Raw genomic sequence first — 57,671 nt, forward strand, 5'->3', positions numbered from 1 at the left:
GTCCGGCAGATCGAGTCGGCGCTGAAGGTGCCGCTGGCGATCATCTACGCCCAGACCGAAGCGTCTCCGGGCATCACCATGACCCGCCTCGACGACTCGCCCGAGGACCGGGCCACCACGCTCGGGCGGCCGCTGCCCGGCGCCGAGGTCAAGATCGTCGGACCGGACGGGGCGGACCCGCTGCCGGTTGGCGAGCGGGGCGAGCTGTGCACGCGCGGATACCACGTGATGGCCGGCTACTTCGACGATCCGGCCCAGACCGCGGCCGCGATCGACGAGGACGGCTGGCTGCACACCGGCGACCTGGCCAGCATGGACGAGCGCGGCTACTGCCGGATCGAGGGCCGGATCAAGGACGTGATCATCCGCGGCGGCGAGAACATCTATCCCCGCGAGATCGAGGAAGTCCTGCTCAGCCACCAGGGCGTGGCCAACGTGGCCGTGCTCGGCGTGCCCGACCGCACCTGGGGCGAGCAGGTCGCCGCGTTCGTCCAGTCGACGCCGGGCATGCCGGCCCCGGACGAGGACGAGCTGTTCCGCCTTGTGCGGCAGCGACTCGCGCCGCACAAGGCGCCCAGGGTGTGGCGGTTCGTCGAGGAGTTCCCGATGACCGCCTCCGGCAAGATCCAGAAGTTCGCGCTGCGGGACCAGCTCACCGGCCGACCAGCATCGGGATGATCAGCGCGATCAGCACCGTGAACACCCACATCGCCGGGGCCGCGCCGCGGACCTGCTCACGCCGGGCCGCGGTCCGCTCGGCCGCGGCCTTGCTCCGGGCCTGCCACCACGGGTTGGCCCGCGCCTCCAGCCGCTGGTAGACGGCCCCGAGCGCGGCCCCGTAGGCCAGATGCCCGACCAGGGAGGGGAATCCGGCGGCCAGGCCGGCGGCGCTCCAGTCGATCGGCGTGCCGGTGAACAGCGGCAGCAGGGTCAGGTTGCCCAGCACCCACCAGAAGAAGCCGTACGACAGGCCCCAGCCGATGCCCGAGGTCAGGTCGAAGCTGCGCCGCCGGAACAGCACCGCGTACGACACGCCCAGGAGCTGGGCGACGACCATGTGCACGACGAAGCCCACCACCGCGGAGTGGGAGCCGACCATCTGTGCCACCAGGGAGAACTCGCCGACGATCGCCATCACCACGGTGAACACCAGGCCGCCGGCGATGCCCGACAGCGCCCCGTAGCCCAAGGCCCGCAGCCCGCGCTTGCCGGCCGCTTCCGCCCGCACCAGGCGGATGTCGTCGGTGAACAGCACCTTGCCCAGTAGTCCCAACCATGTGTGCACCACCGCGATGCCGGCCCCGAGCAACACGTAGGCCGGCAGCAGGTGGGCGTCCTTGGCCGCCGCCGGCTGCGACCAGTCCAGGGTCACGGTGAACAGCAACGGCTCCACGGTCAGCGCCGCGAAGATCCACCAGGCGAAGCCGTACACCGTGCCACGGACCAGGGCGGGGCCGGTGCTCTCGGCCGGGAACAACAACGCGTAACCGGCCCCGGCCAGCAGCCCTTCCCACGGCAGCCCCAGGGCCAGCCCGAAGAGCAGACCGGCGATCAGTCCACGGAGGACGGAGTTGCGGGACGGCTTGTGCCACAACGGGTCGGTGTCCTGCTGGAGCACCACGAAGGCGATGCCGGTGACCGCCCCGTACAGCAGGTGCCCCATCAGCTCGGGCAGCAGGGCCTGGGCACTGGCCAGATCCCAGGCCACCGGCTTGCCCGACAGCAGCGGCAACAACGTCTGCGGGCCAAGGAACCACCAGAACGCGCCGTAGATCAGGCCCCAGAACACGGTCTCGCCGGCCCGGGCCCGTCGGCGGGCGGCCATCAGCACGCCGAAGCCGGCCCCGAGGATGGTCGCGATCACCATGTGCACGGCCAAACCGGCGACCACGTTGTTGGTGTGCACGATCGACGCCACGGTGGCCAGCTGGCCCTGGATCGCCATGGTGGCGGCGAAAACCGCGCCGCCGGCCAGCCCGGACAGCGCACCCGAGCCCAGCGCTTCCCGCGCCCGCATCGTCCCCTCGTCGGTCATCGGCTCCTCACCTTCGATCGGCGCGGCGTCGGCGACGTGACCACGATGTCCCGTGGGAACACCAGGTCCAGCGTCCAGTCGAACAGCACCCGCAGTCGCTTCTCCGCGCCCGGCAGCTTGGACAGGTAGATTCCCCGCCACAGCAGCCAGGCCACCAGCCCGGCGAACCGGCGGCCCCGGATCTCCGCGGCGGCGGTCCGATGCCCCAACGCCACCAGCACGCCGATGGCCCGGAACCGGAACTCGGCGGGGGAACGGCCGGCCACCACGGCGGCGACGTTGTCGGCGACGGCCTTGCCCTGCCGCAACGCGTGCTGGGCCGTCGGCGGGTGAAAAGCGCCGTCCAGCAAGGGATCGGGGATCCGGGCGCAGTCGCCGACCGCCCACACGTCCTCCAGCCCGACGACCCGCAGCATGGCGTCGGTGGTCAGGACGCCGTCGCCAAGCAACGACACCGGCTTGTTGCCGGCGGTCCAGACGAAGGTGCGGGTCGGGATCAGCTCGTCGTTCTCCAGCCGCACCAGGTCTTTCGCCGCCTCGGTGACCCGCATGGCCAGCCGGTGCTCGATTCCCCTGGCCTGTAGGCGTTCCATCGAGTACGCCGCCAGTTCCGGCCCCAGCTCGGGCAGGATGCGGTCGCCGGCGTGCACGAGCACGAACCGAGGCTCTTCGGGCGCGATTCCCGGGTAGTAGTGGGAAACGCCGTGCACCAGGTCGAACAGCTCGGCGATGGTCTCGGTGCCGGCGAAACCGGCCCCGGCGACCACGAACGTCAGCAGTTCGCGGCGGGTGCGGGGATCGGTCTCCCGATCGGCCGCCTCCAGCATGCGCAGCACGTGGTTGCGCAGGGCCACGGCCTCGGCCAACGTCTTGAGCGGGAACGCGTGGTCGGTGATGCCCGGCAGTCCGAACGTGTGCGGCGCCGAGCCCATGGCCAGCACAAGATGGTCGTATTTCAGGACTTCCCCGGATTCCAGCACGACATCGCGCACGATCGGATCGACCCGGTCCACCCGGCCGTACAGGAACGTCGTGTGGGCGGCGGCCGATCGGATCGGCGCGCTGATGTGCGCCGGCTCCAGCGCCCCCGACGCCACCTCGGCCAACATCGGTGTGAACAAAAGGAAGTTGGAGTCGCTGACCAGCGTCACGTCCAGCTTCGCCCCGCGCAGCACCAGCCGTTCGAACCGCTGCGCCGCGCTCACGCCGCCGAATCCGCCGCCCACCACCACAACCTTGGTCCGCGCCGCCGGCACGCGCTTGGTGCGGTCCTTCATCGCCCACGCGCCGGCGACGAAATGCAGCAGCAGCCCGGTCAGCGCGCCGTGCAGGACGTTGCCGACCAGCTGCGGGTACGTCGTCGCGGCCGCCGCGGCGGACCAGGTCGGCAGCGCTGCCTGGGCCAGCGGGGCCAGCGTCAGCGAGAACACCAGCCAGCCCAACGTGCCCAGCAACACCCCGGCCGACGCCGTCATCGCCAGGCCCTGCTTCGTGCCGCGCGTCACCGCCGCCAGCACCAGCCCGATGATCACCGCGTACGCCGCGTACGCCAGCCAACCCGGGAACGCTGTGACCATGTGTTGCGTGGCCATCAGCACCCCGACCGGCAGCGCGGCCGCCAGGCCGGCCACCGCTCCCCAGCCCAGCTGTTCCATCAGCTCTGCGGCTCCGTCGAAGTCCTGGGCGCCCCGATGGCCGTCAGGCCGATGCCCACGCCCAGCAGCAGCGACACCGTGGACAGGTCGCCGCCCAACGTGTTCTGGCCGCCGATCACCAGCTCGAACAGTTGGAACAGCGCCGCCACCAGCAGCCCGACCCCGGCGATCAGCACCAGCGAGCGCCGCTCGTGCCAGCCGCCGGTGACCGCCGCCGCGGCCAGCGCGAGCACCACCAGGTAGCCGGGAACGCCGAGGCCGATCATGTGCCACGGCAGCCCCTGCGGGATCGCCAGCAGCGTGGCCAGCGCGAGGCCGACGCCGAAACCGACGGCGAGTTTCATGACCACTCCAAGGTTTACGCGAAGGGAATTCGACCGGTTCAGGAGGCCAGCAGCAGGAAGCGGCCGAGTCGGTCGCCGCGGGCGGCCCAGCGGGGGCGCAGCACGGCGTCGACGCCGCCGAATCGGCCGGCGGCGGTGGCCAGCACCGCGAAATGGGCGACGAACATCAGCGCGTAGGACCAGAACCATTCGCCCGGCACGTACAGCGCGGACAAGGTGATCACCAGGGTCTGGGCGATTCCGACCACGGCCCAGAACCGGGTGGCCAGCCCGACGACCAGGAATGCGCCGAGCAGGATCTCGGCGGCAAGGGCGAGCGCCCCGAACAGGGGGAAACCGGGCAGCACCACGTGCTGGACCAGGAAGGAGTACGGCGCCAGGACCGGGTGGTCGACCGCGTCCTGCGTCCACATCCGCAGGCCGCCGTAGTCCGGCAGTCGCGGTGTTTTCCACGAGACGTTCTGCACCCAGAGCATTCCGGTGATCACCCGCACGGCGGTGACGAGCCAGCGGACGCCTTGGGTGGACGTCTGAACTTCATGTGGCGTGTGCGCCACCGAAATCGCCATGGAAGAATTCCATCGCGCCCCGGTGGCGCCCACAAGACAATGGGTGCTTACGAACCGCGAACGGCCTTTGTCAGCAATTCGTAAGAACGCAGCCGGTCCTGGTGGTCGTGCACCATCGTGGTGACCATCAGCTCGTCGGCCTGGGTCCGCTCCACCAGGTCGGCCACGCCCTTGGCCACCGTCTCCGGCCCACCGACGATCATCGAGGACAGCCGGTCCTCCACGAACAGCCGCTCCAGGTCGGTGTACGGGTAGGCGGCCGCCTCCGCCGGCGAGGGGAACAGCCCCGGCCGGCCGCTGCGCAGCTTCAGGAACGACAGGCCGCTGGGGCCGGCCAGGTAGCGGGCGTGCTCGTCGTCATCGGCCGCGACAACGGCCGCGGCAACCATGGCGTACGGCTTGTCCAGCACCGCCGACGGCCGGAAGGCTTCGCGGTAGAGAGCCAGCGCCGGCAGCGTGTTCTCGGCGCTGAAGTGGTGGGCGAAGGCGAACGGGATGCCCATCAGCCCGGCCACCTGCGCGCTGTAGCCGGAGGACCCCAGCAGCCACAGCGGCGGCTTGTTGCCGGGGGCGTTCACCGCGATGACCTTCTGGTCCGGCGTCGGCTGCTCGAAGTAGTGCAGCAGTTCGGCCAGCTGCTGCGGAAAGTCGTCGGCCGACAGCGGCGCCGTGCTGCGGCGCAGCGCCTGCGCCGTCACGCCGTCCGTGCCGGGCGCGCGGCCGATGCCCAGGTCGATGCGGCCCGGGTGGAACGCCTCCAGCGTGCCGAACTGCTCGGCGACCACCAGCGGCGGGTGGTTGGGCAGCATCACGCCGCCGGAGCCCACCCGGATCCGCTCAGTTGCCGCGGCCACGTGCCCGATCAGCACCGCCGGCGCGGAGCTGGCCACCCCGGGCATGTTGTGGTGCTCGGCCAGCCAATACCGGTGATAGCCCAGCCGCTCGACGTGGCGCGCCAGGTCGAGAGTGTTCTGCAGCGCCTCCGCGCTGGTCGAGCCCTGCCCCACCGGGGCGAGGTCGAGCACGGACAGGGGCACGCTGCGGGCATCGGTCACGTCTTGATGCAACGCCCCGGCGACTTGTCGCAATTCCCGGGCGACGAAAGTCACACCCTGCTCTCGCCCTGGACGCGCCCCCCGCCGACGGCCCGGTCGGATCCGGGCAGTCCCGGTCGCTGGCCGTGAGCGTCCTTTCCGGCATGCAGGCCGGCATCCCGACCGCGGTCCGCCAGCTACGCCGACTCCGCACCGTGACCTGACCCGCCAAGCGATGACAGGAAAGGTCCGATACTGGCGCTGGGTGGGCCTTTCCTGTCATCGGGAGCTAGGCCGAGTGGTGATGGGCGGCGTGGTCGTCGGGGTCGGGCGCGCCGCCCATCATCCGCAGCATTTCCCTTCCGCCGCTGCGGAAGAAGCGGATCACCATGGCCGCGCCCAGCAGGATGAACACGATGTTGAGCCAGGTCGTGTAGTTCCAGGTGATGCCGGCCTCGACGATCCGGGCCGAGCGGTCGGTGGGGGTCAGGCCGGTGACGCCGAAGATCAGCTCGACCAGGTAGCCGGCCCCGACCGTGGCGGCGAAGAAGGCGCCGAACACGAACAGCGCCATGCGGGTTCCGTAGTACTTGCGGTAGATGTTGAGGATCGGCAGGATCATCAGGTCGGCGAAGACGAACGCGACCACGCCGCCGAAGCTGATGCCGCCGGTCCACAGCACCGCGGCCAGCGGCACGTTGCCGATGGAGCAGACGAAGCTGAGGATGGCCACGATCGGCCCGACGATCGGGCCCCAGATCGCGCTGAGCACGGGGTTGTCGGACAGGAAGAAGCCGCGCCAGAAGGCGTCGGGCACCCAGGCGGCGACCGCGCCGGCGATCAGCAGGCCGAGCACCAGGTCCCGCAGGATGGCCGCCCACTCCATCACGAACACGTGCGAGACGGCGGTGAAACCCTGACGGGACAACAGCTTGCGCCCACCGACCGACATGTCCATGGCCGCGTGCCCCTCCATCGAGCCGGCCAGGCCCTTGTCGGCCTGCTCGCGGGCCTTGCCCACCAGCTGTGAGCGCAGGAAAAGCCGGAACAGCAGGGCGAGCAGCACGATCATGATCGGACCGCCGACGAACTCGGCCACGGTGAACTGCCAGCCCAGCAGCAGGGCCAGGATGACGCCGAGCTCCACCACCAGGTTGGTGGAGGCGATCTCGAAGGCCATGGCCGCGGTGAAGTTCGCGCCCTTGCGGAACAACGCCCGGGCCAGCGCCACGGCGGCGTACGAGCAGGACGAGGACGCCGCGCCCAGGCCCGCGGCGATGGCCAGCGAGCGGGGCGAGTCGTCGCCAAGCAGTCTGACCACTGTGGACCGACGAACCGACGCCTGCACCACCGCCGACAAGCCGAAGCCGAGGATCAGCGCCCAGAGGATCTCCCAGGTCATGGAGCCAGCCATGGCCAACGCATCCACGATGAACATGCGGCGAGCATACCCCCTGGGGGTAATTTCGCCAGGGCTGTGACCCCTATGGTGGCGTTCATGAACGATCCAGTGCTGCTGATCACCGGCGGCTCCAGCGGGCTCGGCGCCGCCACCGCGGTCGCCGCCGCCCGGGCCGGATATCGCCTGGTCCTGACCGCCCGCGGCGTCGATCGGCTGGCCGCGTTCGCCGCCGAACTCGGCCAGCAGGACCGGGTGCTGACGCTGCCGTGTGACGTCGGCGACTGGGACCAGATCAGCGCGGTCGTGGCCAAAACCGAGGACACGTTCGGGCGAATCGACGCCGTCTTCGCCAACGCCGGCAGCAGCGTCGGCACCTCGTTCCTCGGCCGCTCCGGCGAGGATCCGCAGCTGTGGCGGGACATGGTCGTCACCAACGTGTGCGGCCCGGCCTACACCGCCCGCGCCGCCCTGCCCGCCCTGGTCCGCAGCGGCGGCCACCTCGTGCTCACCGGCTCGGCCTCGGGCCGGGGAGTCCGTCCCGGCAGCCTCTACTCGGCCACCAAGTGGGCCGTCACCGGCCTGGCCCAGGCCATCCGGGCCGAATGCGTCGGCACCGGCGTGCGGGTCACGATCATCCAACCCGGACTGGTCGACACCGACGCCATCCCGGCCGACCGCCGCGGCGACCCCAAACTCGAGCCGGCCGACGTCGCCCGGGCCGTCCTCTACGCGCTGGCCCAGCCGTCCACTGTGGACGTCAACGAGATCGTCATCCGCCCGGTAGGCCAGGACGCCTACAAGTGATCCCCGCCGAGCCGGCTTCTCTCGGCGTCAGGAAGGGCCCCTTCATGACGTGGGGGCGGGTGAGGGGGCGCGGCAGGTGAAGTTGCGGCGGTAGGCCAGCGGGGCGACGCCGACCGCGGCGTTGAGGTGCTGGCGCAGCGAGGCTGTGGTGCCGAAGCCGGCGTCGCGGGCGATGCGCTCCACCGAGAGATCGGTCGACTCCAGCAGGTGCCGGGCCCGCTCGACCCGTTCCCGCAGCAGCCACTGGCCCGGGCTCAGGCCGGTCTCCTCCCGGAACCGCCGGGTGAAGGTGCGCACGCTCATCCGGGCGTGCGCAGCCAGCCGGCGCAGGTCCACGGGCTGGTCCAGGTGCTCCACCATCCACTGCCGGGTGGCCGACGTGCCGGCGTCGGTCACCTCCGGCACCGGCCGCTCGATGAACTGCCGCTGGCCGCCGTCCCGCCACGCCGGCACCACCACCCGCCGGGCCGCGTGGTTGGCGACCTCCGCGCCGTGATCGGTGCGCACGATGTGCAGGCACAGGTCGATGCCCGCCGCCGCGCCGGCCGAGGTCAGCACCTGGCCGTCGTCGACGAACAGCACATCCGGGGTCACGCGGACCCGCGGGTGCATCGCGGCCAACTCGTCGGCGTGACACCAATGGGTGGTGGCCTCGCGGCCGTCCAGCATCCCGGCGGCCGCGAGCACGAACGCCCCGGTGCAGATCGACACCCAGCGGACGTCCTTCGGGGCCATCGCCAGCGCCTCGGCCACCCGTGGGTCGAGGACCGCGCTCTCCATCAGCGGCCCCTCGTACGGGCCGGGGATGACCAGGGTGTCGGCGGTGGCGATGATCTCCGGGCCATGGTCGGGCAGCAGGCTGAAGCCGGCGGTGGTGCGCACCGGCCCGCCGTCGACCGTGCAGGTCAGCGTCTCGTACAGCGGCCGGCCGGCGGCCAGCGAGGCCGAGGTGAACACCCGGGACGCGATGCTCAGGTCGAACGCCACCACCCCGTCCAGGGCCAAGACCACGACTCGGTGGGTCATGGCCCGATTCTTGCACATAGTGGCCCTCGGGCCACTCGTTCGAGTGACGCCGGCTTGTCAGGATTCCAGCGTGTTCACGCTGCATCGGGCCTGGCTGGTCGCCGCCGTCACCTTCGTCGCGCTGGTCGGCGCGGCCGGATTCCGGGCCACGCCCGGCGTGCTGATGAATCCGCTGCACGCGGAGTTCGGCTGGTCGATGGGCACCATCTCGGCCGCCGTGTCCGTCAACCTCGCCCTCTACGGGCTCACCTCGCCGTTCGCCGCCGCCCTGATGGAACGCTTCGGCATCCGCCGCGTGGTGTCGATCGCGCTGCTGGTGGTGGCCGCCGGCAGCGGGCTGACCGTGTTCATGACCGCCAGCTGGGAACTCATCCTGTGCTGGGGGGTGCTGGTCGGCCTGGGCACCGGCTCCATGGCGCTGGCGTTCGTCGCCACCGTGACCAGCGCCTGGTTCGTGAAGCACCGGGGCGTCGTCACCGGCGTGCTCACCGCCGGCAGCGCCGCCGGGCAGCTCGTCTTCCTGCCGGTCCTGGCCTCCGTCGCCGGCTCCGTCGGCTGGCGGATCGCCGCCCTGACCGTGGCCGCCGCCGCGCTGGTCGTCGTGCCGCTGGTTGTGTGGCTGCTCCGCGACCGTCCCGAGGACGTCGGCCTGCTGGCCTACGGCGCCACCAAGCCCCAGCCCCGCCCGGTCATCGAGGTCAGCGCCGGCCACCGGGCCATCGACGTGCTGTTCCGCGCCGCCCGTACCCGCAACTTCTGGCTGCTGGCCGCCGGTTTCGCCATCTGCGGGGCCACCACCAACGGCCTCGTCGGCACCCACTTCATCCCCGCCGCCATGGACCATGGCATGGGCGAAACCGCCGCCGCCTCCCTGCTCGCCCTCGTCGGCGTCTTCGACATCGCCGGCACCATCTTCTCCGGCTGGCTCACCGACCGCCTCGACTCCCGGGTCCTGCTCGGGGCCTACTACGGCCTTCGCGGCCTGTCCCTGTTCGCCCTGCCCAGCCTCTTCGCCGGCACCACCCAGCCCAGCATGCTCGTGTTCATCGTCTTCTACGGCCTCGACTGGGTCGCCACCGTGCCCCCCACCGTGGCGCTGTGCCGCCGCTACTACGGCACCGCCGGCCCCATCGTCTTCGGCTGGGTCTTCGCCTCCCACCAGGTCGGCGCCGCCTTCGCCGCCGTGGCCGCCGGCATCGTCCGCGACCAACTCGGCAACTACGACCTCGCCTGGTACATCGCCGGCCTCCTCAGCTGCCTCGCCGCCGTCCTCTCCCTCCTGCTGCTCGCCACCCGCCGCCGCACCCCCACCCCCGAACCGGCAATGGCCGCCTAAGACCGGAGCGGACCGCCCCCGCACTCCGAGCCGGGGACGGTCCGCTCCGCCGTTCGTCAGTCGCCGGTGATCCGGCGGCTTTCTTCCATCTCTTCCTCGAAACGCCGGGTAATCACCGGTAGGACCTGCTCGTACTCGGCTTCGGTGAGTTCCGCGGTGTCCCAGCTGATCGAACCGCGGCGGATCCGCTCGAGGAGGCCGTCCCGCTTCCACACCAGCTGTGGACCGAAGGTCTCCTCGTCAGGCAGCGAACTATCCGGGCCCCAGGTGCGAATGAGCCGGAAGGGGTTGTCCTTCGGATAGTCCTCGTCCACGACCGCGTGGTACCGGTACTCACGTTCCACCGCGACTGCCTCCTAGAGCTTGTTCAGATGATCGAACGTGAGTGACTTCGCGCCGTCCGGGAAGGGCACGTTGCCGAAAATCAGATCAGATTGCAGCTTAGCTGCAGCCGCCTCTTCCGCCGTCGAGTTTGGACTCCGCTGGATTTCGTACAATACGTGCTCCGCGTCCGAGGCCGCGAGGCTGTCCGCCGTGTGCACCTGGACCTCGAACCTCAGGCCGCCGTTCGGAGCCTCGGAATCGAGCCAGGTGAGGTTAATTCCACGGTACGCCGGCACCTTCGGGTCGTCCCAGGTGTTCTTCACAGCCAGGAGCTTGTAACCGGAGGCCTTCGCGTTCTCGGGCAGCCAGAGCGGTTCGTGTCACCCTCCGTGACCGCTCGCCGGTGTGGAAGGGGGCTTTCCTCCACTTGGAGTGGAGGAAAGCCCCCTTCCTAACGTGACTCAGCCCTGGTGGCGGACTCGGTAGGGGGGCACGGAGTTGCCGAGGAGGGCTTCGGCGTCGATGGACTCCGGGCGGTAGCCGAGGGAGGGCAGGCGGGACCGCATCAGGGCGGTGGGGTCGGCGACCTCGTCGGCGCGGCCGAAGAGGTAGGCCCACTCGTGCTCGTCGGAGCCGTAGTAGGCGGTGGTGCCGAAGACGTCGTTGAACCGGCGCCACGAGGTGAGCAAAGTCTGGTTGCGCCACATGGTCTGGCAGCCGGCCTGGGTCACGACGACGCCGCCGGGGGCCAGCACGGCCCGGCACATGGTGAGGAACTCGGTGCCGTACAGGCGGTTGTGCTGCGCCTCTTCCTCCCGTTCGTCGGGGAGGTCGACCAGCACGATGTCGTAGCGCCGGTCACCGGTGGCGGCGTCCACCAGGTACTGCCAGCCGTCGGCGTAGTGCACCTTGACCGGGCCATCGCCGCGTTCGGCGGCGGCGAGCTCGGTGAGGGTGTAGCCGTAGGGCAGGTGCTCGGCGCACAGCTTCACGGCCTGGGTGTCGATGTCCACGTGGTCGACGCGGGTCGCCCCGGCGGCCACGGCCATCTGGCACACGACGCCCTCGCTGGAGCCGACCACGAGCACCGACTCGATCTTGTCGGCCAGCAGCAGCGCCGGCACCATCAGGGCCTCGTGGTAGGTCAGCTGGCTGAACTCGGTGCTCTGCCGGTCGTTGTCGCAGAACAGCGACACGCCCTGTTCGGTGCGGGCGATGACGACGTGCTGGAAGGCGGTGTCGCCCTCCCAGAGCACCTCGTCGAGCTCCCAGACCCGGGTCAGGCCGTGGCCGACCGGCTCGTGGATCTGGCGGGATCGTTGCATCGTGGTCACTAACTTCTCACAATCTGCTGGGGTGGCAAGGGAAAGTCAGTCGTCCTTGCCGCGGCGGATGGTCTTCGCGTGCACCACGGGGGTGTGCAGCGCCTCGGCGATCAGCTGCACGGCCAGCTCGGGTTTGGCCCGATGGCCGCAGGTGAACACGTCGACGAAGACCGAACCGATCTCTGGGTAGGTGTGCAGCGAGGCGTGCGACTCCGACAGCAGCGCCAGCACGGTGACGCCCTGCGGGTCGAACCGCTTGGAGGTCACGTCCAACACGGTCGCCCCGGCCTGGTCGAGCGTCCGGGTCAGAATGTCGCGCAGCAGCGCCTCGTCGTTGAGGAGGGCGGCGTCGATGCCCTCCATCTCGGCCAGGACGTGCTGTCCGGTGAACGACCCCACGGTCTGCACCGAGCCCAGTACTCCGGTCATCTATCACTCCCTACTGTTCCAGGTGAAGACAGACCTCCGGCGAGGCCTGCACGAAAAAGGGGATGACCTGCTCAGATGCAGCGGGTCGGGAGCGGCGCGAAACCGTTGAACGCTATGGAGGAGTAGCTCGCCGTGTAGGCGCCGGTATTCAGGAAGTCCACCCGGTCGCCGGCCCGCAGGTCCAGCGGCATCCGGTACACGTTGCGCTGGTACAGCACGTCGTCGCCGTCGCAGGTCGGCCCGGCCAGGCACACCGGTCCCGTCTCACCGTCACGGCCGGGCGTGGCCAGCAGGTACGTGATGTACTCGTTCTCGGTCTCGGCCAGGCCGTTGTACCGGCCCACATCCAGGTAGACCCAGCGTTTGGAGTCCACAGTGGACTTACGCGAGACCAGCACGACCTCGGAGCGCAGCAGGCCGGCGTCGGACACCAGGAACCGGCCCGGTTCCAGCACCAGCTGCGGCGCCGAGACGAAGTTCCGGGCCACGGAAGCGCTGATCGCCGAGGCGAAGTCGGCCAGCGGCGGCGCGGGAAGGCTGTAGCGGCCGGGCAGGCCGCCGCCGATGTTGAGCATCGACAGCTCGACGCCGTCGGCCGCCAGCTTGGCGGTGATCTCCCCGGCCTGCTCGATCGCCGCGTCCCAGGCCCGCGGATCCAGCTGCTGCGAGCCGACGTGGAAGGACACGCCGGCCGCGGTCAGGCCCAGCTCGGGCGCCCTCGCCAACAGTTGCGCCGCCAGTTCCGGGGCGCAGCCGAACTTGTGGCCGAACGGCGTCAGGGAACCGGTGTCGGCCAGCACTATCCGGCAGAACACCGCCGCGCCAGGGGCCATCTCGGCGATGGCCGCCAGGTCGGCCTCGCTGTCGGTGGTGAACAACCGCACGCCGCGCTCGAAGGCGTAGCCGATGTCGGCTCGCTTCTTGATCGTGTTGCCGTACGAGATCCGCTCCGCGCCGGCGCCCTCGGCCAGGCACAGGTCGATCTCCGGCGGGCTCGCCACGTCGAAGTGCGCGCCCAGCTCCACCAGCAGCCGCACCACTTCGCGGGCCGGATTCGCCTTGACGGCGTAGTAGAGCTTGGCCCCGGGGAAGGACGCCGCCAACTCCGCATAGCGGTCGCGGATCGTCTGGAGATCGATCACCAGGCAGGGGGTGGCGGGCTGCTCCCGCTCGAGATACTCGCGGATACGGGCTATCGCCCCGGTCTCCTCCACCGTTGTCGGCGGAGGTGTCGCCGTGTCGACCGTTTCTGTCGGCTGCGGCGCCATGACGGCGAGGCTGCGTCCCATTCCGCTACGTACCTACCACTTCTCGGGTCAGTGTGTGCGTCGACCCGCTCGCCGCTTGGGTGGTCACGATGCGCTGCGCATCGCGGCGAGTCATGGTAAGGCCTCGGCGGCCCTGTTGGCGACCATCACCCCCTGATGGGGCAGTCCCACCTCTGGTGTCGACTCTCACACCACTGTCCGTAATGCACCGAGGCCACGGGTAGAGCCTTGTGTCGCAATGGATTCAGCGAAGGTTCAGACCATCGACACCGCTGCGTCGTGGATCGTCTCCTCGGACAACAGGACGGTGAGCGCGGCATCGCCGAGCGGGATGAAGCTGTCCGCGCTGGCCACCCGTCGGACGATGCCGGGGAAACTCGCGTCGGACAGCGCGGTGATCACGGACTCGGCGACGCCGCCGGTGCGGCGGGTCTCGTCGACCACGAGCACCCGGCCGGTGGCGGCGGCCTCGCGGTGGATGTCCTCGACCGGCAGGGGAGCCAGCCAGCGGAGGTCGAGCACCCGGCAGGAGATGCCGGCGGCCGCCAGCCGGCGGGCGACCCGAAGGCACATGCGGACGCCGTTGCCGAAGGTGATCAACGTCAGATCCGTGCCGTCGCCATGGGTGCGGCCACGGCCAACAGGCACATGGTCGACCGGCGCCGGGGCGAGCCAGCCGGCGTCGCCGTCGGAGTGGAGGTCACGGGTGTGGTACAGGGCAATGGGTTCCAGGAACACCGACAGCGTGCCGTCGACGTCGGCGGCGGCGACGCAGGTGCGCAGCATGGCGGCGGCGTCGTCGGGCCGGGACGGCGAGGCGATCACCAGCCCGGGGATGTCCCGCAGCGCGGCGACGGCGTTGTCGTTGTGGAAATGGCCGCCGAAGCCCTTCTGGTAGCCGTAGCCGGCGATCCGCACGACCATCGGGTTGCGGTACTGGCCGTTGGAGAAGAACGGCAGCGTCGCGGCCTCGCCCCGCAGCTGGTCGGCGGCGTTGTGCAGGTACGCCAGGTACTGGATCTCCGGCACCGGCAGCAGTCCGGACACGCCGAGCCCGAGGCCCAGCCCCAGAATGGACTGCTCGTCGAGCAGAGTGTCGAACACCCGCCCGCCACCGGCCTGCTTCTGCAGCCCCCGGGTCACGCCGTACACGCCGCCCTTGCGGGCCACGTCCTCGCCGAACACGCACATCCCGGGGTACTGGCTCAGCAGCTGGGCCAGGGTCCGGTTGATCGATTGAGCCAGCGTCAGGGGCTCGGTCCACGGCAGCGGCCGGATCCGGGACGCCACCAGGGCCGGCCGGCGCGGCGCCAGCGGGGCGATGACCGCCTTGGCGCTGTCCAGCTGCGGCCGCCGGGACGCCTCCTCGGCCAGCTGACGCACCTCGGCCCGCTTGGCCTCGTACCGGTCGAGCACCTCGGCCGGCGTCAGGATCCCGGCCGACACCAGGGTTTCCGCGGTGCCCAGCACCGGATCCCTGGCCAGGTCCGCGATGATCTCCGTGCTGCTGCGGTAGGCCACCTCGGCGTCCGAGCCGGCGTGGCCCATCAGCCGCACGGTCGACAGGTGCAGGAACGCCGGCTTCCGGTGCCGCCGAACGTAGTCCGCCGCCTCGGCCGCGACCTGCCGGGTCTGCACGAGGTCGAAACCGCTGGCGTGGAAGTAGCGCAGCCCCGGCCGCGAGCCGTAGGCGGCGCCGATCCAGCCGCGCGGGGTCGGCACGCTGATGCCGATCCCGTTGTCCTCGCAGACGAACAGCAGCGGCACCGGCAGCCCCTGGTACGCCGTGTAGATCGCGGCGTTGATCGCCCCGGTGGCTGTGGAGTGGTTGGCCGAGGCGTCGCCGAAGCTGCACACCGTGATCGCGTCGTCCGGCCACGCCGACGGCACGCCGAGCTTGCGGGCCCGCTCGATGGCGAACGCCACCCCCAGCGAGCGCGGCAGGTGCGAGGCGATCGTGGACGTCTGGGGGATGACGGCGGCGGCGTGATGGCCGAACACCTTGTGCCGCCCGCCGGCGATCGGCTCATCGGTGGCGGCCATCATGCCCAGCAACACATCCAGCGATCCGTCGCGCCCCAGCTGCCGCATCCGTGCCAGGTAGAACGCGCCCGAACGGTAGTGCAGCAGCGCTGGATCGGTCGGCCGCAACGCCGCCGCGACGGCGGCGTTGCCCTCGTGCCCGGACGAGCCGATCGTGTAGTAACCCAGGCCCCGCGCGCGGAACTCCCGGGCGACCAGGTCGATGTGCCGGCTGCCCAGCTGGGCGTCGAACAGCTCCAGCAGCTGCGATCCCAGCGGCGCCAACGGCCGCCGGCCGGCCGACAGCGCCCGCACCGACGCGACGAAGTGCTCGTCGACCTGCTCGGTCAACGGTACGCGCCGATCCCGGTGACGGCCTCGCCCAGCACCAGCGTGTGGATCTCGCTGGTGCCCTCGTAGGTCAGCACCGACTCCAGGTTGTTGGCGTGGCGCAGCACCGAGTACTCGGTGGTGATGCCGCTGGCGGCCAGGATGGTCCGGGCCTGCCGGGCGATCTCCAGCGCGGCCCGCACGTTGTTCAGCTTGCCGAAGCTGACGTGCGCGGTCTCGCACCGGCCGGCGTCCTTGAGCCGTCCGATGTGGACGGCGGTGAGGAACGCCTTCTCCAGCTCCAGCACCATGCCCACCAGTTTCTCCTGGGTGAGCTGGAAACCGGCGATCGGCCGGTCGAACTGCACCCGGGTCTTGGCGTACTCCAACGCCGTGGCGTAGCAGTCGCGGGCCGCGCCGACCGCGCCCCACAGGATGCCGAACCTGGCTTCGTTGAGGCAGGACAAGGGCGCTCGCAGGCCGCGGCTGTCCGGCAGCACGGCGTCGGCCGGCAGCACGCAGTCCTCCAGGATGAGCTCGGAGGTCACCGATGCCCGCAGCGACAGCTTGTCCTTGATGTCGCGAGTGCTGAAACCCTTGGTGCCACGGGGAACAACGAAGCCTCGGATGCCCTCCTCGGCCCGGGCCCAGACCACGGCCACGTCGGCGATGCCACCGTTGGTGATCCACAGCTTGCTGCCGTTGAGGACCCACTCGCCGTTGACGAGTGTGGCGGTGGTGCGCATGCCGGCCGGGTTGGAGCCGAAGTCCGGCTCGGTCAGGCCGAAGCAGCCGATCAGCTCGCCGGCGGCCATCTTGGGCAGCCAGGTCTGCTTCTGCTCCTCGGAGCCGAACTTGTGGATCGCGGTCATGGCCAGGGATCCCTGCACCGACACGAAACTGCGCAGGCCGCTGTCCACGGCCTCCAGCTCCATGCACGCGATGCCGTACGCGGTGGCGCTGGCCCCGGCGCAGCCGTATCCCTTGAGGTGCATGCCGAACAGGCCCAGTTCGCCCAGCTCCGGCGCCAGCTCGCGGGGGAACGTGCCGTCGGCGAACCAGCGGCCCACGTTCGGCCGCACCTTGGCGTCCACGAACTGCCGCACCGTGTCCCGGATCAGCCGTTCCTCGTCGGAGAACGTGTCGGCGACGCCGAGCAGGTCAATGGGATCCATCAGTCCTCCAACCGGAAAGCGAGGTCGGCCTTGGGCAGTTCGACCATGTCCATCTGCGCCTTCTGCAACTTGCCGGCGTAGTCCCAGTTCATCGACTGCCAGCGGGTGAACTGGTCAAGCACCCACACGCCCGACTGCCGGCTTCCGTTGCCGGACAGGCCGTTTCCGCCGAACGGCAGATGCGCCTCGGCGCCCGATGTGGAGTTGTTCACGCTGACCATGCCGGCCCGGCAGCGCTCGCGGAACCGGAAGGCGTTGCTGGCGTCAGTAGTGTAGATCGCGGCCGACAGGCCGTAGCCGTGGCCGTTGGCCAGCTCGACCGCCTCGTCGAGGGTGTCGAAGATGCCGACGCCGACCAGCGGGCCGAAGGTTTCCGTGCGGTACAAGGCGTCCTGGGCGGTGATGCCGTCCACGATGGTCGGGTGCACGTACACGCCACGGTCGGCCTCGCCGAGGAAACCCTTGCGGGGATTGGCATCGGTGATGCGGCCGACGCCGGTGGAGCCGTGGGTGGTGTGGTGCGGCTGGATGAGCTCCAGGTACTGCTCGAAGCGCTCGGCGTAGCGGACGTCGATCATCGGGCCGTACAGGACGCCCTGGCTCGGCTCGCCGACGATCGCGTTCTCCACCGCGGCGGTGAACCGGCTCAGGAACTCGTCGTGCACCTCACGCTGCACGAAGACCGTGCCCAGCGAGGTGCAGCGCTGGCCGGCGGAGCCGAAGCCGCTGAACAGCGCGCCTTCCACGGCCAGGTCCAGGTTCGCGTCGGCCATCACCACGAGCGGGTTCTTGCCGCCCAGTTCCAGGCACGGCGACTGGAGGTGCCGCCCGCACAGCTCGCTGATCGCCCGGCCGACCTCGGTCGAGCCGGTGAAGCCGACCTTGTCCACCAGGCCCTGCTCCAGCGCCTGCTCCAGGCCGGCGAAGGTCGCCTTGCCGTCGGCCTGCACGAGGTTGAGCACGCCGGCCGGCACGCCCGCGTGCCAGCTCAGCTCGGCCAGCGCCTGGCCGACCGCCGCCGACAACTCGGCCGGCTTCCACACCACGGTGTTGCCGCACAGCAGCGCCGGCACCAGGTACCAGGACGGCACCGCCGCCGGGAAGTTGGCGGCGGTGATGATCGCCGTCACGCCGACCGGCACGCGGAAGGTGAACAGCTGCTTGTCCGGCATCTCGCTGGGCACGGTCTGCCCGTACAGCCGACGGCCCTCGCCGAGGAAGAAGTCGCAGGTGTCGATGATCTCCTGGACCTCGCCCAGCGCCTCCGCGTACGGCTTGCCGATCTCGCGGGTGACCAGCCGGGCCAGCGCCTCCTTGTTGGCTTCCACCAGCCGGCCCAGCCGGGCGATGACCTGGCCGCGGACCGGGGCGGGGATGGCCGCCCACTCGGGCTGGGCCCGCCGGGCCGCGCGGGCGGCGTCCACCAGGACGCTCGGGCCGGCCAGCGACACCTCGGCCACCACGTCGTCGAGGTCGGCGGGGTTGTGGGAACGGAGAACGCCGACCTCGGACTTCTGGTCGGGGACGCCGTCGACAACGGAGACGCACTTGTGCTGCATGGCGTCCACCTTGGCGAACTCACCCGCGCGACGCCAACTCCACGAGCCTCCGGGCTGGTGGGCTTAAGGTTCAGCGTAGCTGGAGCTCGGATGCCAGAGCCCTTTTCCTGCTGCATGTCGCTAGCCTCGGGGCATGTTCGAGCTGATGGACGAGTGGGGCCCGGAGAAGGTCGTCTGCGTGTCCGATCCGCGGACCGGCATGCGCGGGGTGCTGGTGATCGACAACACCGCCCGGGGCATGGGCAAGGGCGGCACCCGGATGAGTCCGACGCTGTCGGTCGAGGAGGTGGCCCGGCTGGCCCGGGTCATGACCTGGAAATGGGCCGGCGTCGACCTGTTCTTCGGCGGGGCCAAGGCCGGCATCCGCTTCGACCCGGCGTCGCCGGACAAGGAGGCCGCGCTGCGGGCCTTCGTCCGGCTGCTGTCCAACGAGATCCCGCGCGAGTACGTCATCGGCCTGGACATGGGGTTGACCGAGCGGGACGCCGCCATCGTGCAGGACGAGCTCAGGGATCGGGGCGCGGCGGTCGGCACCCCGGCCGAGCTCGGCGGCGTGCCCTACGACGAGCTCGGCGTCACCGGCTACGGCGTCGCCGAGGCCACCGACGCCGTGTTTCCCCTGGCCGGCAAGCGGGTCGCCATCCAGGGCCTCGGCGCCGTCGGCCGGGCCGCCGCCCGTCGCTACGCGGAACTGGGGGCGGTGATCGTCGCCGTGTCGTCCGCGCTGGGAGCCGTGCACGACCCTAACGGCCTGGACGTTACGCGGCTGCTGGCGGTTCCCGGCGACGCTGCCGTGATCGAGTACTCCGGCGGCGCCCGGTTGACGCTGGGGGCCGAGTTGCTGGTCCCCACCGACGTGCTGGTGCCCTGCGCGTTGCAGGACGTCATCGACGACTCGCTGGCCGGCAAGATCGAGGCCTCGGTCGTGGTCGAGGGAGCCAACATGCCGACTTCCCCAGCCGCGCAAGAGGTCCTGGCCGCTCGCGGCATCACCGTGCTGCCCGACTTCATCGCCAACGCCGGCGGTGTCGTCGCCGCCGGCTTCGCCATGGACGCCCGGCACTCCGCCTTCCGCCCCGACCCGGCCGCCATCTACGCCACCATCTCGGCCAAGCTCCGGGCCAACGCCGTCACCGTGCTGGAACACGCCTCGGCCGCCGGCGCCACCACCCACCAGGCCGCCCGCGCCCTGGCCGAATCCCGCGTCCGGAAGGCCATGGAACTGAAAGGCCGAACTCCCGGCGAGTCACGCTCTGGGACACACCGAATGTCGGTTTCCGGCACAGCGTGACGGGGCAGTGACGATCGCTACGCACGATTTGCCCCATGACGGCCTACGCCTCCACTCATCGGGACAGCGCGCCGAAGGTCAGTCATCCCCACGACCCGGCCGAACGTGAAGCCGAACGGACCGCCGATTCGGTGATGCGGTCGCTGCCGGCCGGTCCCGAGTCGCGGTCCACCACCGGGAGCTCCGGTGGTGGCCTGGACGCGGCCACCCGGCGTCGGTTCGAGCCCCACTTCGGCGACCTGTCGGCGGTGCGGATCCGCGCGGATCACACCGCCGCCACGCAGGCGCGCCGGCTCAACGCCAACGCGTTCACCATCGGCAACACCATCTCGTTCGCCAGCGGCAAGTTCGCGCCCGGATCCGCTGCCGGGCAACGGCTTCTCGCGCACGAGATCGCGCACGTCACGAGCCCCCGGTCGAACGCGGGCGTGATCCACCGCGACCTGGCCGGCTACACGCGCGAACACCTCGACGTGATGCCGAACCCCAGCCTCGGCATGGGCATGAGCTCGCCGACCATGGACGTGACCAGCGCCGACGCCGCCGCGCTGGCCTCGGCGCTAGCCGCGCTGATCACCGCGGGCAAGATCGGCACCGGCACTCATGGCGATCTGCAAGGGTTCTGGTCGACGGGCGCGACCCAGGCCGACGTCGAGGCCGCCTTCACGGCCGCCGGCTTCCCGAAGGCGCGCGACATGGCCGTGACCCTGCTCGACGGGACCCGGAGCGCGGTCTACTCCCGCAACGAGAAGGTGTACGTCCCGGGAATCATCTGGGACACAACGCTGCTGGAGACCAAGCAGAACGTGTCCGTGCGGACGACGCGTGGCCTGACGAACGCGGAGAAGGTCGCCGCGCAAAGCGTTTTCGGCAATTCGCTGAACTACGACGCGATCGTGCTCGACGAGGCGCCGGTCATGGCGATCGGCGGTTACGCGCGCACCACGCCGTGGACGATCAACTTCCCGGTCGGCACCCTGTCCGGCGGCCTGTCGATCACCTGGCTGATCCACGAGATGGGCCATTCCTGGGAATACGCCCAGGGGGTGTCGATGCTGACCACTCTCCGCCACGCCATTCGGGGCGTCTATGACTACGGCGGCGAGGCCGAGCTGGCGAAACGCACGGCGGCGGGGCAGGGGCTCAGGTCGTTCAACACCGAGCAGCAGGCCGATATCGCCAAGGACGCCTATCTCGCTCTCAACGGATCCGGTACGCTTTCGGTTTTCCTGCCGTACATAGCGGAATTCCACTCCGGCTATCACCCGTAAATCGCGGGCAGACAACCGGTCGGACCCGATAGCCTCGGCCCAATGGGAACCCCGTCGATCATGGCCCTGGCCGATCTCGCCACCCCCATGTCCATCCGGGTCGCCGCGACCCTCGGCCTGCACGAGCGGGCCGCCGGCGGCGCCACCGCCGAGCAGTTGGCGGCCGAGACCGGAGCCTCCGCCCCGGCGCTGGGCCGGGTGCTCGATCACCTGGTCGGCGTGGGCGTCTTCGCGCGGGACGGTGATCGCTACCGGACCACCGAGCTCGGTCACCAGATCCGCGACTTCCTGCCCATCCTCGACACCACCCGCGCCGGCGGCCGCGCCGACCTGGCGTTCGTCGAGTTGCTGCACACCGTCACCACCGGCGGGTCCGCGTACGAGCACCGGTACGGGCGGGACTTCTGGGACGACCTCGACGCCAACGTAGAGCTGCGGCGCTCGTTCGACGCGCAGATGGCCTGGCGGTTCAAGACCCAGGGGCCGCAGATCGCGCAACGCTATGACTGGAGCCGGTTCCCGCGCATCGTCGACCTCGGCGGCGGCGACGGCAATCTGCTCACCGCCATCCTGGTGGCCCATCCGTCGGTCCGCGGCGAAGTGCTGGACTACGGCGATTCCGCGACTGCCGCGCGCGAACGCTTCGCCGCCGCTGGCGTCTCCGACCGGGCCGGCGCGATCGGCGGCAGCTTCTTCGACCCGCTGCCGACCGGGGCCGACGCCTATGTGCTCTGCGACATCCTGCACAACTGGGACGACGACTCCGTGCGCAAGATCCTTACCGCCTGCCGTAACACTTCCGGCACCGTCATCGTGATCGAGGCCATGCGCGGGCGCGGCGTCGGCACCGCCATGGACCTGTCCATGCTCATGTGCTTCGGCGGCCGGGAACGCACCGTGGACGAGCTGGCGGTGATCGCCGCCGAATGCGGATTCCGGCTGGCGGCCACCACTGCCGTCGCCGACCACCGCACCGCCCTGGAGTTCGTGCCGGTCTAGCGGCGGCGGTCGCGCACGTACACCGTGGACGACTTGCCCTCGCCCGAGCTGCGGCGGTTGACCTCGAACAGCGTCGTCGCCGTGACCAGGTCGCTGAGCTTGGCGTAGCCGTAGGTGCGGGAGTCGAAGTCGGGGCGCTGCTTGGTGACGATGTTGCCGACACCCGACAGCGAGGCCCACCCGTCGTCGTCCGACGCCGCCTCGACCGCGCCCCGCAGCAGGGAGACCAGCGTGGAGTCGCTCTTGAGCTGCGCCGCCGTCCTCCGCGTGGCCGGCGGCTCGGCCGGGGCGGCGGCCGTCTCCTCGGCGTAGGACAGGTTCTCCACGTAGATGAACTTGTCGCAGGCCGCCACGAAGGGCTTCGGCGTCTTGCGCTCGCCGAAGCCATAGACCGTCAGGCCCGACTCGCGCAGCCGGGCCGCCAGCCGGGTGAAGTCCGAGTCGCTGGAGACGATGCAGAACCCGTCGAAACGGTCGGAGTACAGCAGGTCCATGGCGTCGATGACCATCGCCGCGTCGGTGGCGTTCTTGCCCGTGGTGTACGCGAACTGCTGGATGGGCTGGATGGACTGGGCCAGCAGCTGGTCCTTCCAGCCCTTCAGGTTGGTGCCCGTCCAGTCCCCGTAGGCCCGCTTGACGTGGGCCGTGCCGTACTTGGCCACCTCGGCCAGCAGGGCGTCGGTGATCGACGGCTGCGCGTTGTCGGCGTCGATCAACACCGCCAGCTTCGCCGCGTTCTCGCTGGTCCCGGCCATCTCGGTCTCCTCGGTCGTCGGCAACCACCGCTGATCCTGCCCGAACCGGCCGGGTCAGGGGAGGTCGGGAGCCGGCATGCCCAGCGCCGCCGCGTCCCGGGCGGCCGTGGCCAGCTCCTGCGCCGCGGCGGCGTCGTCCCCCGGGCCGCCGCGCGCGGCCAGCGCCTGGGCGTGCCGGGTCCTGGACATCACGACGGCCGGCCAGTGGCCGAGCGCCAGGTTGTGCTGTACTGCGGAGTTCAGATGGCCGACCGCGCGGTCGAGATCGCCCATCGCCATGGCGGCGACGCCCAGCGCCCGGCTGGTCGAGCCGAAACAGGCGACAGCCAGGCTGGCCATCGCCGGCAGATGTCCGTACGGGGCGAGCAGATCGTGCACGCGGCCGGCGGTCGCCGCGTCGTCGAGCAGATAGGCCGTCTCCGCGATGCCGCTCATCGAGACCAGCCAGGTGCTCGACCGGGACAGCCGCGCCAGGTCGTGGCCGACGAGCCGGGCCAGCGAGCCGGCCGCCTTGCGCTGGTCGCCCGCCGTCGCGGCGGCCACGGCCAGCGCCGCGAAGTACGAGTTGTCGTTGGTGCTGAGGGTCGAGGAGCTGACCAGCTCGTCCAGCAGCGGCAGCAGTTCGGGGAGGCGACCCTGGAACCACCTGATCGCCATCAGCTGCGCGCCGTACCAGCCGATGGCGTCGGCGTCGCCGGCCACCTGCCCCAGCTCGGCACACGCCTTGGCCTGCTCCTCGGCCTCGTCGAACCGACCGGCGCGGATCGTCAGCATCACCCGCATCGCGCTCGCGGCGAAGCCGACCGCCAGGTGATCCCGGCCCGCCAGCTCCTGCTCCAGCTCGTCCAGCAGGCGCTCGGCGTGCGGATTGCCGGCCAGGAACTGGTCGACGGTGTGCCAGAGCAGGCCCATCAGCCGGTCGCCGCGCCGTCGGGTGCGGTCGCTCTCGCCGATCAGCTCCCACGACAGCGCCTGCCGCAGCGCGACGTGATCGGGGCCGAGCACACAGTGGTGAGCGATGCTCAACGCCTCGGCGTGCACGATCCGGTCCTCGGCGCGGCGGGTGTCGTCGAGCAGGGCCAGGATCCCGGCGTGCTCGGCCGCCTGGTAGTCGTTCTCGCCGGTCAGCCGAACCCGCAGCCGCAACGCTTCCGACGATTGGGGATCGACGGCCACGAGCGCCTGCGCCAGCCGGGCGTGCAGCTGGGCCTTGCCGGTGGCCGGGCGGTGTTCGTGGACCCACAGTCCGCTCAGGCCCAGCGCCGCCCGGGCCATGGCGGTGGCGTCGCCGGCCTGCGCCGCCAAGCCGTGAGCGATCTCGAACTGCCGCCGGCCGGCCAGCAGGTCGCCGTCGATCTGGAGCGCCTCGTCGCCGGCCGCCAGCGCCGCCCGCAGCGGGTCGGCCGCCGGCGTCAGCAGGCCGGTGTCGTGGGCGAGGATCCGGCGGTGGACCGCGGCGAGGGCCGGCGACGGCTCCACACCCGACCGGTCGACGAGCACGAGCCTTGCACGCCGGAAGACGTCCAGCGCGTCGGCCTGGCGGCCCGCGCGGTACAGGGCCGTCATCAGCTGCCCCCACAGCCGTTCGTTCGTCGGGTGGTCCGTGGTCAGGGCGGTCAGCTCCGCGATCAGGTCCTGCCCGTGGCCGGTGGCCAGTTCGGCGTCGATGCGGTCCTGCACCGCGTTGTGGCGCAGCTCCGCCAGCCGCCGCGCTTCCGCGTCGAGCCCGGCCATGCCGGCGAACTCCTCGTACGCCTCGCCCTGCCACAGCCCCAGTGCCGCGGTCAGCTGCCCGGCCGCGACGTCCGGCCGTCCGGCGTCGAGCTCGCGACGGCCCGCCGCCGCCAGCCGCTCGAACCGGGCCGCGTCCACGCCCTCGGGATCCACCCGCAGCAGGTAGCCCGGCTGCCGGGTCACGATGAGGCTGGCGGGCAGCAACGCCTTGCGCAGCCTGGACATGTACGTGCGAACCGTCCGGTCCGCGTCGTCCGGTGCGTCGCCGTCCCACAGCAGCCGCACCAACGCCGACACCGGCACCGGCCGCCCGGCCGCCGCCACCAGCGCCGCCAGCAACGCCCGCAGGCGCGGGCCGCCGAGGTTCGCCGGGTGGCCGTCGACCTCGACCCGCAGCGAGCCGAGCACCCGTACGTCGACGGCACACGGATTCTCGCCCACGGCAACCCCCGGCTGGGTCGTCAACCTCTCCACAAGGGGAGACGACCCTAACGCCGGATACGTCGCGGTGTGCGCGGTTTATCCCTCCAGCCAAGGGGGTCGCGGCCATTCGGCGGAAGTGCCGGTGTGCGCCGGTTGCGGGGGAACCGGCGCACACCTGGGAACATCCGGTCATTGCTCCCACGCGGGGGACTGGCCGGTCCAGCTGACGACCAGGAGAACGTCGTCGAGGCCGCCGGAGCCGAACAGGACCGCGGCGTCGGCGCCGAAGGAGAGCTGCCAGTCCCCGGCCGGATCGGCGCCGCACAGCGCGCCCCATGCGGCGGCGTTGCCGCGTCGGATGCTGGCGATTCCGTTGGTGGCGGTGGCATCGCCGCCGGCCGCGCCGCGCCGCAGCGTCACCACCGTGTCGGGCGCCGGGTCGTCGCCGGCCAGCCGCACCGCGAGGGACGCGGTGGCGAGATTCTCGATGCCGGCCGGGAAATCGTTGTCCCGCAGGGTGATGGTGACCGAGCGGGCGCCGTTGGCTGGCGGGTTGTTCAGGTCGTACCACTGGTCCGGGAAGTCGCGGGCCAGGCTGAACACGCAGTCCGCGCCGCGGTCCCGCTCGGCGTTGAGCCGGGTGGTCACTTGGTCCCGGTAGCCGTCGTCGTGCAGGGCGGTGTAGTCGATGGTGATCAGCACGTCGACGATGGAGGAGAAGTCGAACGGGTTGGCCGCCGGGGGCAGTCGCAGCTCCCACGTCGTGTCCACACCGCTGGACTCGAACGGCAGCACCATGTCCGACTGGACGTCCAGGTCGAAGACGCCGCTGGCGCCCACCGGCGAGGTCAACGCGACGACACCGGGATCGTGGCGGATCGTGACGTCCTCGAACGCGCCGTCCTGTCCGGTCGTGACCCGGGAGATGCCGTTGGAGTAGAGCGTCGCCCGGATTCCCCGGTCCGGCGGCACCAGCGCCACCAGGCTGGTGCGCACCTGGCGGATCATCCGCAGGTAGTGGCCGGGGAAGTCCCGGTCGAACAGGGCCATCGGGGTGGCGAAGGCCAGCGTCCCGGTGCGGCGGAACTCCAGGAACTCCACCGGCATCAGCCGCGCCAGCGAGAACGTCTGGGACAGGTTGAGCCGTCGCCGCTCGGAGCTGAACGCGTACTGGTCGAGGCGGGCCAGGTCCTCGCTCAGCTGCTCCGCGCCGCTCAGGCCCCGGCGGTCGACCGCCGCGCCGCCGTTGGCGGCCGGCGTCTCCCAGTAGTCGTTGCGGATCAGGGCCTGCGCCGGCTCCGCGCGTTCGAACGCCAGCTGGGCCTGGGCCAGCCGGGCCGTGGCGGTGGCCTGCTGGAGGAAGTAGCGGTAGACCCCGCCGAGCGTGTAGCTCAGCCACAGGTACAGGTCGGCGTTGGTGAACTGGTTGCTGAGAAACGTCAGCGTCGCGAGCGCCTGGTCGTGCTGGAGCGAGGCGATGGCCGCCTCCTGGGCCGCGATGGTCACCTGGTCGTCGGCCACGTCGACCTGGGCGTCGGCGACCAGCGCCTCCTGCTGGGCGGCGGTCTGCTGCAACCGCCACTCGGCCTTGCGCTGCTCGATGCCGGCGTGCAGCTGGTTGGCCTGGACCTGCGCCTCGATGTCGTTCTGCTCGAGCGTGAGGACGCCCTTGGCCGCGGTGGCCGCCATGATCCCGGCGGAGAACCCCGTTGAGGCGCCGAAGGTCGTGACGGCGTCCCACAGGCTGGTCGCCTTGGACGCCGCCTGGAGGATGCCGATCGTGGTGTCGGCCACCGCGATGCCGTCCTTGATGTCGCGCATCCGCGAGTACTCGTGCAGCAGGGACTGCTCGTAGGCGTTCGGGGGCGCGTCGATGGCCTCGCCGTAGGCCGTGACCATGGTGTTGGCCTTGGTGCGCTGGGCGATCGCGGCCGTCACCGCGTCGTTGGCCTCCTTCACCCGGCTCGCCGCCAGACCCATCTGCGCCGCGCTCAGGTCGATGCCCTTGAGCGCGTCGAACAGGCGCAGGTTCCGGTCGTCGTACTTCTCCAGCGCGGCAAGGTAACCGGCCTCCATCTGGGCGGCCTGACCGGCCAGCTGCCTGGCCCGTTCGAGCAGCGACTTGAACCGGAACGGGGTCGGCTGGCTCACCGTCACCCTGGTGGCCAGGCCCTGCGTGCGGGGCATGCCGGCGACGTTGCGGCCCTGCCGCAGCTTGGTCAGCTGCACGGCGATCCGGGTCCGCAGGGTCGCCAGCTCCGGGATCGGCAGCGCCGGCTCGCCGAAGTTGAGCGGCGGCTGCGGCTGGAGCTTGGCCGCGCCGAGCAGGCGCCGGGCGGTGATGTAGAGCGTGCGGGCGTTGGCCACCGACTCGTCGGTCTCCCGGGCGAACTCGACGTCGGCGTACTCGATGTGGCAGCGGATCAGGCACAGCAGCAGGTATCGGGTGTACGGGGTGGACCGCGGCGTCGTCACGTCGTCGGCGAGCGCGAACGGGTCCAGCCGCGGCCGGGTCGTCCAGCCCGGGCGGAAGGTCAGGTCGGGCCGCAGCGAGGTCTCGGTGTTGACCCGATTGAAGATCGACTTGGGGGTGTCGACGTCGTACGGGTAGAGGATCCAGTACCAGTCGAGCGCGGTCTGGTAGTCCCCGGCCGACTGCAGGCGCTGGGCCAGCAGCAGCGGCGCCAGCCAGAAGATCTCCCGGTTCGCGGCATCCGACCGCGACGCCGAGGTCGAGGCCACCCGGAGCGCCTCCTGGTGGGCGGCCGTCCGGCCGTTCGGGTCGAGATAGGTGACGCCGGTCAGCCCGACCGCCTGGAGGTAGGCGTTTCCCTCCCGGGTGGCGTCGCCGGCCCCGAACGGTCCGGAGCCGCGGATGTTGGCGCGCAACGTGTCCAGCGGCATCGGCTGCCCGGCGACGACCGACGCCGCCGACGCCCTCGGCAGCGCCGGGTCCAGTTGCCGTTCCGGGAACAGGAAAGCCGTGGTCGCCGCCTGCCAGCTGCCCAGCTCGCCCAGCCAGACCCAGGCCGCGGTGAACGCCGACGGGTCGGTGATCGACCACGCGAAGGCGGGATGGGTCGAGGTCAGCTCACCGGATCTCTTGGCCAGCAACAGGGACTGCACGCTTTCGATGGCCTGTCGGATGCGCGTGGTGCGCAGGTTCCCGCCGGCGAGCATGTCGACGAACAACCGCGCCGACATCTCCTCCCCGATGTCGCCGGTGGTGCTCGGGGCCAGGTCGGCCAGCAGCGCGTCGCGCAGCATCGGCAGCGCCGCCTGCTCGGCCGCCGCCACCGCCTGCGCGCCGGCGGTGAGCAGGTCCTGACGTTGCGCGATCCGGCCCCGCAGCACGCTTTGCCACGCACTGCGGGCCCGCGCGTCGAAACGGTACACAGTGGACTGCGGCGCGGTGTCGGCGAGCACGAAGAAGTCGGGCGAGAGCACGTAGGCCGTCTCCTGGGCGCGCCAGGCCGGGTACATCGACGGTTTGCGCGCGGCCGTGAGGATCGCGTTGGCGTCGGCCCATTCGGACTGGGTGGCCGCGCCCACGGCCACGATCCGGCCCAGCCCCACCAGGAACACGAAGCCGCCGCGGGTCAGCCCGGCCGCCGCCAGCGCCGCGCTGATGTCGACGCCGTGCTGGTCCTTGGCCGCCAGGTCGTTGAGGTCGACACCGGGCAGCGCGAGCGCCAGCATCGCCGCGAGCCCGGCCGCCGGCGTCGGGGCCGCGACCCTGGCCTTCTCCAGGCTGTTGGCGACACTCTTGAGCTGGCCGGCGCGCTGGGTCAGCAGCAGGCGGACCGGGTCGCCCTTCGGGCCGGGGACCACGTCGGCCGGGCCGATCAGGTCGGGGTCCAACAGCACCGGGAACCGCCGCGGCGGGTCGGGATGCTGGTCCTCGTCGGCCCAGGTCAGGGTCTGCGCCGCCAGCTGCCAGGTGCGCAGCAGCGGGACGGTGGGCGCGCGCAGCGGGTCGGCCCCGGTGCTGTTGGGCAGGCCGAACACGGTCTCCAGCGCCGCTTCGCTGAGCTTGGCGCCGTCCAGGGTCAGCTGGTCCAGCTCGTCGGGCGTCTTCGCCGACAACCGGATGCCCAGCCGGTCGGCCAGCGCCTGCCGGTCGGCCGTGCCGGCTCCCCGGATCTGCCGGAGCTGGCCGTAGGTCGTGCCGTAGGAGGCCAGCAGGGACGCGTAGGCCGCGTCGCGGTAGCTGGATTCCAGGGCAGCGCCCGGATCGGTCACCGTGTGCGTGGCCGCGATGTAGGCCCGCAGCAGCTCGATCGGGACCCGCAGCTGGTTGATCTCCTGACCGCCCCGGTCGGCCGCCGCGGACAGGGGCTGGCTGAGCCGGTCGATCGGCTGGCCGAGCGCGGCGAGCAGGGTGGCGGTGTCCAACTGGGGCCGCGGCGTGCCGGGCAGGGTCACCTGCTCCTGGGCGAAGGACAGCAGCGCGGCCAGGTACTGCCGCTCGTTCAGCCGTTCGTCCAAAGTGGACGGCACATAGGAGCTGATGACGTTGACCGACAAGGTCTCCGGCGCGGCCGGCGGCGTGACGTTGCCGGCCTGGTCGGTCGCCCACAGGTAGATCGTGTGCGCGCCGAAGCCGGTCATCGGCACGTCGGCGGTCCACCCGGTGAAGTCGCCGGCCGCCCGGGGCACCGCCGTGGTCCTGGCTCCGGTCGGGGTCAGCGCCCAGGCCACCGTCGCCGGGGCCCCGACCATGCCCGACTGGTTGTCCCCGGCGCTGCCGCGCAGGTGCGCCGTCGCCGCCCCGTTGACATCGCCGATGATCTTGGCCGCCGGCGGCGGGTCGTCCACGTGCAGGTGCGGCGGCGCGATGTCGCGGCCGGTCACCGTGACCGTCTTGGTCGAGGTGAGGTTGTCCCGGTCGGCCACCGTCACGGCGATGGTCCGCGCCCCCAGCGGCATCGGCCCGAGCGGCATCCCCAGGACCTGGTAGGAGGTGCTGGAGATCCACTCAGCCGAATAGGCCAGCCCGTCCCGGGAAACGCTGACCAGCACCGGGAAGTACACGTCGGCCGGGAGCGTGATCTGCACGTCGACCAGCCCGCCGCCCTCGTTCAGCTGCACCACCGCGCCCGCTGCCGGCGCCGTCACGGTGAACGCCGGCGCCACCGGCGCGGTGACGTGCACCGTCACCGGATCGGACTGGATCGCCTCCCCGCTGGTGGTTCGGGCCGAAGCCGTCAGGGTGTGGTCGCCCGGGGTCGGGAACGTGACGGTCGAGCCCGTGAACACCTCCACGCCGTCCCGGGTGAAGAAGATCTCCCCGGTGTAGGTGACGGCGGGTTCGTCGTTCCAGCTGTCGTCCCCAGGGATGTAGCGCCACACCACGCCCGGATCCGTGGACACCGCGCGCGACATCGACACCGGGAACCCGGCCAGCACCCGCCCCGTCGGCGCCGACACCGACACGCTCGGCGGCCGGTTCGGCGCCGGCTGCCGGCTGGTCGACGGCAGCACCGGCGCCTGCTCGCCGTTCACTGACAAGTCCTTGGTAGTCATGGTGATTCCCTTCGACCGAATGGGTTTCCCGCTAGAGCAGGCAGAGCAGGGCCATGCCGCCAACGAACGCGATCTCCTTGAGGGTGTCCTTCCAGTCGGTCTTCTCGATGATCTGGGTCGTCTGCGCGCCGGCATAGGCGCCGACCGCCTGCCCGGCCGCCTGGAAGGCTGGTTCGCACGGTCCGCACAGCAGGGCCCCGCCGGCCCCGAACACCGTCCCGCCGGCCGTGCCGCCGATGGTCGCGCCCAGGAAGTTCGTGGTCGCGTCGACCGCCTGGCCCGTGGTCCTGGCCGTGCCCATCTGGTAGGCGTAGGCCGCGTAGCCGCCGTACTCCAGTGCCTTCGCGGCGTTCTCGGCGGTGGCGAGCCGGCGGATCATGCCCGGACCCTCGGTCGCCGGCGGGGGAGCGACCCGACCGGCGCCCGGCGCCGCCGGGACGACCGGCGCCGCGGTCGACGTGCCGGCCGGCGAGCGCAGGACATAGCCCTGCCCCGGCACGTTGTCGAAGCCCATGATGCCGAGCGCGGTGCGGACGCGGGACGCCGCGCCGCCCTGGTCGGTCTTGATGATCTCCCAGATGTGGCTGTTGACGGCTTCCTTCAGCTTCGTCGGCGTCATCGAGTTCGGATCACGGATCTTGCCGACCGCCTGGTCGAAGATCTCCCGCATCTCGCTGACCTCGTCGAAGTAGCGGGTGATCAACACGTGCGGGTCGGTGGCCACCGACACCGGGGCCCGGGCGCTGACCCGGGGCTGCTGGCTCTGGCCGAGGTACTTGGTCCGGCGATTGGTCATGGCGTCGAGGAACTGGCGGTTGGTGACGTCGAGGGCGCGGGCCCGGGCCACGGTCGTCGAGATTCCGGGCTGTCCCACCGGATCGGGCTCGTCGATGTCCAGGGTGAACGCCACCTCGCGCATGCCCTTCGCGCCGTGCGCGCTGAACTGGTCGCCGTCGCCGCCGAGATTCCCGCCCTTCGAGTCGTTGTCCTCCATCCCGTTCTTGTCCACGCCGGTGAGGGGATTGCCCCGCACATACCGGTAGAGGTTGGGTCCGTCGACCGCGCCGAGCGGGTCGCAGCTCGTCCAGCGCCCGGTCCACGGTGCGTAGTGCCGGACCCCGTGCTGGCTCAGACCGCTTTCCTCGTCGCGTTCCTGGCCGGTGAAGCGGTAGCGCTTCCGGGTGTAGCTGCCGAAGCTGGTCTCGCCGTAGGGCGTGTACTCCTCGCGGTTGACCAGGGCGCCGGTGTCGTCGACGACGGCGGTGCTGCTGCCGAGGTGGTCGGCGAGATGGAAGGCCGTGGCGGGGCCACGGTCGTCGGGATGGGCGACGCCGATCCGGAGGAGGGCGACCCGGCGGTGGTCGTCCATGACGTGCACATGGTTGTTCTGGCCGCCCGACCAGCGGTGGTGCTCGAACACCGAGCCGATGTAGTGGGTGACCTCGACGGCCCCGCCCTGGCGGCGCACGAGTTTCTTGACCCGCTGGCCGGAGGCGTCGTAGAGGTAGTGCGCGTGGACGGAGGGCTCGGCGCCGGCGGTCTGGGTGGCGAAGGTGGACAGCTGGTCGCCGTGGTTCCAGGTGAAGTGCCGAGTGGTGGTCTCGGCGGTGAGATTTCCGTTGGCGTCGAAGGAATAGCCGTACGGCGTGGTGCCGATGGTCATACGTGTCAACCGATTGCTGCCGGGGTCTACGGTGAACTCCCGGGTGAACCCGCCGGCGGCGGTGTGCGCCAGACGAAGGACGCTGCCGACGGCGTCGTAGCGGTAGGCCTCGGCATACGGCTGGGACCTGGTGACGTCCACGCCACGCGGAAGGTCGGTCCACGGGTCGCCGGTCGCCGGCGCCTGGAATTCCCGGCCGGTGGCGGAAAGCAGACGATAGACGGGGTCGTAGGTGAACCGGCGGTCCAACGCGTCGCCGCTCGCGAGCAGGGCGCGCAGGCGAGGATCGACGACGGCCAGGGCATCGGGGTTGTTGGGGATGCCGCTGCCCGGCGCGCGGTCGTGGATGGCCAGGACGTTGCCGACGAGGTCGTGGTCGTAGCCGCAGTCCTGCATCACCGGACCCGACACCCGGTACGTCGCCGCGTCGGCGGCGGTGTAGCGCTCGGTCCGCAGCCGGGCCAACCGGAACGTCTTCGGATCGTAGGCGTAGCGGGTCAGCACACCGTTGCCGTAGGCGATGAGCGCCCGCTGTCCCTTGGCGTCGTAGGCGATGCGCTGCACCCGAACCGTGCCGTCGATCTGGATCCTTTCCAGCGCACCGGCTCTGCTGTACGAGGGGTACACCACGTGGCGGACGCCGGCGGTGTCGGCGGGCAGGAATGTCCGCTTGACCCGGTTGAGGGCGTCGTACTGGCTGGACGTGACGTAGCCGCCCGGTTCGAGCAGCTCGGCGTCGCGCTGGGCCTGGGTCTGGCCGGGCCGTGGCGTCCAGTCGACGCGGAACGGCGCGACCGACCAGCCGCCGGCGGCCGCCTGGTCGTAGGTGGCCAGGACGGGCGCGTCGGCGATCACCCGACGAGTGCCCTGCGCCACGTTTCCCTTGAAGTCGACCGAATCGATGCTGGCGAAGCCGGCCTCGTCCCGTTGGAAGACCGGCACACCGAGCAGGTTGCGGCCGCGGGCGCCGTCCCGTTCGACCGGACGCTGGTCGGGGGAGCCGGCATCCCCGTAGCCGATGCGCCGGCGCAGCGTCACCGGTCCGGCGGCGTCGTCCCGGGCCCAGGTCGCGCTCGGCCGGTGCAGCAGGTCGAACGACGCGAGGACGAGAGCCCCTTTGCTGTCACGGCTTTCCACGACGGCTCCGGCCGCGTTGGGCACGCCGCCGCGGCGGCCGGCGTCGATGCTGTCCACCCGCCACCGGCGCTGAAGGAGGTCGAACGAGTTGCGCAACGCCTCTCGGCCGAGTGCGTCGGTGATGGCCAGCAGACTGCCCTGGATGTCGTACGTGGACCGGGTGACGAGCCGGTCCGTGGCCGCGGGGCCGGTGCGGGACACGGCCGTCACGGTGCGGCCGAGGGCGTCGATCTCGGTGCTGGACGGTGTGTTCCAGTGATCGCGGTAGGAGCCGGCGATGTCGGGGTGGGTGCGCCCGGCGTTGTCGTTGGCGTCGTAGGTGTAGGACTCCCATGGCGTGGGCGCGAAAGCGTCGGGATCGGCGAGGTCGGCCGGGATGCCGTAGATGACCCGCTGCTCGCTGCCGTCAGGGTTCACGGTCCGCACGACCTGCCCACGCGGGTCGTGGAACACGACCGCCTGCTGACCGAGTTGGGCGTCGCCGGGCTGGGCGTAGTCGTAGCCGGTGGCGAAGAAGGGCTCGTACTTGCGCACCACGCGGCCCTTGTTGTCGTAGACCTGCCAGCCGGAGACGACCACGTTGTCCGGGCTGCCGGCGCTTCGCGTGCGCCCCACGGTGTCCCCGACCGCCGCGAGCTGGTCGACGGGGATCACGCCGCCGCCGAAGGTCGGATCGCCGAACTGGAGGTCCTCGGCCTGCGCACGGGTCTGCACCACCCGGCCGAATCCGTCGGAGTGCTCCACCGAGACGATCACGTCGTCCCGGCGCGCGGCGTCGACATCGGGCTCGGTGTCGTGGTGTTCGCGCCGGACGGTGCGGACCGACGCCGGGACACCGCGGTCGGCGAAGGCCCGGAGGTCGTAGGTCATGCTCACGCCGGGAAGATCGCGATCACCACCGCCGGCCTTGTCCCTGGCGAACCGGGCGGTGACCAATCCCAAGGGGGAGTACACAACCGCGGTGGTGTTGCCGTTCGGGTCGGTGATCTCGCGGGGGCGCAGCACCCGGTAGTCGTGGACCGCGGTCGTGGTCAGGCCCACCGCGTCGACGGTCCGGACCGGCAGCAGGTCGTGCACATCGTAGTCCACTGTGGACTGAGCGCCGAGCGGATCGAGGGTGGCGACCGGAAGTCCCCGTGGCGCCCGGCCAGCCATCTGCACGTCGTAGCGATGCCGGCTCGACACGATGTAGTAGCCGCCCGGCGATCCAGGAACGGCGTCGGCCGGGTAGTGCCGGTAGCCGGCCTGAGCCGGCAGCGCGGCACGGAATTCCGTCGGATACTCGGCGGACCAGGTCACCGGGCCGTCGGCCAGGTAGGGCGGGCGGGACCCGATCTGGTCGAGGAACTCGTCGGTGAAGGCCAGCGATTCGCTTCGCATCGGCAGCCCGAACTCGCCGAGCACGCCGAGCGGCAGCCCGGTGAACGCGTCGCCGTCGTAGTAGGTGCGGGAGTGGCCGATCACCCGCGTCGACACCCCCGTCCCGGTGAGGATCGCGTCGCGAAGGTCGGCAACCGCGAGGCGGCCGTCGTTGATCACCTCACGGCTGGTGGTGCGGGCGATCCGGTCGACCAGGTAGTGGCCGTCGTCGTCGCGCTGGGCGTACTCGCTGGTCGAGCAGGTCGCCAGGTACGGCTGGGCCGCCGGGGCGGCGGCCAGCGGGTCCCGGCCGCGGGGCACGGCGATGTCGATCTTCCCCGTCGGGCAGCCGTAGGCGTCGTGGCCGATGGTGAAGGCGAATCGGGTCATCGGCTCGTCGCCGCGTTCCCACTGCGTGGTCCGGCTGCCGACGGCGAACGGGAAGAAGATGGGTTCCCGCGGGGTGTCCGACGGCGATTCCTCACGGACACCGCTGACCGTCTCGGTCACGGTGTACGGCCGCTGCTCGCGGTCCGAGCCGTCCAGGGCGTACAACTCCGTGCGCAGCAACTGCCCGCGCAGGGTCCGCAGCGCCGCCCGACGCGCGGCCCGAGGCAGAGTGGCCAGCAGCACGGTCTGCTCCGGCGGCCGGGACAGCTTCGGCGGGTCGAGGCGGGAGTACTCGTGCCGCAGGTCCAGTTCGGTCCAGTCGCCCGCCTCGACGGCCGCGACCGGGCCCGGGTGGAACCAGCTCTTCGTGAGGGTGGGCGGCGAGTGGTGCGCCGACGGCCCGTCCGACGGGAAGAGCTCGGTGTCGAGTTGCTCGACCATCGCGAAGCCCCGGAACTCCCGCTCCACGCCGTCCCAGTAGCCGTGGTGATAGCGGTACTGCGTGGTCAGCCGGCCGCCCGAGATCGCGTCGGCCACCTCCACCCGGGACACGACGTGCACCGGGAACGGCAGTGTGGTGCGCCATCGGGTCGACGGATCGGCCTGGTCCCGCTGATACTCCTGTGTGGACGGACGGTAGGCCACCCTGGTGCCGGCCCCTAGGTGATTGTCCATCGCCGTCAGCAGATGGGGTTTCACCCCGCCGGTGAAGTCCAGGAACCGCAGGTGCGGGCCGCCCGCGTCGGCGGCGGCCCGGCTGAACAGCAGGCCGGCCATCCCGGTCCCGTGCAGGTCGGACAGCCGCAGCGCGTCGGTGTCGGCCACCCGCGGCGTGCCAGGGACGGTGATCGGCCGTGCGGTCCAGGCGTTGCCGGACTGGTTGCCCCACAACAACACCCGCCCGTTGTCGACGTAGACCAGGTCGGCCGCGCCGTCGCCGTCGACGTCGCCGAGCAGCACGCGGCGGGGGTCGTAGCCGTCGGGCAGCCGCGGCGATCGACGCATCGTCACCGGTGTGCCCCACCGGCCGTGGCCCAGATTCGGCCAGTAGGCGATGTTCCCGTTGCGCAGCAACACGATGTCCTGCATGCCGTCGCCGGTCATGTCGGCCAGCCGCACCCGGGAGTCGGCCAGATCGATCCGGGGCGCGTCGCCGGCGCCGACAGCGGTGCGCCGCCAGGCCATCCGCGGATCCGCATCGTTGAACCAACACTCCAACCGGCTGCCCGACCGCAGCACGTCGGCCAGCCCGTCGCCGTCCAGGTCGACCAGCCTGACGGCGGGGTCGGACAGCGAGACCGACGGCGACTGCCGGTAGGACCGGAACGACCGGCGGCTCCACCCGGACGCGAACGTCGTCGGGAAGAATCCGGCCGTCACGCCGGTGGCCCGACCGGGCCTGGCGGCCGTGGACACGACCAGATCGACGCGACCGTCGCCGTCGGCGTCCATGAGCCGCACGCCGGGATCGGCGAGCGGGAACGGCGGCGCCTCGTCCATGCGGCGCGGGAGGGCGAACCGGCCATTGCCGGTGTTGCGCCAAACCCGTTGCGTGGCGCCGAGTTCGACCAGGTCGGGCCGGCCGGCGCCGTGCAGGTCGACCAGGGTGAGCGACGGATCGGTCAGCGCCGCCGTCGGCAGGCCCGGCCCGGTGACGACCTCGAACCGGCGGCCGGCCGGATCGAAGGCCGAGTAGCCGAAGGTCAACGGGGGCAGCTGCTCCTGCTGGCCCTGGTCGTCGACCGCGACCACGTCGACCTGGGTCAGCAGCGACACCCCGGTGAATTCGGCCTGCTGGTAGCCGAACCGGTACTCGCGGACGGTCCGGGCCACGCCGTCGGCCGCGTGCGTGCTGACCCTGATCGCGCGGCACCGCAGCGAGGTCCGCACCTCGAAGCCGGCGCGGTGGCCCGAGCACGGGTCCGGCCGCGGCTCGTAGTCGAAGTCCAGCTGGACCAGGAACGACGGCGCGGCGCGATCGCCGTAGTCGGCGTAGGAGATGCGGGCGATCAGTGGCTGGTCCCACTCGCGCCCGGCTTCGCGGCCCTGGTCGCGCAGGTACTCGTGCCGGATCAGGTTGCCCAGCGCGTCCCTGGTCTCGGTCACCCGCCAGCCGAACACCCTGGTCCGGTCGCCCGGGTCGGCGACCACCGCCGGATCGCGCCACGTCGCGTCCGCGCCGTCCGGCCGGGGCGTGCCGTACCGGGTGAGCAGGCCGTTGCGGTCGCGGACCTCCCAGTAGTTCCCGGAAGCGTCCTGGACGTGCTCGATCCGGGCGAACAGGCCCTCGGTCCGCGGCCGGTGCCGGACCCGCCCCGGGTAGCTGCCCGCGACCGGCACCAGGTCCTCGGCGCCGGACAGCACGAAGACGTCGGCGGTGTCGACGTACCGAGGTATCCCGCGCGACGTCCGGCGGGACACCCCCGGCAGGCTCAGCTGCCAGCCCTGGCCGAACGGGCCGTTCCCGTTGCCGGTGCTGTACCCCAGGGACAGGGCCGGCTGCAGCCCGGACCGGCCGGGCGGCACCGTGATCGGCACCGAGAAGTTCCCCGTGCCGGTGAACAGGTCGGCGGAGAACTTCTCGCCCAGCCCGCTCACCGCGCCGCCGCCCTTCGGCAGCGAGATCGCCGCGCCCTCGACGGCGGCATCCGTTCCCATGCCCATGTGCCGACCCCACGTTCTTCCGGTGACACGGAACTCAGCGGACCGGCGGCATACCCCCACATGGCCGCCGGTCCGCCTCCGCGACTATCGCCCAGGCGGTCGACAATCCGTCGACAGTCCGTCGACGACCGGGGCCACGGTCGCCAGCGCGTTCACCGTGTCTCAAGATGCGACATCCGGCCGGCCCGTGCCGACCTAGCCTGGACGTCCGAGCCCAGGCAGGAGCGCCTCATGAGCACCGAGCCGAGTCCCCCCTCCACCGTGCGCCGGATCGCCGGCCCCGCCGCCTCGCACCTGGCCGACCTCGTCGCCGTCTTCGACGACCTCCAGACCGTGCTGCGCTGCTGCGAACGGCTGGTCGCCGAGCTCGTCGCCGAGGCCCCCGAGGCCGTGGTGCTCGAGGGTGTCTGGACCACCGCCACCCTCTCCTACACCCGCTGCTTCGCCGCCGACCGGCTCACCGACGAGGACGTCAGCGGGCTGGCCCTCAAGGGTGAGGTCCTCGAATGGCACAAGCTCCTACGCCGCCTGCGGGAGCACTACGCCTCCGACACCCTCAACCCCCGCGCCCGCTTCGACGTCGGGGCCGCTGAGGGCCCCGACGGCCTGGTCGCCGGCATCGCCATCACCTCCGTCGACCAGGCCGTCCTCGACGACGTCACCGTCCGCCAGACCGGGGCCCTGGCCTACGAGCTCACCCGCCTCGTCGACCGCCGCATCAACGACCAGCAGCACCGGGTCCTCACCGCCGCCCGCGCCCTCCCGCCCGCCGACCTCGCCACCCTCCCCGTCATCGACCTGGCCGCCCCGCACTGACCCCCGCTCAGCGGCACACCGAATACAGGCTCGCGGCGATCGGTTCCTCGAGCGCCAGGGTCAGCTCGTCCACCTGCTCCGGCGTGAACACGACGACGATCTGCTGGTCGGCGGGCAGGAGCAGGTAGAGCTCCATCGGCAGGCGGGCGGCGCGGGGGTTGATCCACCACTGGTGCGGGTGCACGCCGAGCAGCCAGTCGCCGTACCGGGGGTGGCGGCAGGGGACGCCGAGGCTGTCGCCCTCGCGCAGGGCCTCGGCGAGGTCGGCGATGTGCTGGCCCCGCACGACCACGGTGAACGGCGGGGTGGTGGCGAGGCTGACGGCGATGCGCCGAGGGCCGGGGCGCCGGATGGTGGTGACGACGGGGGTGCCGTCGGTGAGCCGGCCGGGAACCGTGAACATTGTTGCCCCTCAAAGGGTTTCGAATGCCGTGGGCTATTCGAAACCCTTCGCGGGCCACCGGCCGCGCGGCCCGTGCGCCGGGCTTGGGACCGACCTTAGCGGCTGACCACCGGATTCCGGCTGTCGATCACCCCGTCGGTTGACGTGACAACATTCGAACGGCGTAGGTGCACGAGGGTGAACACGGCGATCACCAGGTAGGCGATGATGTAGTTGTTGCGGGTCACGACGTCGCCGGGCCAGTCGATCATCCAGATGCCGGCGGCGGCCCGCGCGCCCGGATCGTGCACGGGGAACGCGACGGGCCAGGCGAACACGGCGACCAGCACGTACGTGGCGAGCGCCCACATGGCGGCCCGGCCGGTGGTCAGGGCCCGGTTGAGGGCGAACACGAACAGCGGCACGAACCACACCCAGTGGTGCGACCACGAGTACGGCGACACGGCGGTGGAGCACATGCCGATCAGGCTGACGGCCAGCAGCTCCTCGCCACGGCGGTGGGCCAGCACGGCGGCGGCCAGGCCGAGGATGCCGAACACCGCGGCCAGCAGCACCCACGCGTTCTGGGTGGCCTCGGGCGGCGACACCAGCCGGGCCAGGAAGCCGCGCAGCGACTGGTTGCCGGTCGACCACACGTCCCCGACCCGCGAGACCTCGCTGAACTTCTGCCCCAGCCAGTACGCGTAGGCGTCACCCGGCTTGATCACGAAGCCGAGGGCGATGGTGCCGACGAAGCTCGCGGTGGCCACCCCGGCCGCCTTGAACTGCCGGGTCACCAGCAGGTACGGGATGAAGATCAGCGGCGTCAGCTTGATGCCGGCGGCGATGCCCACGCCGATGCCGGTCCAGTTGGACTTGCGGGTGCGCAGCAGGTCGCCGACCACGATGGCCAGCAGCAGCACGTTGATCTGCCCCAGGTAGAACGTGGTCCGCACCGGCTCGAACATCAGCGCCAGCCCGGTGCACAGCAGCACGACGACCACGGACGCCCGGTCCCGCCGGTAGCCCAGCCAGCGCCAGCAGCGCGCGATCGCGAACAGCAGCAGGAGCAGCGTCACGACGGTGTAGACGATCTCGGTGCCGACCAGCGGCAGCAGCGCCAGCGGCGCGAAGATGATCGCCGCGAACGGGGTGTAGGTGAACATCAGGCTGGCCACCAGCGGGTGATCGTACAGCGGCCGCCCGTCCAGCACGGTCAGGCCGCCGGCCCGGTACACCTCCAGGTCGATCTGCATCCACATGCCGACCGGCCAGATGAGCGTGCACACCACGAACCACAGCAGGATCACGGCGATCACCCACGGCGTGGCCCGGCGCAGCCAGGCCGGCAGCGGCAGAACCTTCGCGCCCGCGGTCGGCAGGAAAGAGTCGGCGACCCGGGCCCAGAATCCGCGGGTGGTCTTGACGTCCGACACTGCGCTCCTTCGTGAAATGCCCACGATCGGGCGCTTGACCAGCCAGTTCGGGGATTGCCAACCACGGTAACACGGGCGGTCGGGGCGATCTTCGGTGCCCCGGATCGGCGGTGACTACCACCAGTCACCGCGGCGGCCGAGATCATCCGATAAGTCGTGTGGCGCGGTCGCCCCCGGTGAGCCAAGCTGATCACCGTGCTGGAATCGGCGACGCCCCGACGGATCCTGATTCTGTCCGCCGACATGGGTGAGGGCCACAACGCCACCGGCCGTGCGCTGCGCGCGGCCGCGGGCCGGCTGTGGCCGGATGCCTCGACGCACTGGCTCGACACGCTGGACGTGATGGGCCGCGGCGTCGGGCCGGTGTTCCGCCGCATCTACGTGGCCAACGTGGAGCGCACCCCCTGGCTGTACGAGTTCTTCTACGACTCGGTGTGGCGCTACCGCTGGTTCGCCCGGGCCTCCAAGCGGTTTGTCGGCGAGTGGGCCGGCCGGCGGCTGGCCGCCCGCGTCGACCGGATCCAGCCCGACCTGATCCTGTCCACGTATCCGCTGGGCACGGCCGGCCTGGACTGGCTGCGCCGGCACCGCGGGCTGGAGGCCCCGATCGGGGCGTGGGTGTCGGACTTCGCGCCGCACCCGTTCTGGGTGTACCAGGGCATCGACCTCAACCTCGTGATGCACGAGGTCGCCGTGCCGGTGGCCGCCCGCAGCGCGCCCGGGGCCACGGTGGCGATCTCCGCGCCGACCGCCGACGAGGTCTTCCGCCCCGGCGACCGCGCCGCCGCGCGGGCCGAGTTGGACCTGCCCCAGGACAAGTTCGTGTCGCTGGTGGCCTGCGGCTCGCTGGGGTTCGGCCGGTCGGAGGACACGGTCAAGGAGCTGTTGGTCGGCACTCCGGACGGCATCGTGGTCGTGGTCTGCGGTCGTAACGAGCGGCTGCGGGCCCGGATCCGGGCCGCGATCGGCGATGACGTCCGGGTGCGGATCCTGGGCTGGACCGACCAGATGGCGACGCTCATGGTGGCCGCGGACGTGGTGGTCACCAATGCCGGCGGGGCCACATCGCTGGAAGCTCTCGCGGTCGGTCGGCCGGTGCTCATGCACCGGCCGATCGCCGCTCACGGGCGGGCCAACGCGCAGCTCATGGCCGACGCCGGCATCGCCGTGGTGTGCCGTCGGGACGGCGAGTTGGCCGCCGCCGTGCGGGATCAGCCGCGGCTGGCCCAGATGGAACGGCTGGCGCTGAAGCAGGCCGACGAGCGGCTGGTGGAGGAGGGGCTGCTGGCCCTTCAGTCCGCACGGCCGGAGCGGCTCGGGCGCGTGCTGTCGGCCGAGGACTCGCTGTTCGTGCACATCGCGTCTCCGCGGGTGCCGCAGCATGTCGGCACGATCATGGAGATGTCCGGCGAGGTCAGCGTGGAGGACGTCGCCGGCATGCTGGACGCCATGCACGGCGTGCGCGGGCACGTCGACCCAGGCTCGTGGCTGCGGCGGCCGCGGTGGTTGCAGGACGAGACCGTCGACACCAAGGCCCTGGTGTCCGAAGTGGACGGTGTCTCGCTCCAGGAGGCCGTGGACTCCTTCTACGCCAAGCCGTTGCCGGCCCGGGCGACCGCCGAGGCGTTGATCGTGCACGGTGCGTCGCCGGCCGTGCTGATCAAGCTGCACCACGCCCTCGGTGACGGTGTCGCCGTGCTGCGCGGGCTGCTGACCGGAACCTCGGGCAAGGGCAAGGCGTGGGGGAGTCCCGTCGGCCATCAAGTCAGCCACAAGCTGCCTCGGTTGCGGCTCAAGGGTTTGCTGGCGCTGGCCCGGGCCGGCTCGGTGCCGCGCGGGTCGAAGTTCGGTGCGTCACGCCGGTTCGGCCTGGTCAAGCTGCCCGGCGTCGAGGTCCGCGCCACCGCCCGGGCGCTGGGCGCCACTCCGACCGAGCTGTTGCTGGCCATGTTCGCCCTTGCCCACCAAGGAGACCAGCTCCGGGTGATGGTGCCGTGGTCGCTGCGTGGCACCGACACCCTGCGCGCTGCCGGCAACTGGACCGGGGCCGTGTCCGTCGACCTGCCCGTGCAGGAGACGGATCCGTTGCGGTGCTTGGAACTGGTGCGGGACGCGCTGCGCGCCGGCGTCGCGTCCGGCGCGCCCGAGGCGGCCAACTGGGTCGTGCGGCTCATCGGTCTGCTGCCGGCGCCCGCGCACCGGTTGCTGGCGCGCCTGGTGTACCAGTCACGGTGGTTCGGGGCCATCGCTTCCGTGATCCCCGGTCCGCGCTGGAAGGTTTTGGTGGGTGACGCGGAGATCGAGGCCGCTTACGCGGTGCTCCCGCTCGCCGAGGGCGTCCCGATCGCCTGGGGCGCTTTGACCTGGGGACGTCATGTGACCGTCTGCGTGACCGGTGGCGGGGCCGTCGACGGCGCCGCGCTGGGCGACCGGATGGTCGACGCGTTGCGGGAGTTCTCAGGCGGGACACCATGAATCTGCTCATCGCCGTGCCGGCGGCCGTTGGGGGCGCGGCCTTCTTCGGCCTCACCAGCGCCTTGCAGCACCGGGCCACCCAGCAGGTGCGGCAGCGGGACGCCCTGGAGCCCGGGCTGCTCGTCGATCTCGCCCAGCAGCGGGTGTGGCTGTTGTCGTTGGTGGCCAACGCTTTCGGCGTGATCCTCCAGTGGGTGGCCCTCACCACCGGGCCGCTGGTGCTGGTGCAGCCCCTGCTTGTCACCGGCCTGCTGTTCGGCGTGCTGTTCTCCGGCTCGTTCGACCGGGTCGTGCTGCTCGGCGCCGGGCTCTGCGTCGCCGGCCTCGCCGCCTTCCTGCTGGTGGCCCAACCCACCGGCGACAGCACGGAGATGACCCTGGGCGGTGTGCTGCCGCTGGCCATCGGTCTCGCCGCGATTCTGGCGATCTGCCTTGCCGTGGCCGCACATCGTCCCGGCAACACCCGCGCCCTCGCCCTGGCCGTCGCCGCCGGTGTGCTCTACGGCGTCAGCGCCGGCCTGGCCAAGCTCGCCGCCGAGGAGCTGTCCCAGGGCATCCTCGTGCTGCTCACGCACTGGCCCATCTACGCCGTCGCCGTCTGCGGTCCGCTCGGCTTCCTGTTGAGCCAGAACGCCTTCCAGGCCGAACGGGCGTTGGCGCCCGCCCTCGCCGTGATCACCATCCTCGACCCCCTCGTCGGCATCGGCATCGGCATCCTGTGGCTGGGCGAGGACCTGCACAGCGGCGTCGGCCCCGTCATCGGCCAGGTCCTCGCCCTGCTCTCCTTGTGCGCCGGCGTTTTTGTCCTCAGCCGCCGTGCTCCCCAGGCCGCGTCCAAGGAAGCGGAATGCTCGAGCTGACCACCCTGTCCCGTTCCCGCTGCGGCTCGGTCCCTGGTGACCAGCGGCTACCGCCCCACCCCTTCCCGCTGTGGCCGGGCCCCTTTTCCTCCTTTCCCGTGTGTCCGCCGGGTTTCCGCCCGTCGCCCGGTTCTTTTCCTGACCGTGCCGGAACGTCCACCTCCATGGAGATCCCATGCCTGCCGTGACCGGCATGCGGGCCCTGGTCACCGGCGCGTCGTCCGGCATCGGCGCGGCCACCGCCGACGCGCTCGCCGCCAAGGGCGCCACCGTGCTTCGCACCAGCCGCACCATCACCGGTCCTGGCTCGTTCGCCTGCGACCTCGCCAGCGACGTCGCCCCCCTGGCCGCTTGGGCCGGCGACGTCGACCTGCTCGTCCTCAACGCCGGTCTCGGCCATGCCGGCCCCTTCGCCGACATGCCTCCGGCGCGGATTCCCGAGCTCTTCACCGTCAATGTCGTGTCCCAGCTCGAACTCGCCCGTGCCCTGCTCCCCGGCATGATCGCCCGCCAGCGCGGCCACCTCGTGCTCGTCTCCTCCATCGCCGGGGCCATGGGCGTGGCCGACGAGGCCGTCTACTCCGCCACCAAGGCCGCCCTTCGCTCGTTCGCCGACGCCCTTCGCCTGGAGGTCCGCACCGTCGGCGTCACCGTCGTGCACCCCGGCGTCATCGACACCCCGTTCTTCGACCGCCGCGGCACTCCCTACACCCGCCGCCGCCCCCGCCCCATCCCCGCCATGGACGTCGCCGAGGCCCTCGTCGCCGCCGTCGAACACAACCGCCCCGAGATCTTCGTCCCCTCCTGGCTCCGCTTCCCCGCCCGCCTCAACGGCGCCCTCCCCGCCCTCGTCCGCACCCTCCAACGCCGCTTCGGCTGAAATGCCCGTTTCCTGTCGGAGGAATTGCGCTGTTCGGTCGCTTCCGGCCTGACCACCCGTCCGGCAACATCTCGTGAGCCTTGCGCCCACACCGCGCGCGAGGGGGGAACTCCAGGAGAGAAGGCATCGTGGCTGCGCGCCTGCGTCGTTCCGCGGGAACGAACAAGAGACTCAACATGCTGCTGTTCCGCAAGACCAGGCCGGAAGTCGACGTCGAGAACTATCGCAACGGCGACGGTGTCAAAGTGGTCAGCCTGATCCGTCCACTCGATGACCTCGGCAAGCCGGGCACGCTGCTCGGCGGCTATCTGCACCTGATCCCGGGCGAGGCGGTCCGCTGGCATGGGCGCGGCAAGGTGAAGCTGCTGATCGGCCCGTTCGAGCTGAACGAGACCGGCGGCAAGCTCCCGCTTGCCGGCAGCTTCACCCGCTGCGTCCTGTCCACCAGCAATTCCGACTACGACTTCGCCGTGCCCACCATCGACCTGCCTCTGGTCCGCCTGGCCCTGGGCATCGAGACGTCGCCGTCCGTCGCCGACTGACCGCCGCTTCTCCTGACACGGCAGGACATTTGCGGAGTTGTGTCTGATTTGCCCCATCTAACCCTCTGTGTGTGAGGAATCCCCGATCGGCCGCTTTCCATGGTCACGGTCCTGGGGCAGTCTCACTGGGGCTTTACGCGACGGTCGACATCGGCTGTCGTCATGCGCAGGGGGAATTCATGACCAGCACTGCACTGCCGCGCGCCTTCGGCCTGAGACTCGGGGCCGCGCTCGGCGCCATGGTGATCGGCATGTCACTGACCAGTCCGGCCCTCACGGCGCCGACCGCGGTCGCCGCGCCGAGCGTGCCGGACGCCGTCGCCGATCCGGCCACCGCCCTGAAGTTGGCCCACGAGACCAACAAGCACGTCGAGGTCACCTCGCAGACCACCGAATCGTCCGACACCGTCGCCAATCCCGACGGCACCTGGACCCTCTCGACCCACTCCGAGCCGGTGCGGATGCGCCAGAACGGTGGCTGGGTCTCCCTTGACGCCACACTGGTGAAGCGGCCCGATGGCAACATCGCGCCCAAGGCGCTCCCACTCGACCTGGTCCTCAACGCCGGCGGCGCGGGTTCGGCCGCCGCACCGGTCGTGCGCGTCGGCATCGACGACAAACAGGCCGGCCTGGTGTGGCCCGCCGACCTGCCCGTGCCGTCGCTGAACGGTGACACCGCCACGTACGCCAACGTCTTTCCCGACGTCGACCTCCAGGTCGAGGCCACAACTCGGGGCTACTCCGAGAATCTGGTGGTCAAGACCGCCGCCGCGGCACGGTCTTCCGCTCTCGCGAGCATCACCTTCGGGCTGTTCACCAGGAACACCACGGTGTCCGCGAGCGCCAACGGCCTCCAGGTCAAGGACAACTCCGGTGCCGTGCTGTTCGCCGGCGACGCCTCCAGCATGTGGGACTCGAGCGGCGTGGGCACCGGGGCGGAGAGGGAACTGGGGCCCGGCGGCGGCGACAAGCACGCGACGATGGCGGTGTCCGCCACGGCGAACTCCGTGACCGTCACACCGGATCACACGTTCCTGACCGATCCCGCGACCAAGTTCCCGGTTGTGCTCGACCCCGACAGCTCATGCGCCACCTGCGTCTCACAGGCTCACGTCGTCGTGCAGTCCGGCTTCCCGTCTGCCATGAACTACAACCAGACAGTCGGTGATCTGTCGAACCTGAAGGCCGGTTACGAAACCCAGGACGGCGCGAAGGTTTCCAGGTCGTACTTCCAGATGAACACCACCCAGTTGGCCGGCGCCGTCATTCACACCGCGACGGTCAACACGACGCTCCAGCACAGCGCAGCCTGCACGGTGTCGGCCAACGACACGACCGGACTCTGGCTCACCGGCCCGATCGGACCGACCACTTCGTGGGCGCCGGCAGCGAACGGGGCGGCCGGTCAACCGCAGTTGGTACTCGGTATTTCCACCAGCAACCAGACGAACTGCCACGACGAACCCGGCGTCTCCATGCAGTTCGACGCCAAGGCGGCCGCTGACTACGCCGTCTCACACGGCGTCACGTCAACGACGTTCATGCTCGCATCGACAGCCGACGTGGACCTTGGGCAACAGGACGCGAACAGCTGGCGGCGGTTCACGTTGGATCAGACCTTCCAGGTGACCTACAACAAGCCGCCGAACATGCCGACCAACCTGGCGATACAGTCCAGGCTGCCCTGCGTCCAGGGCGCGGACCGACCCTGGATCGCCACCCGCACCCCTGAGTTGGACGGCGTGGCCACCGACCCGGATGGCGGCAACGTGATCGAGTCGTTCGGCCTGGACCAGGGGACCGTCGGCAACTACGTGCCGAACACGCACCACTCCGACAGCCAGACGGTCGGGTCGGGCAGTGTGGCGCGGCTGAAGGTGCACGACGACTGGATCACCCAGGACGGCACCTACACCTGGGTTTCCGCCGACTGGGACGGCGACCTGTGGTCGAACCAGACGTCCGGCTGTGAGTTCACTGTGGACAGTCTCCCGCCACCGGCCCCGACGGTGAAGATGACCGGAAATCCGCCTTCGACGCAGGGCGACACCGCCACCTTCCAGGTCACGGTCGGCTTGGCCACGCCGGGACTCAACGATATCGATCGCTTCATCTACACGACCGACGGTTCCGAGCCGGACGTGCAGAATTCGCCCTCCGTGCCGGCGGCTCGGATTCTCAGCGGCGGCAGCGGTGCCACCGCCAGCCTGACGGTCACCGCCGTCAACAGTCTCCAGAACTACATCCACGTCCGGGCCGTGAACCGAGCCGGGACGGCCAGCCTGGCCGACGCCACCTGTGTGGCCGGGCTGACCCTCGACGCGCCTTCGTGCTCCTACAACGTGCCCAACGCGTTGGTCCCGTCGACCGGACTCGTCGGCGCCTGGGGCTTCGACGAGATGGGCGACCGCGTTGTCGCCGACTCGGTGGCCTCGACACCCGGCAACGAGCAAACCCCGGCTCACCCGGGCACGCTGGTCGGCGGCGGTGACTGGCGGCCCGGCCACGATCACGGCACGCCGTGGACCCACCCCGACACCAATGGATACGCGCATGGCACTGCCGGCTCGCTCACGTTGGACGGCAGTAGCGGATACGTGACGGCCGGCGCACCAGTGGTCGACACCAGCCAGTCCTTCAGCGTCTCCGCATGGGTTTACCTCGCCCAGGCAGGCAAGTTCGCCACCGCGGTGTCCCAAACCGGCACGAACAGCGGTGCGTTCTACCTCCAGTACGCCAAGGACACCAACAACTGGGCCTTCACGCTGCCCAGTGACGACTCGAACAACCCGGCGGCCTACTACCGTGCCACCGCCAATCCGGACAACCCGGTGCAGTTCAACGTCTGGACACATCTCGTCGGCACCTACGACTCCTCCAGCGGCGCGATCAAGCTCTACGTCAACGGCAGCAAACAGCAGCCGGCCGCGGGCAAGGCGTGGCACGCCACCGGTCCGCTGACCATCGGTGCGGCCGGCGGCGGCACCGGCGACTTCTTCCCCGGCGAGATCGACAGTCCCCAGGTCTGGCAGCGGGTGTTGTCCGACAAGGAAGTTCACGACCTGGCCAACACCGCCGCCCCGCTGGCGCAGTACAACCTGGGCGAGGGATGCGGCCCCGACCTGACCGCCAAGACGTCGAACGTCATCTCGCGCGCGGCCTACTGGCCACTCGACGAAGGCAGCGGCGCGACCGCGAAGGACGTGGGGCAGTACGCCGACAACGCCACCCTCACCGGCGGCTATGCCTGGACCGACGGTCCCTTGGGGGGCAAGGCCGTTCACCTCGACGGCGCCTCCGGCACGGCCGGCACCCAATACTCCGTTGTGGACACTTCTCGGTCGTTCACGGTGTCAGCGTGGGCAAAACTCGACGACCTGAACAACTACTACGCCGTGGTGGCCCAGCACGGCATCAAGCAGGACGCGTTCCAGATCCGGTACTCGCCAGACGTCAACCGCTGGATCTTCGGCATGAGCGCCGCCGACGACGCCAGTGCCGACAACTACCAGTGGACGTACAAGGACCAGGCGCCCCAGGCCGGGCGCTGGACCCTGGTCACCGGTGTCTTCGACCGCGGCACCATGCAGATCAAGCTCTACCTTGACGGAAAACTCCAGTCGCAGCGCGGAGTCTCCGCAGTGTGGCAGGCCACCGGCAGCACCTCCATCGGCTCGCTCGGCGGCCGGAGCGCCTTCTTCAAGGGCGCGATCGGCCAGGTGCAGATGTGGAACCAGGCTCTGACCGACGACCAGATCGCCGCGCTGGACAACCTCGGCTACTACGACACCGTTTCCCGGTCCCAGGGCAGCTCGGTCGGCGGCATCTCGCTCGTCGACGACGCCGACGGATGCTCCGCGCAGGTCGACAGCACCAACACGGGCAAGATGCAGGCTGCCCGTCCGGCCAACCTCCGCACCGATCACTCCTACACCGTCGAGGCCTGGGTCAAACACACCTGGACCGCTGCCGATGTCCAGGCCTCGGGCCCGGTGGACCCGAACACCCGTTCCGCCGTCTCCACCTCCGACGCTCCCAACCTGCCGTTCGCCTTGGGCTACCGGAATGTCAATGGGCACGGCAAGTGGAGTTTCACCGTCAGCGCGTCTCCCGGTCAGACCGGCTCCTGGACAGCCGCGAGCGATCCTGACGTCGCTGACAACACCTGGACCCACCTTGAGGGCGTCTACGACGCCACGACCCACACGGCCACGCTGTACGTCAACGGCGCCAGGCAATCCACCGCCGTCACGGCCGCTGGTGCGACCGGTTCGGTCGCCGGCTGGAACGGCTCGGCCGGAGTGCTGCTCGGCCAGGACACCTGGAACGGCCAGACAACCGACCAGTGGCACGGGGGAATCGCCGGCGTCCGGATCTACTCGGGCATCCTGACGGACGCGGAGGCGGTTGCTGACAAACCGATCGACGATCCCGGTCTGCTCTACGGCATCAGGCACTGAACCATGCCGATCACCGTGTTTCCGGCACATGAGGGGTGGAAGTCGTGTTGGGCCTGAGCCGCAGAACTTTCCTCACGAGAACGGCGATCGCCACGGTGGCGGTTGCCCTGGTAGCGACCGCCACACAGGCGGTGGCCGCGCCGAATGCCAGCGGCTGGCACGGCCTCGGCTGGGATCTGCCGTCGCTGCAACAGGTCAATCCCGTTGTCGGGCAGGCGATCGCCAGCCGGCCGGTGCAGATCGCACCGCCGTCCTCGGCCCCGGCGCCGCAGGTGGTGTGGCCGGCCGCCGCCACCTACCGCGTCGGTCTCGGATCGACCACCGGCGTCCGGCAGAATGCCGGCAACATCTCCATCGCCCGGGATGTCAGCGGCACCCCGCACACCGACGGACAGTTCGACATCGTCGCGGTGGACCACACGGTCGCGGCGAATGCCAACGTCAGTGGCTCGCTGATCCAGGTCAAGCCGGTGTCCGGTGACACGAGCGGTCCGCTCTCGCTGGGACTGGACTACTCCGGTTCGGGCGGCGCATACGGGGCCGACTACGGCCGCCGGCTGACGTTCATGCAGTACCCCACGTGCATCCTGACCACGCCGGCCCAGGACCAGTGCCATCAGGCCACGCCGCTGAACTCCACCAACGACGAAGGCGCCAGGACGGTCTCCGCCGACGTGACCTTGCCGTCGGCGACCGACAGTGTTGTCGTCGCGGCCGTCGCCGGCGCGAATTCGGACAGCGGTGACTTCGCCGCGACCGGTCTGTCGCCGGCCGGTTCCTGGACGTCCGGTGGGGCCGGCGGCGACTTCTCGTACACGTACCCGATCCCGGCGCCGGCCGCCGTCGGCGGCCAGGCCCCGGCCGTGGCACTGTCCTACTCGTCCGGCAGCACCGACGGCCTGACCGCAGCCAGCAACGACCAGCCGTCCATCGTCGGCGACGGCTGGGACCTGAGCGCCGGCGGCTTCATCGAGCGCAGCTACAAGCCCTGCGCCCAGGACCTCGGCGGCAACAACGGCCAGCGCAAGACCGGAGACGCCTGCTGGGCCACCGACAACGCGACGCTCTCGTTCGGCTCGATGAGCGGGCAGTTGGTCAAGGTCGGCGACACCTGGCATCCCAAGAAGGACGACGGGTCCAAGGTCGAGCGGCTGACAACCGGATCGCTCACGACCAACGGCGACAACGACGGCGAGTACTGGAAGGTCACGACCAAGGACGGCACCCAGGCGTTCTTCGGCATGAACCACCTGCCGGGCTGGCAGGGCGCCAACCCGTCGACGAACTCGACATGGACCGAGCCGGTGTTCGGCAACAACACCGGGGAACCCTGCAATCACACGGCCTTCGCCGACTCGGCGTGCCCCCAGGCGTGGCGCTGGAACCTCGACTACGTCGTCGATCCGCACGGCAACGCCATCGAGTACTTCTATGACAAGGAAGGCAACAACTACAGCGAGAACCTCGGCACGCAGGGCGTCGGCTACGACCGCGGTGGCTACCTCGACCACATCGACTACGGCCTGAACGCGAACGTCGGCAGCCTGTTCACCGATTCGCCGCCGGCGCGGATCGCGTTCGGCACGGCCGACCGGTGCGCGTCCAACGCGACCGGCAACTGCGACGTGCCCAACGATCTGCTCTGTGGCGGCTCGAAGTGCGAAGGCATCTCGCCGGCCTTCTTCAGCACCAAGAAGCTGACCACCATCACCACCGAAGTCAGCAACGGCCAGGGTGGCCTGACGCCGGTCAACCGCTGGGACCTGAGCCAGTCCATGCCCGGCACGGGTGACAACAACAGTCCGGCGCTCTGGCTGGACACCATCACCCATCACGGACTGGCCGGCGGCCAGGACATGGCACTGCCGCCGACCAGGTTCGGCGGCAAGCTCATGGCCAACCGTGTCGACCTGACCCACAACTACACGGCGATCAACCGCAACCGTATCGAGACGATCGAGAACGAGCAGGGTGGCAAGACCACCGTCACCTATTCCGATCCGGACTGCTCGCCGTCGAGCCTGCCGACGCCGTCCAACAACGGGCGGCGGTGCTTCCCCACCTACTGGACACCGGCCGGCCAACAGGAGCCGGTGCTCGACTGGTTCAACAAGTACGTCGTCAAGGCGATCACCGACGACGGCCGGACCGCGTTGTCGTCACCCATGCTCACGACGTACGACTACGGCGAGGACGCGAACAGCGGCGCCTGGCATTTCGACGAGAACGTGTTGAGCGAGAACAAGTACCGCACGTACTCGGAGTGGCGTGGCTACGACCAGGTGACCACCACCAAGGGCCAGACCGGCGACGGAGCCGGCCCACAGGTGGTGACCAAGGCCGTCTATCTGCGAGGCATGGACGGCTTCCAGGTTCCTGCGGCGCAGGGCGACATTCCCGGTCCGTCGGTCACGGACGCCAAGCAGTTCGCAGGTTTCCCACGTGAGTCGGTCACGTACTACGACAACAAGCCGATCGCCGCGACCATCAGCGACCCGTGGAGCTCACCGGCCACCGGGACCGACGAGAACGACGGCACCCAGTCGTTCATCACCGGCACCGGCGCGACCACCGGGCTGACCTGGCTGGCGGCCGGCAACACGTGGCGGACCTCCAAGACGCTGACCACCTTCGACAGCCTCGGCCAGGTCAAGACCACCGAGAACGACGGTGACATCAGCGATCCGAGCCAGAGCACCTGCACGACGTACAGCTACGGGCAGAACGCCGGCGCGTGGATGATGAGCTATCCGCAGGAGACACAGAAGATCTCCGGCAAGTGCTCGGCCGACAACCCCGCCGGCAGCGGCAACATCATCACCGACGTGCGCACCCGATTCGACGGTCAGGACTTCGGCGCGGCCCCGACCAAGGGCGACGTCACCGAGGTCGACAGCGTCGACTCGTGGCCCTCGGGTGGCCAGGAGAAGTTCCAGACGCCGACCTCGACGGCCGCCTTTGACGTCTACGGCCGATCGATCGCCGCGACCGATGCGCTGGGACGCAAGACAACCATATCGTACACACCGGACAAGGGCGGTCCGGTCACCCAGATCGCGACCACGTCGCCGCCGATCAACGATTCCACTCCCGGGCTGACGACCACCAAGATCTTCGATCCGGTGTCGAGCGCGCTGCTCACCGCGATCGACGGCAGCGGCCTGCGCACCGACGGGGCCTACGATGCCTTCGGCCGGTTGACCGCGGTGTGGAAACCGGGCGAGAGCAAGGCTCTCAACCAGCCGGCCAACGCCACTTACAGCTATGCCGACAACACCGACAAGCCGAGCACGGTGGTCAGCAACACCTTGCTGTCCAATGGCCAGTACGCCACGTCCTACTCGCTGGTCGACGGCCTCGGCAACACGGTGCAGACCCAGTCGCCGACGCCGCTGGGCGGACGTCTGGTGTCGGACACCTACTTCGACTCGCAGAACCGGGCGTGGAAATCGCACGCCGCCTACTGGAACACCGTGTCCGGACCCAGCGGTGACCTGCTTGTCGTGCAGGACAACGCGGTCGCCAACACTACTGTGTCCACTTTCGACAGTGCCGGTCGGCAGATCGCCACGACCTACAACCTCAACGGCGTCGAGCAGTGGCACACCACGTCGAGCTACGACGGCGACCGTGTCACCACTGTGCCGCTCAACGGTGGCACGGCGACGACTGTGATCTCCAACGGTCTGGGCCAGAAGACGAAGCTGCTTCAGTACAAGGACCCGACCAGGACCGGGCCGAACGACGCTGCCGACGTGACCAGCTACACCTACAACAACGCGGGTCTGCTGGTCTCGACGACCGATCCCACCGGCAAGAACGTCTGGACGAGCACGTACGACCTGCACGGCCGCAAGACCAGCTCCACCGACCCGGACGCCGGTACGTCGTCGACCACCTACAACGCGATGGGGGACGTGCTCACCACCACCGACAGCCGTGGCAAGACGCTGGCGTACAGCTACGACGGCATCGGCCGCAAGACCGGTGAGTACGTGGGCTCGACCTCAGGGCCGCAGTTGGCCGGCTGGGCGTACGACACCCTCGTGAAGGGTCTGCCGTCGAGTTCCACCCGGTACTACAACGGCAACGCCTACACCGAGTCGGTCTACAAGTACGACAACGCCGGCCGGCCGCTGGGCATGAAGTACACGATCCCGGCCGCCGAGGGCTTTCTCGCCGGGAACTACCTGTTCCAGGTCTTCTACGACCCGTTCACCGGCGCGGTGACCAGCCAGTCCAGTCCGGCCGCCGGTGGCCTGGACGCCGCGAGCATCGAGAGGCGATACGACTCGCTCGGCAATCCCACCACGTTGGACGAGTCGGCCGACGGCTCGGACACGCCGCTGGTGTCGGAGACCGACTACAGTGCCTACGGCCAGGTGCTGCGCAACGTCTTCGCCGATCCGAACCAGCTCAAGCAGATCGCCGTCACCAACGTGTTCGACGCCGGCACCGGGCGCCTGCAGAGCACCCTGGCCGAGCGGGCGACCGCCTCGCAGTACATGATCGCCAACCGCGCGTACGCCTACGACAACGCCGGCAACATCAAGTCCATTGTGGACACGCCACTGGGCAGTGCCGCCGATGTCCAGTGCTTCACCACCGACTATCTCCAGCGGCTGAGCGCGGCGTGGACACCCACCCTCGACCCGAACAACACCGGCGACGACAAGTGCGTCGGCGCTCCCGACACCTCGAAGCTCGGCGGCGCGGCCCCGTACTGGCTGTCCTGGCAGTACGACCAGACCGGCAACCGCACCCAGCAGGTGCAGCACGCCGTCACCGGTGACACCACCAGCACCTACAGCTATCCGGCTCCCGGCTCGCCCCAGCCGCACACGCTGCTCAACGTCCAGACGAACGGACCGACCGGCGCCAGCCAGAACTCCTACACCTACGACGCCACCGGCAACACCAAGACCCGCGACATCGGTGGTTCGACCCAGACCTACACCTACAACGAGGAAGGCAGCATCGCGTCCGAGCAGGACGCCTCCGGCGCCACCAGCACGTACGTCAACGACGCTGCCGGCAACCGCCTCATAACCCGGGACGCGTCCGGCACCACCCTGTCCATCGGGGACATGGAGCTGCACCTGCCGAACGGCAGCCGGTTCCCCACCGGTGTCCGCTACTACGACTTCAACGGCCAGAAGGTCGCTGAGCGGGGTTCGGTGTCGGGGCTTTCGTTCATGCTCACCGATCACCAGGGCACTGCGTACGCGTCGGTCAACGCTGACAACCTGGGCATGACCCAGCGTCGTCAGGATCCTTTCGGCAACGCCCGTGGGCCTGCCTCCCTGTGGCCTGACTCCCATGGCTTCGTCGGCGGTCTCCAGGACACCAGCGGTCTGACCCAGCTGGGCGCTCGTGGCTACGACTCCGCCACCGGTCGCTTCACGCAGGCCGATCCTGTTGTGGACACCGGTGATCCGCAGCAGATGAACGGCTATTCCTACGCCAGCGGGTCGCCCATCAGCTCCTCCGACCCGTCCGGCATGATCATGGATTGCAACACTGGCGGTGGGGCAGCCCTGCATCCGTCGTGTGGCCATGGTTCTGGCTCTCCCAATCCCGGGTCGCCGCCGCCGGCCCCGTCTCCCACCCAGGGCCAGGGCGGTGGTGCCAGCACCGCTCCCGCTCCGTCCCAGCCCGCTCGGTCCAGTTGTGGCCTCTGGAGTTTCATCTGCGACATTGAGGCCCACACCGACGTGTTCGTCGCTACTGTGACCGTGATTGCCGCGGTCGCGATCATCGCCTGCGCCGTGGCGACCGAGGGTTTGTGTCTCATTCCTGTCGCCGCCGCGGCGGCTGACGGTGCGGTGTTCGGCGCTAGCGGCATGGTCATCTCTGCGGCGATAACCGCCGGTGCGGAAGCAATCGGGGCTGGCATTGCCGCCCTCGGCGCGGGCGCAGCAGCCGCCAAAGTCGCCGAAGATGTCGCCGGTGACGCCGGTTCGTTGGAAAGCCGCACTGCTAGCGGCGCCGGTGGCGGCTCCCCTGCCGTAGAACCTCCTGGCGTAGAACCTCCTGCCGTAGAACCCCCAGGCGTCGAACCTCCTGCCGTCGAGCCTGCTCCCGATCCTGTCGCCGAGCCCGCCCCCGCTGCTGGTTCGCCGAGGCCTGTGAGCTGTAACAGCTTCGCCGCCGGCACCGCTGTCCTGATGGCCGACGGCTCCTCCAAGCCGATCCAGGACGTCCGCGTCGGGGACCGGATCACCAACAAGGACCCAGACACCGGTCAGGTCCAGACCCACAATGTCGTGGCCACGCACATCACCGACGACGACCACGACTTCGTCGACCTGACCGTGCAGACTCCATCAGGCACCAGCACCATCACGGTCACCGCCAACCACCTGTTCTGGGACGCGACCGCCAGCTCATGGGTTGAAGCGGCGAACCTTCATGTTAGTGATCAGCTCGACTCTGCTGCCGGAAACCACGCCAGTGTCCTGGCCAGTCGTCGCTACGTCAGTGCAATGCGTACGTACAACATGACCGTCGATAGTGTTCACACATTCTATGTGTTTGTGGGGCTTGCGACGGTCCTCGTGCACAATTGTGGACCGGGCGATATGGACCCTGCGCCGGGGATAGTTTTCCGCGCCCTGGCGAAGGGGGAAGACCCTGCTCTCGGTCTCAAGGCCAGGGCTCCAGGAGCCGTCAATGTAAGCCCACTGTCGCATGTGGCCGGGAAGCGGCTTAGTCCGTGGATATCGACATCAAAGCTTCCGAGTGTTGCCTTCGGCAAGTACAACCAGGGTAACGGTGTTGTGGCGATAGACTTGTCCCGGATTGATGGTAGAATTGAAGACGTTTCTGGCGGATTTCCAGGCAAGGGTAGAATTGACCTTTATGCAAAGAAAGATCAGGAAGTGCTGATCTTCGGACATGTTCCATCGGATGCGATTGTAGGTTTCTGGGAGTGAAGCACTCAAGTCCGGACGTTCTGGAGGCTCTAGACTCAGCCTGGGACGATACCTCTGGATTTCTTGGCCTTTTGAGGTCTGGGAAATTTTTGCCAGAGTTGGCGGAGGGGTATCTGAGGCTATTGAGCTCAATTGAAGTTAGTGAAGGCGAGGCGTTGCATCCCGACTTTGTTCGGCTGGTCTGGTTTGTGCCGCTTTTTATGGAATGGCAGGTAGATAGAAATGTTGAGCGCGGTGCAAATAAGGGTGAATTGGTAAACTTTCTAGATCTTATTAGGGAGCGCATTATGGAGATCCTCGGCGTTCCGTAGGTCGTTGGTTGGAGTTTGAGATTAATGGCGCGTGGTCGGGACAACGTCTGGGCAGGCATCAAGATGATGCGAATGTGACTCCCGGTTATGGCCAACTAGCGCGGCCGACGAAATGGGGGTTTCGGCCGTTACATCCGTGATCGAGGGAAACCGCTTGTGGTAATTGGCGGGATAGACTGGCGAGAACCTGGTGCGTAGGGGAGGGGCCGAGTGGTGGACACGCCGTTGATCCGGAGACTGCGTGCGGCGGTTGTGGCGGTGCCGGGGATGTGACGTTGCGGTTGCATCTGGCGGAGCAGTTGCTGGCGGAGGGGGCGGCGGAGCAGGCGGCGACGGCGTCGCAGCATGAGCCGACATCGCAGGCGGCCAGGGACGTGTTGGGGCGGGCGTTGGGGACGCCGGGGGCGCGGAGTGAGGCCCGGCCGACGGAAACCCGACCGGCGGCCGGTTCTCCACTGGTGTCCGCTACTACGACTTCAACGGCCAGAAGGTCGCTGAGCGGGGTTCGGTGTCGGGGCTTTCGTTCATGCTCACCGATCACCAGGGCACCGCGTACGCGTCGGTCAACGCTGACAACCTGGGCGTCACCCAGCGTCGTCAGGATCCTTTCGGCAACGCCCGTGGGCCTGCCTCCCTGTGGCCCGACTCCCATGGCTTCGTCGGCGGTCCCCAGGACACCAGCGGTCTGACCCAGCTGGGCGCTCGTGGCTACGACTCCACCACCG

At 70.1% G+C, this 57,671-nt stretch carries 36 protein-coding genes (2 of these 36 cut by a window edge); 15 read left to right on the forward strand and 21 right to left on the reverse strand.

Going from position 1 to position 57,671, the window contains the following annotated elements; all coding sequences use genetic code 11:
* A protein-coding gene (locus tag ACIG5F_RS09470) for an AMP-binding protein (protein WP_396517008.1) crosses the window boundary here: on the forward strand, positions 1–678 show its end. 942 nt of this gene lie to the left of the window's left edge; only the last 678 of its 1,620 coding nucleotides appear in the window; its start codon lies off the left edge, out of view; it ends in the stop codon at positions 676–678.
* Here the strand turns inward: ACIG5F_RS09470 and ACIG5F_RS09475 are convergent.
* The 6 genes from ACIG5F_RS09475 to ACIG5F_RS09500 form a co-directional block, all read right to left on the reverse strand.
* Positions 653–2,035, reverse strand: coding sequence for a hypothetical protein (locus ACIG5F_RS09475; protein ID WP_396517009.1), 1,383 nt, complete (start codon positions 2,033–2,035; stop codon positions 653–655). The two genes, ACIG5F_RS09470 and ACIG5F_RS09475, sit on opposite strands and share 26 nt — an antisense overlap.
* Positions 2,032–3,690 (reverse strand): NAD(P)/FAD-dependent oxidoreductase, encoded by a 1,659-nt coding sequence (locus ACIG5F_RS09480; protein ID WP_396517010.1) that lies wholly within the window; start codon positions 3,688–3,690, stop codon positions 2,032–2,034. The genes ACIG5F_RS09475 and ACIG5F_RS09480 overlap by 4 nt, the downstream gene beginning before the upstream one ends.
* Positions 3,690–4,034 carry a hypothetical protein gene (locus ACIG5F_RS09485; RefSeq protein ID WP_396517011.1) on the reverse strand — a complete coding sequence of 115 codons (345 nt, stop codon included), beginning with the start codon at positions 4,032–4,034 and terminating at the stop codon, positions 3,690–3,692. The genes ACIG5F_RS09480 and ACIG5F_RS09485 overlap by 1 nt, the downstream gene beginning before the upstream one ends.
* Before the next feature lie 38 nt (positions 4,035–4,072).
* The gene (locus tag ACIG5F_RS09490) at positions 4,073–4,603 is read right to left on the reverse strand and encodes a TQO small subunit DoxD (RefSeq protein WP_396517013.1); all 531 of its coding nucleotides are present in this window, start codon (positions 4,601–4,603) and stop codon (positions 4,073–4,075) included.
* A gap of 47 nt (positions 4,604–4,650) precedes the next feature.
* On the reverse strand, positions 4,651–5,658 hold the full coding sequence (locus tag ACIG5F_RS09495) for an LLM class flavin-dependent oxidoreductase (RefSeq protein ID WP_396517014.1): 1,008 nt from the start codon (positions 5,656–5,658) through the stop codon (positions 4,651–4,653).
* Positions 5,659–5,926: 268 nt separating this feature from the next.
* Positions 5,927–7,075 carry a permease gene (locus ACIG5F_RS09500; RefSeq protein ID WP_396517015.1) on the reverse strand — a complete coding sequence of 383 codons (1,149 nt, stop codon included), beginning with the start codon at positions 7,073–7,075 and terminating at the stop codon, positions 5,927–5,929.
* Between the two features lie 60 nt (positions 7,076–7,135).
* Between ACIG5F_RS09500 and ACIG5F_RS09505 the strand changes: the two genes are divergently transcribed.
* Positions 7,136–7,843, forward strand: coding sequence for an SDR family oxidoreductase (locus ACIG5F_RS09505; RefSeq protein ID WP_396517016.1), 708 nt, complete (start codon positions 7,136–7,138; stop codon positions 7,841–7,843).
* Between the two features lie 42 nt (positions 7,844–7,885).
* On the opposite strand, the gene ACIG5F_RS09510 is transcribed toward ACIG5F_RS09505, so the two are convergent.
* A complete protein-coding gene (locus tag ACIG5F_RS09510; RefSeq protein ID WP_396517017.1) occupies positions 7,886–8,869 on the reverse strand; it encodes a GlxA family transcriptional regulator in 984 nt (327 codons plus the stop codon).
* Positions 8,870–8,948: 79 nt separating this feature from the next.
* Between ACIG5F_RS09510 and ACIG5F_RS09515 the strand changes: the two genes are divergently transcribed.
* The gene (locus tag ACIG5F_RS09515) at positions 8,949–10,205 is read left to right on the forward strand and encodes an MFS transporter (RefSeq protein ID WP_396517350.1); all 1,257 of its coding nucleotides are present in this window, start codon (positions 8,949–8,951) and stop codon (positions 10,203–10,205) included.
* Positions 10,206–10,261: 56 nt separating this feature from the next.
* Here ACIG5F_RS09515 and ACIG5F_RS09520 read toward each other — a convergent pair whose 3' ends face one another.
* The 8 genes from ACIG5F_RS09520 to ACIG5F_RS09555 all read right to left on the reverse strand — a co-directional run bounded on the left by ACIG5F_RS09520 (position 10,262) and on the right by ACIG5F_RS09555 (position 18,637).
* Complete coding sequence (locus tag ACIG5F_RS09520) at positions 10,262–10,519, reverse strand: hypothetical protein (RefSeq protein WP_396517018.1); 258 nt, start codon at positions 10,517–10,519, stop codon at positions 10,262–10,264.
* A 42-nt stretch (positions 10,520–10,561) separates the two neighbouring features.
* Positions 10,562–10,852 carry a hypothetical protein gene (locus ACIG5F_RS09525; RefSeq protein ID WP_396517019.1) on the reverse strand — a complete coding sequence of 97 codons (291 nt, stop codon included), beginning with the start codon at positions 10,850–10,852 and terminating at the stop codon, positions 10,562–10,564.
* A gap of 138 nt (positions 10,853–10,990) precedes the next feature.
* Positions 10,991–11,854 (reverse strand): spermidine synthase, encoded by an 864-nt coding sequence (locus tag ACIG5F_RS09530; protein WP_396517020.1) that lies wholly within the window; start codon positions 11,852–11,854, stop codon positions 10,991–10,993.
* A 45-nt stretch (positions 11,855–11,899) separates the two neighbouring features.
* On the reverse strand, positions 11,900–12,283 hold the full coding sequence (speD, locus tag ACIG5F_RS09535; protein ID WP_396517021.1) for an adenosylmethionine decarboxylase: 384 nt from the start codon (positions 12,281–12,283) through the stop codon (positions 11,900–11,902).
* A 71-nt stretch (positions 12,284–12,354) separates the two neighbouring features.
* Positions 12,355–13,551, reverse strand: a complete 1,197-nt coding sequence (locus ACIG5F_RS09540; RefSeq protein WP_396517022.1) for a type III PLP-dependent enzyme — start codon at positions 13,549–13,551, stop codon at positions 12,355–12,357.
* A 255-nt stretch (positions 13,552–13,806) separates the two neighbouring features.
* Positions 13,807–15,924, reverse strand: coding sequence for a thiamine pyrophosphate-dependent enzyme (locus ACIG5F_RS09545; RefSeq protein WP_396517023.1), 2,118 nt, complete (start codon positions 15,922–15,924; stop codon positions 13,807–13,809).
* Positions 15,921–17,078 carry an acyl-CoA dehydrogenase family protein gene (locus tag ACIG5F_RS09550; RefSeq protein ID WP_396517024.1) on the reverse strand — a complete coding sequence of 386 codons (1,158 nt, stop codon included), beginning with the start codon at positions 17,076–17,078 and terminating at the stop codon, positions 15,921–15,923. Before ACIG5F_RS09550 ends, ACIG5F_RS09545 begins: the two co-directional genes overlap by 4 nt.
* Positions 17,078–18,637, reverse strand: a complete 1,560-nt coding sequence (locus tag ACIG5F_RS09555; RefSeq protein WP_396517025.1) for an aldehyde dehydrogenase family protein — start codon at positions 18,635–18,637, stop codon at positions 17,078–17,080. Before ACIG5F_RS09555 ends, ACIG5F_RS09550 begins: the two co-directional genes overlap by 1 nt.
* A gap of 133 nt (positions 18,638–18,770) precedes the next feature.
* Here ACIG5F_RS09555 and ACIG5F_RS09560 point away from each other — a divergent pair, with 133 nt between their 5' ends.
* The 3 genes from ACIG5F_RS09560 to ACIG5F_RS09570 are packed head-to-tail and all read left to right on the forward strand — an operon-like array spanning position 18,771 to position 22,198.
* Positions 18,771–19,928, forward strand: coding sequence for a Glu/Leu/Phe/Val dehydrogenase (locus ACIG5F_RS09560; RefSeq protein ID WP_396517026.1), 1,158 nt, complete (start codon positions 18,771–18,773; stop codon positions 19,926–19,928).
* 35 nt (positions 19,929–19,963) lie between these two features.
* Positions 19,964–21,199 carry a DUF4157 domain-containing protein gene (locus ACIG5F_RS09565; RefSeq protein ID WP_396517027.1) on the forward strand — a complete coding sequence of 412 codons (1,236 nt, stop codon included), beginning with the start codon at positions 19,964–19,966 and terminating at the stop codon, positions 21,197–21,199.
* Between the two features lie 42 nt (positions 21,200–21,241).
* Complete coding sequence (locus tag ACIG5F_RS09570) at positions 21,242–22,198, forward strand: methyltransferase (protein ID WP_396517028.1); 957 nt, start codon at positions 21,242–21,244, stop codon at positions 22,196–22,198.
* Here ACIG5F_RS09570 and ACIG5F_RS09575 read toward each other — a convergent pair.
* The 4 genes from ACIG5F_RS09575 to ACIG5F_RS09590 all read right to left on the reverse strand — a co-directional run bounded on the left by ACIG5F_RS09575 (position 22,195) and on the right by ACIG5F_RS09590 (position 37,849).
* A complete protein-coding gene (locus ACIG5F_RS09575; RefSeq protein ID WP_396517029.1) occupies positions 22,195–22,953 on the reverse strand; it encodes an NYN domain-containing protein in 759 nt (252 codons plus the stop codon). The genes ACIG5F_RS09570 and ACIG5F_RS09575 overlap by 4 nt on opposite strands.
* 54 nt (positions 22,954–23,007) lie before the next feature.
* Positions 23,008–25,128, reverse strand: a complete 2,121-nt coding sequence (locus ACIG5F_RS09580; RefSeq protein ID WP_396517030.1) for a BTAD domain-containing putative transcriptional regulator — start codon at positions 25,126–25,128, stop codon at positions 23,008–23,010.
* Positions 25,129–25,299: 171 nt separating this feature from the next.
* Complete coding sequence (locus tag ACIG5F_RS09585; protein ID WP_396517031.1) at positions 25,300–30,636, reverse strand: hypothetical protein; 5,337 nt, start codon at positions 30,634–30,636, stop codon at positions 25,300–25,302.
* A 31-nt stretch (positions 30,637–30,667) separates the two neighbouring features.
* Positions 30,668–37,849 carry a SpvB/TcaC N-terminal domain-containing protein gene (locus tag ACIG5F_RS09590; RefSeq protein ID WP_396517032.1) on the reverse strand — a complete coding sequence of 2,394 codons (7,182 nt, stop codon included), beginning with the start codon at positions 37,847–37,849 and terminating at the stop codon, positions 30,668–30,670.
* 231 nt (positions 37,850–38,080) lie between these two features.
* On the opposite strand from ACIG5F_RS09590, the gene ACIG5F_RS09595 reads away from it, so the two are divergent.
* Entirely contained in the window at positions 38,081–38,665 is a 585-nt protein-coding gene (locus ACIG5F_RS09595; protein ID WP_396517033.1) for a hypothetical protein, read from the forward strand.
* Positions 38,666–38,672: 7 nt separating this feature from the next.
* Here ACIG5F_RS09595 and ACIG5F_RS09600 read toward each other — a convergent pair whose 3' ends face one another.
* Together ACIG5F_RS09600 and ACIG5F_RS09605 are read right to left on the reverse strand one after the other, a co-directional pair.
* Positions 38,673–39,068: a hypothetical protein gene (locus ACIG5F_RS09600; protein WP_396517034.1), complete on the reverse strand. Its 396-nt coding sequence runs from the start codon at positions 39,066–39,068 to the stop codon at positions 38,673–38,675.
* Between the two features lie 95 nt (positions 39,069–39,163).
* Positions 39,164–40,483 carry a glycosyltransferase 87 family protein gene (locus ACIG5F_RS09605; RefSeq protein ID WP_396517035.1) on the reverse strand — a complete coding sequence of 440 codons (1,320 nt, stop codon included), beginning with the start codon at positions 40,481–40,483 and terminating at the stop codon, positions 39,164–39,166.
* Positions 40,484–40,678: 195 nt separating this feature from the next.
* On the opposite strand from ACIG5F_RS09605, the gene ACIG5F_RS09610 reads away from it, so the two are divergent.
* The 8 genes from ACIG5F_RS09610 to ACIG5F_RS09645 form a co-directional block, all read left to right on the forward strand.
* On the forward strand, positions 40,679–42,958 hold the full coding sequence (locus tag ACIG5F_RS09610) for a WS/DGAT domain-containing protein (protein WP_396517037.1): 2,280 nt from the start codon (positions 40,679–40,681) through the stop codon (positions 42,956–42,958).
* On the forward strand, positions 42,955–43,818 hold the full coding sequence (locus ACIG5F_RS09615; RefSeq protein ID WP_396517038.1) for a DMT family transporter: 864 nt from the start codon (positions 42,955–42,957) through the stop codon (positions 43,816–43,818). The genes ACIG5F_RS09610 and ACIG5F_RS09615 overlap by 4 nt, the downstream gene beginning before the upstream one ends.
* Positions 43,819–43,993: 175 nt before the next feature.
* Positions 43,994–44,698, forward strand: coding sequence for an SDR family NAD(P)-dependent oxidoreductase (locus ACIG5F_RS09620; RefSeq protein ID WP_396517039.1), 705 nt, complete (start codon positions 43,994–43,996; stop codon positions 44,696–44,698).
* A 128-nt stretch (positions 44,699–44,826) separates the two neighbouring features.
* Positions 44,827–45,240, forward strand: coding sequence for a hypothetical protein (locus ACIG5F_RS09625; protein WP_396517041.1), 414 nt, complete (start codon positions 44,827–44,829; stop codon positions 45,238–45,240).
* A 179-nt stretch (positions 45,241–45,419) separates the two neighbouring features.
* The gene (locus tag ACIG5F_RS09630) at positions 45,420–49,700 is read left to right on the forward strand and encodes a LamG domain-containing protein (RefSeq protein ID WP_396517042.1); all 4,281 of its coding nucleotides are present in this window, start codon (positions 45,420–45,422) and stop codon (positions 49,698–49,700) included.
* Positions 49,701–49,744: 44 nt separating this feature from the next.
* Positions 49,745–56,635, forward strand: a complete 6,891-nt coding sequence (locus ACIG5F_RS09635) for an RHS repeat-associated core domain-containing protein (RefSeq protein ID WP_396517043.1) — start codon at positions 49,745–49,747, stop codon at positions 56,633–56,635.
* Positions 56,632–56,946 (forward strand): hypothetical protein, encoded by a 315-nt coding sequence (locus ACIG5F_RS09640; protein ID WP_396517044.1) that lies wholly within the window; start codon positions 56,632–56,634, stop codon positions 56,944–56,946. The genes ACIG5F_RS09635 and ACIG5F_RS09640 overlap by 4 nt, the downstream gene beginning before the upstream one ends.
* 526 nt (positions 56,947–57,472) lie before the next feature.
* Positions 57,473–57,671, forward strand: the 5' end (the start) of a protein-coding gene (locus ACIG5F_RS09645; protein ID WP_396517045.1) for a polymorphic toxin-type HINT domain-containing protein. It continues 1,562 nt past the right edge of the window; 199 of the gene's 1,761 nt are visible here — the first part of the coding sequence; the start codon lies at positions 57,473–57,475; the stop codon falls past the right edge of the window.

The sequence above is a fragment of the Kutzneria sp. NPDC052558 genome (assembly GCF_044547355.1).
Taxonomy (GTDB): domain Bacteria; phylum Actinomycetota; class Actinomycetes; order Mycobacteriales; family Pseudonocardiaceae; genus Kutzneria.

What these genes read in the sequence shown, in the direction of transcription:
- ACIG5F_RS09590 (WP_396517032.1), bottom strand. Translation starts at nt 37,849, where the DNA reads ATGGGCATGGGAACGGATGCCGCCGTCGAGGGCGCGGCGATCTCGCTG.
- ACIG5F_RS09565 (WP_396517027.1), top strand. Translation starts at nt 19,964, where the DNA reads ATGACGGCCTACGCCTCCACTCATCGGGACAGCGCGCCGAAGGTCAGT.
- ACIG5F_RS09485 (WP_396517011.1), bottom strand. Translation starts at nt 4,034, where the DNA reads ATGAAACTCGCCGTCGGTTTCGGCGTCGGCCTCGCGCTGGCCACGCTG.
- ACIG5F_RS09560 (WP_396517026.1), top strand. Translation starts at nt 18,771, where the DNA reads ATGTTCGAGCTGATGGACGAGTGGGGCCCGGAGAAGGTCGTCTGCGTG.
- ACIG5F_RS09600 (WP_396517034.1), bottom strand. Translation starts at nt 39,068, where the DNA reads ATGTTCACGGTTCCCGGCCGGCTCACCGACGGCACCCCCGTCGTCACC.
- ACIG5F_RS09575 (WP_396517029.1), bottom strand. Translation starts at nt 22,953, where the DNA reads ATGGCCGGGACCAGCGAGAACGCGGCGAAGCTGGCGGTGTTGATCGAC.
- ACIG5F_RS09490 (WP_396517013.1), bottom strand. Translation starts at nt 4,603, where the DNA reads ATGGCGATTTCGGTGGCGCACACGCCACATGAAGTTCAGACGTCCACC.
- ACIG5F_RS09570 (WP_396517028.1), top strand. Translation starts at nt 21,242, where the DNA reads ATGGGAACCCCGTCGATCATGGCCCTGGCCGATCTCGCCACCCCCATG.
- ACIG5F_RS09595 (WP_396517033.1), top strand. Translation starts at nt 38,081, where the DNA reads ATGAGCACCGAGCCGAGTCCCCCCTCCACCGTGCGCCGGATCGCCGGC.
- ACIG5F_RS09510 (WP_396517017.1), bottom strand. Translation starts at nt 8,869, where the DNA reads ATGACCCACCGAGTCGTGGTCTTGGCCCTGGACGGGGTGGTGGCGTTC.
- ACIG5F_RS09475 (WP_396517009.1), bottom strand. Translation starts at nt 2,035, where the DNA reads ATGACCGACGAGGGGACGATGCGGGCGCGGGAAGCGCTGGGCTCGGGT.
- ACIG5F_RS09500 (WP_396517015.1), bottom strand. Translation starts at nt 7,075, where the DNA reads ATGTTCATCGTGGATGCGTTGGCCATGGCTGGCTCCATGACCTGGGAG.
- ACIG5F_RS09585 (WP_396517031.1), bottom strand. Translation starts at nt 30,636, where the DNA reads ATGACTACCAAGGACTTGTCAGTGAACGGCGAGCAGGCGCCGGTGCTG.
- ACIG5F_RS09480 (WP_396517010.1), bottom strand. Translation starts at nt 3,690, where the DNA reads ATGGAACAGCTGGGCTGGGGAGCGGTGGCCGGCCTGGCGGCCGCGCTG.
- ACIG5F_RS09550 (WP_396517024.1), bottom strand. Translation starts at nt 17,078, where the DNA reads ATGGATCCCATTGACCTGCTCGGCGTCGCCGACACGTTCTCCGACGAG.
- ACIG5F_RS09555 (WP_396517025.1), bottom strand. Translation starts at nt 18,637, where the DNA reads ATGCAGCACAAGTGCGTCTCCGTTGTCGACGGCGTCCCCGACCAGAAG.
- ACIG5F_RS09530 (WP_396517020.1), bottom strand. Translation starts at nt 11,854, where the DNA reads ATGCAACGATCCCGCCAGATCCACGAGCCGGTCGGCCACGGCCTGACC.
- ACIG5F_RS09540 (WP_396517022.1), bottom strand. Translation starts at nt 13,551, where the DNA reads ATGGCGCCGCAGCCGACAGAAACGGTCGACACGGCGACACCTCCGCCG.
- ACIG5F_RS09630 (WP_396517042.1), top strand. Translation starts at nt 45,420, where the DNA reads ATGACCAGCACTGCACTGCCGCGCGCCTTCGGCCTGAGACTCGGGGCC.
- speD (WP_396517021.1), bottom strand. Translation starts at nt 12,283, where the DNA reads ATGACCGGAGTACTGGGCTCGGTGCAGACCGTGGGGTCGTTCACCGGA.
- ACIG5F_RS09615 (WP_396517038.1), top strand. Translation starts at nt 42,955, where the DNA reads ATGAATCTGCTCATCGCCGTGCCGGCGGCCGTTGGGGGCGCGGCCTTC.
- ACIG5F_RS09505 (WP_396517016.1), top strand. Translation starts at nt 7,136, where the DNA reads ATGAACGATCCAGTGCTGCTGATCACCGGCGGCTCCAGCGGGCTCGGC.
- ACIG5F_RS09620 (WP_396517039.1), top strand. Translation starts at nt 43,994, where the DNA reads ATGCCTGCCGTGACCGGCATGCGGGCCCTGGTCACCGGCGCGTCGTCC.